The 55523-nt window shown below is 67.9% G+C and carries 53 protein-coding genes (2 of these 53 cut by a window edge); 32 read left to right on the top strand and 21 right to left on the bottom strand.

What is annotated here, in order from left to right; all coding sequences use genetic code 11:
- From KW835_RS10230 to KW835_RS10215, 4 genes are all read right to left on the bottom strand, one after another.
- Nucleotides 1–181, bottom strand: partial view of a TIGR03915 family putative DNA repair protein gene (locus KW835_RS10230; RefSeq protein WP_218382271.1) — the 5' portion only. The gene continues 698 nt to the left of window position 1, outside the view; the window shows 181 of its 879 coding nt (coding positions 1–181); it begins with the start codon at nucleotides 179–181; the stop codon falls past the left edge of the window.
- Nucleotides 182–327: 146 nt separating this feature from the next.
- Nucleotides 328–1608, bottom strand: coding sequence for a putative DNA modification/repair radical SAM protein (locus tag KW835_RS10225; RefSeq protein WP_218382270.1), 1281 nt, complete (start codon nucleotides 1606–1608; stop codon nucleotides 328–330).
- 153 nt (nucleotides 1609–1761) lie between these two features.
- Nucleotides 1762–2610, bottom strand: a complete 849-nt coding sequence (locus KW835_RS10220; RefSeq protein ID WP_218382269.1) for a class III extradiol dioxygenase family protein — start codon at nucleotides 2608–2610, stop codon at nucleotides 1762–1764.
- A 43-nt stretch (nucleotides 2611–2653) separates the two neighbouring features.
- Entirely contained in the window at nucleotides 2654–3001 is a 348-nt protein-coding gene (locus KW835_RS10215) for a protocatechuate 4,5-dioxygenase subunit alpha (RefSeq protein ID WP_218382450.1), read from the bottom strand.
- 93 nt (nucleotides 3002–3094) lie between these two features.
- Between KW835_RS10215 and KW835_RS10210 the strand changes: the two genes are divergently transcribed.
- Nucleotides 3095–4087: a LysR family transcriptional regulator gene (locus KW835_RS10210; RefSeq protein ID WP_255593441.1), complete on the top strand. Its 993-nt coding sequence runs from the start codon at nucleotides 3095–3097 to the stop codon at nucleotides 4085–4087.
- Here the strand turns inward: KW835_RS10210 and KW835_RS10205 are convergent.
- Nucleotides 4001–4885, bottom strand: a complete 885-nt coding sequence (locus KW835_RS10205) for a gamma-glutamyl-gamma-aminobutyrate hydrolase family protein (RefSeq protein WP_218382267.1) — start codon at nucleotides 4883–4885, stop codon at nucleotides 4001–4003. The genes KW835_RS10210 and KW835_RS10205 overlap by 87 nt on opposite strands.
- Before the next feature lie 294 nt (nucleotides 4886–5179).
- Here KW835_RS10205 and KW835_RS10200 point away from each other — a divergent pair, with 294 nt between their 5' ends.
- From KW835_RS10200 to KW835_RS10190, 3 genes are all read left to right on the top strand, one after another.
- Nucleotides 5180–8752, top strand: a complete 3573-nt coding sequence (locus KW835_RS10200; protein WP_218382266.1) for a TonB-dependent receptor domain-containing protein — start codon at nucleotides 5180–5182, stop codon at nucleotides 8750–8752.
- Complete coding sequence (locus KW835_RS10195) at nucleotides 8724–10742, top strand: CHASE2 domain-containing protein (RefSeq protein ID WP_218382265.1); 2019 nt, start codon at nucleotides 8724–8726, stop codon at nucleotides 10740–10742. The genes KW835_RS10200 and KW835_RS10195 overlap by 29 nt, the downstream gene beginning before the upstream one ends.
- A 218-nt stretch (nucleotides 10743–10960) precedes the next feature.
- A complete protein-coding gene (locus tag KW835_RS10190) occupies nucleotides 10961–11329 on the top strand; it encodes an HPF/RaiA family ribosome-associated protein (RefSeq protein WP_218382264.1) in 369 nt (122 codons plus the stop codon).
- A gap of 210 nt (nucleotides 11330–11539) precedes the next feature.
- Here the strand turns inward: KW835_RS10190 and KW835_RS10185 are convergent, their stop codons facing one another.
- Together KW835_RS10185 and KW835_RS10180 are read right to left on the bottom strand one after the other, a co-directional pair.
- Nucleotides 11540–12505, bottom strand: a complete 966-nt coding sequence (locus KW835_RS10185) for a PDR/VanB family oxidoreductase (protein ID WP_218382263.1) — start codon at nucleotides 12503–12505, stop codon at nucleotides 11540–11542.
- On the bottom strand, nucleotides 12502–13560 hold the full coding sequence (locus KW835_RS10180; RefSeq protein ID WP_218382262.1) for an aromatic ring-hydroxylating dioxygenase subunit alpha: 1059 nt from the start codon (nucleotides 13558–13560) through the stop codon (nucleotides 12502–12504). The genes KW835_RS10185 and KW835_RS10180 overlap by 4 nt, the downstream gene beginning before the upstream one ends.
- A gap of 278 nt (nucleotides 13561–13838) precedes the next feature.
- Here KW835_RS10180 and KW835_RS10175 point away from each other — a divergent pair, with 278 nt between their 5' ends.
- The 7 genes from KW835_RS10175 to KW835_RS10145 all read left to right on the top strand — a co-directional run bounded on the left by KW835_RS10175 (nucleotide 13839) and on the right by KW835_RS10145 (nucleotide 20855).
- The gene (locus KW835_RS10175) at nucleotides 13839–14618 is read left to right on the top strand and encodes a GntR family transcriptional regulator (RefSeq protein ID WP_218382261.1); all 780 of its coding nucleotides are present in this window, start codon (nucleotides 13839–13841) and stop codon (nucleotides 14616–14618) included.
- 289 nt (nucleotides 14619–14907) lie between these two features.
- A complete protein-coding gene (locus KW835_RS10170; RefSeq protein ID WP_218382260.1) occupies nucleotides 14908–16044 on the top strand; it encodes an ABC transporter substrate-binding protein in 1137 nt (378 codons plus the stop codon).
- A 439-nt stretch (nucleotides 16045–16483) separates the two neighbouring features.
- Nucleotides 16484–17356 (top strand): branched-chain amino acid ABC transporter permease, encoded by an 873-nt coding sequence (locus tag KW835_RS10165; protein ID WP_056170957.1) that lies wholly within the window; start codon nucleotides 16484–16486, stop codon nucleotides 17354–17356.
- Nucleotide 17357: 1 nt separating this feature from the next.
- Nucleotides 17358–18353 (top strand): branched-chain amino acid ABC transporter permease, encoded by a 996-nt coding sequence (locus KW835_RS10160; RefSeq protein ID WP_218382259.1) that lies wholly within the window; start codon nucleotides 17358–17360, stop codon nucleotides 18351–18353.
- A 1-nt stretch (nucleotide 18354) separates the two neighbouring features.
- On the top strand, nucleotides 18355–19128 hold the full coding sequence (locus KW835_RS10155; protein ID WP_218382258.1) for an ABC transporter ATP-binding protein: 774 nt from the start codon (nucleotides 18355–18357) through the stop codon (nucleotides 19126–19128).
- Complete coding sequence (locus KW835_RS10150; protein WP_218382257.1) at nucleotides 19121–19852, top strand: ABC transporter ATP-binding protein; 732 nt, start codon at nucleotides 19121–19123, stop codon at nucleotides 19850–19852. The genes KW835_RS10155 and KW835_RS10150 overlap by 8 nt, the downstream gene beginning before the upstream one ends.
- 22 nt (nucleotides 19853–19874) lie before the next feature.
- On the top strand, nucleotides 19875–20855 hold the full coding sequence (locus tag KW835_RS10145) for a tripartite tricarboxylate transporter substrate binding protein (protein ID WP_218382256.1): 981 nt from the start codon (nucleotides 19875–19877) through the stop codon (nucleotides 20853–20855).
- A 193-nt stretch (nucleotides 20856–21048) separates the two neighbouring features.
- On the opposite strand, the gene KW835_RS10140 is transcribed toward KW835_RS10145, so the two are convergent.
- Nucleotides 21049–21969: a LysR substrate-binding domain-containing protein gene (locus KW835_RS10140; RefSeq protein ID WP_218382255.1), complete on the bottom strand. Its 921-nt coding sequence runs from the start codon at nucleotides 21967–21969 to the stop codon at nucleotides 21049–21051.
- Nucleotides 21970–22156: 187 nt separating this feature from the next.
- Between KW835_RS10140 and KW835_RS10135 the strand changes: the two genes are divergently transcribed.
- The 8 genes from KW835_RS10135 (at nucleotide 22157) to KW835_RS10100 (ending at nucleotide 29255) form a co-directional block, all read left to right on the top strand.
- Entirely contained in the window at nucleotides 22157–22846 is a 690-nt protein-coding gene (locus KW835_RS10135) for a substrate-binding domain-containing protein (protein ID WP_218382254.1), read from the top strand.
- A gap of 58 nt (nucleotides 22847–22904) precedes the next feature.
- Nucleotides 22905–23939 (top strand): amidohydrolase family protein, encoded by a 1035-nt coding sequence (locus KW835_RS10130; protein WP_218382253.1) that lies wholly within the window; start codon nucleotides 22905–22907, stop codon nucleotides 23937–23939.
- Between the two features lie 177 nt (nucleotides 23940–24116).
- Nucleotides 24117–24800, top strand: coding sequence for a 4-carboxy-4-hydroxy-2-oxoadipate aldolase/oxaloacetate decarboxylase (gene ligK / locus KW835_RS10125; protein WP_218382252.1), 684 nt, complete (start codon nucleotides 24117–24119; stop codon nucleotides 24798–24800).
- A 93-nt stretch (nucleotides 24801–24893) separates the two neighbouring features.
- The gene (locus KW835_RS10120) at nucleotides 24894–25910 is read left to right on the top strand and encodes a tripartite tricarboxylate transporter substrate binding protein (RefSeq protein WP_218382251.1); all 1017 of its coding nucleotides are present in this window, start codon (nucleotides 24894–24896) and stop codon (nucleotides 25908–25910) included.
- A 31-nt stretch (nucleotides 25911–25941) separates the two neighbouring features.
- Nucleotides 25942–26871, top strand: a complete 930-nt coding sequence (locus KW835_RS10115) for an amidohydrolase family protein (RefSeq protein WP_218382250.1) — start codon at nucleotides 25942–25944, stop codon at nucleotides 26869–26871.
- A gap of 108 nt (nucleotides 26872–26979) precedes the next feature.
- The gene (gene ligA / locus KW835_RS10110) at nucleotides 26980–27426 is read left to right on the top strand and encodes a protocatechuate 4,5-dioxygenase subunit alpha (RefSeq protein WP_218382249.1); all 447 of its coding nucleotides are present in this window, start codon (nucleotides 26980–26982) and stop codon (nucleotides 27424–27426) included.
- 1 nt (nucleotide 27427) lies between these two features.
- Entirely contained in the window at nucleotides 27428–28285 is an 858-nt protein-coding gene (locus tag KW835_RS10105; RefSeq protein WP_218382248.1) for a class III extradiol dioxygenase subunit beta, read from the top strand.
- Nucleotides 28286–28301: 16 nt separating this feature from the next.
- Complete coding sequence (locus KW835_RS10100; RefSeq protein ID WP_218382247.1) at nucleotides 28302–29255, top strand: Gfo/Idh/MocA family oxidoreductase; 954 nt, start codon at nucleotides 28302–28304, stop codon at nucleotides 29253–29255.
- Between the two features lie 134 nt (nucleotides 29256–29389).
- Here KW835_RS10100 and map read toward each other — a convergent pair whose 3' ends face one another.
- Both map and KW835_RS10090 read right to left on the bottom strand, forming a co-directional pair.
- Nucleotides 29390–30181, bottom strand: coding sequence for a type I methionyl aminopeptidase (map, locus tag KW835_RS10095; RefSeq protein WP_218382246.1), 792 nt, complete (start codon nucleotides 30179–30181; stop codon nucleotides 29390–29392).
- Nucleotides 30181–30435 (bottom strand): ParD-like family protein, encoded by a 255-nt coding sequence (locus KW835_RS10090; RefSeq protein ID WP_218382245.1) that lies wholly within the window; start codon nucleotides 30433–30435, stop codon nucleotides 30181–30183. The genes map and KW835_RS10090 overlap by 1 nt, the downstream gene beginning before the upstream one ends.
- 165 nt (nucleotides 30436–30600) lie before the next feature.
- Here KW835_RS10090 and KW835_RS10085 point away from each other — a divergent pair, with 165 nt between their 5' ends.
- Complete coding sequence (locus tag KW835_RS10085) at nucleotides 30601–31626, top strand: GNAT family N-acetyltransferase (protein WP_218382244.1); 1026 nt, start codon at nucleotides 30601–30603, stop codon at nucleotides 31624–31626.
- On the opposite strand, the gene KW835_RS10080 is transcribed toward KW835_RS10085, so the two are convergent.
- Nucleotides 31627–32061 (bottom strand): hypothetical protein, encoded by a 435-nt coding sequence (locus tag KW835_RS10080; protein ID WP_218382243.1) that lies wholly within the window; start codon nucleotides 32059–32061, stop codon nucleotides 31627–31629.
- 151 nt (nucleotides 32062–32212) lie between these two features.
- On the opposite strand from KW835_RS10080, the gene KW835_RS10075 reads away from it, so the two are divergent.
- Nucleotides 32213–32815, top strand: a complete 603-nt coding sequence (locus tag KW835_RS10075; protein ID WP_218382242.1) for a YdeI family protein — start codon at nucleotides 32213–32215, stop codon at nucleotides 32813–32815.
- Between the two features lie 28 nt (nucleotides 32816–32843).
- Complete coding sequence (locus KW835_RS10070) at nucleotides 32844–33863, top strand: aldo/keto reductase (protein ID WP_218382241.1); 1020 nt, start codon at nucleotides 32844–32846, stop codon at nucleotides 33861–33863.
- Between the two features lie 69 nt (nucleotides 33864–33932).
- On the opposite strand, the gene KW835_RS10065 is transcribed toward KW835_RS10070, so the two are convergent.
- The 3 genes from KW835_RS10065 to KW835_RS10055 form a co-directional block, all read right to left on the bottom strand.
- Nucleotides 33933–34853: an OmpA family protein gene (locus KW835_RS10065; protein ID WP_218382240.1), complete on the bottom strand. Its 921-nt coding sequence runs from the start codon at nucleotides 34851–34853 to the stop codon at nucleotides 33933–33935.
- Nucleotides 34854–34923: 70 nt separating this feature from the next.
- On the bottom strand, nucleotides 34924–35301 hold the full coding sequence (locus KW835_RS10060) for a DUF4398 domain-containing protein (protein WP_218382239.1): 378 nt from the start codon (nucleotides 35299–35301) through the stop codon (nucleotides 34924–34926).
- Between the two features lie 303 nt (nucleotides 35302–35604).
- Entirely contained in the window at nucleotides 35605–36636 is a 1032-nt protein-coding gene (locus KW835_RS10055; RefSeq protein WP_218382238.1) for a LacI family DNA-binding transcriptional regulator, read from the bottom strand.
- A gap of 166 nt (nucleotides 36637–36802) precedes the next feature.
- On the opposite strand from KW835_RS10055, the gene KW835_RS10050 reads away from it, so the two are divergent.
- The 7 genes from KW835_RS10050 (at nucleotide 36803) to KW835_RS10020 (ending at nucleotide 45269) form a co-directional block, all read left to right on the top strand.
- On the top strand, nucleotides 36803–37633 hold the full coding sequence (locus KW835_RS10050) for an SDR family NAD(P)-dependent oxidoreductase (RefSeq protein WP_218382237.1): 831 nt from the start codon (nucleotides 36803–36805) through the stop codon (nucleotides 37631–37633).
- A 143-nt stretch (nucleotides 37634–37776) separates the two neighbouring features.
- The gene (locus KW835_RS10045) at nucleotides 37777–38814 is read left to right on the top strand and encodes a TRAP transporter substrate-binding protein (protein WP_218382236.1); all 1038 of its coding nucleotides are present in this window, start codon (nucleotides 37777–37779) and stop codon (nucleotides 38812–38814) included.
- Complete coding sequence (locus KW835_RS10040) at nucleotides 38814–40682, top strand: TRAP transporter large permease subunit (RefSeq protein ID WP_218382235.1); 1869 nt, start codon at nucleotides 38814–38816, stop codon at nucleotides 40680–40682. The genes KW835_RS10045 and KW835_RS10040 overlap by 1 nt, the downstream gene beginning before the upstream one ends.
- Nucleotides 40683–40759: 77 nt before the next feature.
- Nucleotides 40760–41311 (top strand): VOC family protein, encoded by a 552-nt coding sequence (locus tag KW835_RS10035; protein ID WP_218382234.1) that lies wholly within the window; start codon nucleotides 40760–40762, stop codon nucleotides 41309–41311.
- A 76-nt stretch (nucleotides 41312–41387) separates the two neighbouring features.
- Nucleotides 41388–42674 (top strand): ribulose-bisphosphate carboxylase large subunit family protein, encoded by a 1287-nt coding sequence (locus KW835_RS10030; RefSeq protein WP_218382233.1) that lies wholly within the window; start codon nucleotides 41388–41390, stop codon nucleotides 42672–42674.
- A gap of 1 nt (nucleotide 42675) precedes the next feature.
- Nucleotides 42676–44031: a four-carbon acid sugar kinase family protein gene (locus tag KW835_RS10025; RefSeq protein ID WP_255593438.1), complete on the top strand. Its 1356-nt coding sequence runs from the start codon at nucleotides 42676–42678 to the stop codon at nucleotides 44029–44031.
- A 137-nt stretch (nucleotides 44032–44168) separates the two neighbouring features.
- The gene (locus KW835_RS10020) at nucleotides 44169–45269 is read left to right on the top strand and encodes a mechanosensitive ion channel family protein (protein WP_218382232.1); all 1101 of its coding nucleotides are present in this window, start codon (nucleotides 44169–44171) and stop codon (nucleotides 45267–45269) included.
- 87 nt (nucleotides 45270–45356) lie between these two features.
- Here KW835_RS10020 and KW835_RS10015 read toward each other — a convergent pair whose 3' ends face one another.
- From KW835_RS10015 to tkt, 3 genes are all read right to left on the bottom strand, one after another.
- Nucleotides 45357–45821 carry a hypothetical protein gene (locus tag KW835_RS10015; RefSeq protein ID WP_218382231.1) on the bottom strand — a complete coding sequence of 155 codons (465 nt, stop codon included), beginning with the start codon at nucleotides 45819–45821 and terminating at the stop codon, nucleotides 45357–45359.
- 187 nt (nucleotides 45822–46008) lie between these two features.
- Nucleotides 46009–47007 carry a type I glyceraldehyde-3-phosphate dehydrogenase gene (gene gap / locus KW835_RS10010; RefSeq protein WP_218382230.1) on the bottom strand — a complete coding sequence of 333 codons (999 nt, stop codon included), beginning with the start codon at nucleotides 47005–47007 and terminating at the stop codon, nucleotides 46009–46011.
- Between the two features lie 90 nt (nucleotides 47008–47097).
- Nucleotides 47098–49182, bottom strand: coding sequence for a transketolase (tkt, locus tag KW835_RS10005; protein ID WP_218382229.1), 2085 nt, complete (start codon nucleotides 49180–49182; stop codon nucleotides 47098–47100).
- Between the two features lie 142 nt (nucleotides 49183–49324).
- On the opposite strand from tkt, the gene speD reads away from it, so the two are divergent.
- Nucleotides 49325–49714: an adenosylmethionine decarboxylase gene (gene speD / locus KW835_RS10000; protein ID WP_218382228.1), complete on the top strand. Its 390-nt coding sequence runs from the start codon at nucleotides 49325–49327 to the stop codon at nucleotides 49712–49714.
- Complete coding sequence (locus KW835_RS09995; RefSeq protein ID WP_218382227.1) at nucleotides 49711–50475, top strand: nucleotidyltransferase family protein; 765 nt, start codon at nucleotides 49711–49713, stop codon at nucleotides 50473–50475. The genes speD and KW835_RS09995 overlap by 4 nt, the downstream gene beginning before the upstream one ends.
- Before the next feature lie 12 nt (nucleotides 50476–50487).
- On the opposite strand, the gene KW835_RS09990 is transcribed toward KW835_RS09995, so the two are convergent.
- The 4 genes from KW835_RS09990 to KW835_RS09975 are packed head-to-tail and all read right to left on the bottom strand — an operon-like array spanning nucleotide 50488 to nucleotide 54070.
- Nucleotides 50488–52206 carry a flotillin family protein gene (locus KW835_RS09990; RefSeq protein WP_218382226.1) on the bottom strand — a complete coding sequence of 573 codons (1719 nt, stop codon included), beginning with the start codon at nucleotides 52204–52206 and terminating at the stop codon, nucleotides 50488–50490.
- A gap of 52 nt (nucleotides 52207–52258) precedes the next feature.
- Nucleotides 52259–52891, bottom strand: a complete 633-nt coding sequence (locus KW835_RS09985; RefSeq protein WP_218382225.1) for a YqiJ family protein — start codon at nucleotides 52889–52891, stop codon at nucleotides 52259–52261.
- The gene (locus KW835_RS09980; protein ID WP_218382224.1) at nucleotides 52888–53559 is read right to left on the bottom strand and encodes a PspA/IM30 family protein; all 672 of its coding nucleotides are present in this window, start codon (nucleotides 53557–53559) and stop codon (nucleotides 52888–52890) included. The genes KW835_RS09985 and KW835_RS09980 overlap by 4 nt, the downstream gene beginning before the upstream one ends.
- A gap of 1 nt (nucleotide 53560) precedes the next feature.
- Nucleotides 53561–54070 (bottom strand): hypothetical protein, encoded by a 510-nt coding sequence (locus tag KW835_RS09975; protein WP_218382223.1) that lies wholly within the window; start codon nucleotides 54068–54070, stop codon nucleotides 53561–53563.
- Nucleotides 54071–54221: 151 nt separating this feature from the next.
- On the opposite strand from KW835_RS09975, the gene KW835_RS09970 reads away from it, so the two are divergent.
- Nucleotides 54222–55523, top strand: partial view of an aminopeptidase P N-terminal domain-containing protein gene (locus KW835_RS09970; protein WP_218382222.1) — the 5' portion only. 102 nt of this gene lie beyond the right edge of the window; the window shows 1302 of its 1404 coding nt (coding positions 1–1302); the start codon lies at nucleotides 54222–54224; the stop codon falls past the right edge of the window.

Below are 55523 nucleotides of genomic sequence, written 5' to 3'. Positions count from 1 at the left end.
CCAGGTCGAGCGTTGGTGGCGAGGCTGCGGCGGCGCCGGCGAACAGGTCCTCGGCAACGTCCTTCGCGGTGAGCCAGTCCACGGCCTGCGGCGGCACGCCCGCCTGCACCAAGGTGCGCGCGGCATGGCGAAAACCGGCCCAGTCGGTGGGGTGGTCGAGCATGACGGTGTGCTGTGCCATGGATCAGGCGCTCGCGAAGGCCAGCCGGCCCCTGGCCGTTATGGCTGAGAGTGTCCAAGCCCGGGCGCAGCGGGCGCGCAGGCTTTCGACAAGCACGGGACGGACGGGCGGGGACGTGCAAGCGTTGTCGCGCATGGCTCGAACCTTCAGAACAGACTGCCCTGCGCAGGTGGCGGCGCAAGGCGTGCGGCCAGGTCGGCGGCATCCAGCGCGCGCCCGGGGCGGTAGTCCACGGCCTCGACAAATGGCAGCACTTTCTTGAGCGGCACATGCAGCCGGGCCAGGTCGGCATGGCGCAGGCGGCGCACGCGGCGGGCGGCCAACAGGCGGTCCACCGTCTGCACGCCGAACCCCGGCACGCGCAGCAGCAGCTCGCGCGGGGCGGTGTTCAGGTTGACCGGGAAGCGCTCGCGGTGCGCAATGGCCCAGGCCAGCTTGGGGTCCATGTCCAGCGCCAGCATGCCGCCCTGGCTGGGGGGCACGATCTCGCCGTGCGTGAAACCGTAGAAACGCATCAGCCAGTCGGCCTGGTAGAGCCGGTGCTCGCGCACGGTAGGCGGGGCGATGAGCGGCAGCGCGCGCGCCGCGTCAGGAATGGGGCTGAAGGCCGAGTAGTACACGCGCCGCAGCCGGTGCACGCCATACAGGCCCGCGCTGGTCGCCAGGATGGTGCGGTCATCGGTGGCGTCGGCGCCCACGATCATCTGCGTGCTCTGCCCACCCGGCGCGAAGTGAGGCGCCACAGCGCGCCGCGTGAGCGTGCGTGTGGTGGCGGGCATCGACACGACCTTGGCGGCGGCCTGCTCCTTGCGCGCCTGCCGCGCGTCCTCGATGCGCACGGCCATGCGCGCCATCGACCTCGCAATGGCCGCGCTGTCTTTCTGCGGCGCCAGCGCGGTCAGGCCTTCGGGCGTGGGCAGCTCCACGTTGATGCTCAGCCGGTCGGCGTAGCGGCCCGCGCGCTCCATCAGCTCGGGCGATGCATCGGGGATGGTCTTCAAGTGGATGTAGCCGCGAAAGTCGTGCTCTTCGCGCAGCGTGCGGGCCACCTCCACCACCTGCTCCATGGTGTAGTCGGGGCTCTGGATGATGCCGCTGGAGAGGAAAAGGCCCTCGATGCAGTTGCGGCGGTAGAAGTCGAGCGTGAGCTGTACGACCTCGGCCACGGTGAATCGCGCCCGGGGCACGTTGCTTGTCACCCGGTTCACGCAGTACAGGCAGTCGTACTGGCAAAAGTTGGTGAGCAGGATCTTGAGCAGCGAGATGCAGCGGCCGTCCGGCGCATAGCTGTGGCAAATGCCCATGCCCTCGGTGGAACCCATGCCACGCCCGCCGACCGAGTCGCGCGGCGCCGCGCCGCTCGATGCGCACGAAGCGTCGTACTTGGCGGCATCGGCCAGGATGGAAAGTTTGGATTGCAAATTCACTGTATGAATTTACAGTAATTTCCCATCCGAAGCCAGTGCGAGGGTATTGCATGGATGTGATTTGCTATCTAAGTCATAGCTATCTGCGCTTTGCCAATGAACGCCAGGGCCTGAAATGACATAGAAATTCCGACCCACCCCGGGCTGAGCCCTTCAAGGCACGGACTCCAGCGCCATCACCGCCGTCGCTGTGTTCGAAATCGGGATGTGGTAGTTGCTGTGCACCCGCCGCACGCCCGCGCTGGCCGTGCTCAGCGCGCCGCGCATGGCCAGCCACATGAGCAGCTCCACGCCCTGGGTGCCGGTCTTCTCCACCAGTTCGTGCACGCTGAACTGCGTGGCCCATTCGGGGTTGCTCACCAGGCTTTCGATGAACTGCAGGTCGAATGCCTTGTTGATGAAGCCCGCCCGCTCGCCGTCGAGCTGGTGCGACAGGCCGCCCGAGGCGATCACCGCCACCTTCTTGCCGCTGTCCCAATGCTGGATGGCCGCGCCCACGGCCTTGCCGAGGGCGTAGCAGCGCCGGGCCGACGGCAGGGGGAACTGCACGGTGTTGATGCACACTGGCACCACCGTCACCGGGCAGTCGCCCTCGGGCCAGAAGAGCTTGAGCGGCAGGGTGCAGGCGTGGTCCACCAGCATTTCCTGGCAGGTGGTCACATCGAACTCCTGCGCAACCAGGGCGTTGATGAGATGCCAGGACAAATCCACCTCGCCCGTCAGCGGTGCCAGCGTGGGAATGCCCCAGCCTTCGTCCGCATTGTGGTAGCGGGCCGCCGCGCCCACGGCAAAGGTGGGCATCTTGTCCAGGAAGAAGTTCAGGCCGTGGTCGTTGTAGAACATCACTACCACATCGGGCTGCCTGGCGCCCAGCCACTGGCGGATGGGCGCAAAGCCGTCGAAGAAGGGCTTCCAGTAGGGCTCGCTCTGCAAGCCCTTGTGGATGGCGCCGCCAATGGCAGGAATGTGCGATGTGCCGAGGCCGCCGATGACTTGTGCCATGGTGTGGGTGCTCCTTTGCTGTGTCTTTGCGCTGTTGCTTTTCCTAGCGGCCCGCCGCCACCAGCCTGGCCTTGAATTCGTCCTTGGTCATGCCTGTCTGCTGTGCCCCTATGTCCTGCATGTCCAGGCCGAAGATGCCTGCGAACTTGGCCAGGTAGTACGCGTTGCCACCGGCGGCGATCAGCTGCAGCACGTTGCGGGCGCGGATGGCCGCGGCCTGCTGCTCGTTCAGTCCGTACTGCTGCATGTAGGCCTCTTCGTCGGCGGCGAATGCTGCGCGGTTGGCGGCGTGGTTGAACGAAAAGCACATCTTGTTGAGCGCATAGCCCTTGCGGGCCTGCGTGCCGTCGAACGGCGTGGTGCCGGGAATGGGTGGCAAGGGGGTGGGCAGTGGGATCACGATGTCTCCTTGGCTTGATGCAGGTCAGACTGCAGTGTCGGGCGCGCATTGCCAAAGATGAAGGGGGCCGGGATCATCGGATCCATGAGCGAAATCGATTGGTCGCACCTGGATGCGCACCTGCTGCAGCTGCTGGTGGCCGTGCTGGAGACCGGCAGCATCACCGCCGCGGCCGCGCGCCTGGGCGTCACGCAGTCGGCGGTGAGCCACCTGCTGGGCAAGCTGCGGGCCATCACGGGTGACCCGCTGTTCGTCAAGCGCGGGCGGGGCATCGTTCCCACTGCGCGGGCGGACAGCCTGGCTGCGCCAGCGCGCGAGCTGCTACGGCAGATGGAGCAGTTTGCGCGCGGCCCGCAGTTCGAGCCCGCACGGTGGGCCGCGCAGCTGACCATCGCGGCCAACGACTTCCAGCGCGACCTCCTGCTGCCTGTGGTTGCGCAACGCCTGCGCGAGGCGGCGCCCGGCGTCGCCCTGCGCATCGTGCCCAGTGGCGCCCCAGGAGCAGAGCTGCTGCGCTCGGATGCCTGCCAAATGGTGATCAGCCCGCGCCCGCCTGACGGCACCGACATCCTGCAAAAGCGCCTGTTCGCGGACCACTACCGCGTGTTCTACGACCCCTGCATGCGCAGCGCGCCTGCCGAGGTGGCGGACTACCTCGCTGCCGACCACGTCACCGTGGCCTACGAGGCGCACCGGGGCCTGGACCTGGACCGGCAGCTCGAAGAGCGCGGCCACCACCGCCGCTTTGCCGTGCGCGTGCCCGGCTTTGCCGCGCTGCCAGCGTTCGTGCGCGGCACGCCACTGCTCGCCACGGCACCGTCGCTGCTGTCGCGCACCGCACTTGCGGGCCTGGCCAGCGCACCGGTGCCGGTGCCATGCCCGCAGTTGCCGATGTACATGGTCTGGCATGTGCGCCACCAGCAGGATGCGGCGCATCGCTGGTTGCGCGAGCAGATGGAGGCCGCGGTCGGCGCTGTGCTGCCGGCGGCGCTACTTGGCGGCCCGGCTGCGGTCCCTGCGCAGTGCCTGACGCAGCAGCCGCGTGGCGCGGTCGCGCATGCCGGTGGGGTGGCCTGAGGGCTGCGGGTGGGCCTTGGCTTCGGCGCATGCGGCCAGGAAGTCCTGCAGGATGGCGGTGTCGTCCAGCGTGTCGGCACCGACCTTGTGGAACTCGGGATGCCACTGCGTGGCGGCGATGTAGCCTCGCCCCGGCCCGGCCTGCAGGCGAATGGCTTCGGGTACGCCGTCGGGCTCGCTCAGTGCTTCCACGACGAAGTCAGGGGCGACCCGCTTGATGCCCTGGTGGTGGATGCTGTTGACGCGGGCTCTGGGCTTCTCGGGGTACAGCTGCGCCAGGCGCGTTCCTTCGACGATGTTGATGTCGTGAAAGTGCTGGTCGTATGTGGACGCATTGCGGTGCTGCAATGCGCCGGGATGCTGGGTCTGCAGGTCCTGGTAGAGCGCGCCGCCGAATGCCACGTTGATCAGCTGCAGCCCCCGGCACACGCCGAAGATGGGCTTGCGCACCTCGGCGAACGCCTTCACGACCGCCAGGTCGTACAGGTCGCGCACGCGGTCGCCGATCCATTCCTCGCGCAGCGGCTCCTCGCCGTAGTTGCCCGGCCACACGTCCGCGCCTCCATGCATCACCACGCCGTCAAGCCACTGCGCGTAGTGCGCCAGCGTCACGTCGCCGCGCGCCGTCTCGCCGGTGGGGCAGGGCACCATCACCACCATGGCGCCGGCCGACATGATCCAATGCGCGATGGACTGCTCTACATACTGCAGCGTCTTGTTGGTGAACAGCGGGCGGGTCGGATCGGCGTGCTGGAAGCAGGCGGACAAACCAATCTTGAGGCGACGGTCATCGGGCATGGGTGCGGGCTCCGGGCAGCACGCTGAAACGGTGCTGCCGTGCAGTGAACAACAGGTACCAACGTTGTAGCACCGCAGCCCGTGGCGCGTCTGTAGGAGAGCGGCCTGCACCCCTGCACGCGTCGGCCTTCTGCGATGCAGTGCTGCGAAATGTGGCTTTCTTCATGAAATGTTTTGCTGAATCTGTTGCGTGATACGACGCATTCTTTCGTGCTCGCGATAATTTCCGTGCACTTGGCGCCAGGGAGGGCCGCCGGGTGACGCCTGTTCAGAGTCTCCCGGAGAGCCCCACGAATGCTTCACAAAAAAAATTGTCGGCCCGCGCTCACTGCGCTGGCCGCGCTGACGGCCATTGCCTGGCCCCTGCTGTCCCAGGCCGCGGTGCCCCCTGGCGCTGCCGCGGAAATCGTCAGCCTGCAGGGCGCGGGCGATCAGCGCTCTGCGTCTGCCACGGACTGGCTGCCGGCCCGTCCTGCCCAGGCGCTGGGCACCGGAGATTTCGTGCGCACGCGCCAGGCGGCCAAGATGGCCCTGCTGTTTGCCGACGACACCCAGCTGCGCCTGCACCAGAACACGGTGCTGCAGGTCAAGGGCGTGGCCACGCCGGCCCAGCCCGTGACGACGCTGATGCTCAATGCGGGCCGCGCCTGGACGCAGACCCGCCGCGCCGACGGCAGCCGCCTGAACCTGGAGACCCCTGCCGCCACCGCCGCGATCCGGGGCACCGACTGGGACCTGGCCGTGGACGACGACGGCCGCACGCTGCTCACGGTGCTGTCGGGCACGGTGGAGTTCTTCAACGCGCAGGGCCAGGTGCTGGTGAGCGCCAATGAAGCCGCCGTCGCCGATGTGGGCAAGGCCCCTGTCAAGCTCGTGCTGAGCCAGCCGCGCGACCGCATCCAGTGGGTGAACGCCCTGCGCGCCGATCCGCTGGTGCACCTGGCTGCCGAGCCCATGCCCGAAGGGTTGGCGCCTGTGCGCGCTGCGCTGCAGGCACGCGACATGGCCGCTGCCCGCGCGGCCCTGGCGCAGTCCCGCGCGGGTGCCCCGGCGCCGTGGGTCGCCGTGATGGAGGCGGCGATTGCGCTCCTGTCCGGCGAGACCGCCACGGCGCGTGACCAGCTCGCGCGGCAGGTGGCCGTCAACACGCCAGCTGGCGCGCCGCTACCTGTCTGGCTGATGCAGTCGGACCTGCAGCTCATGGACGGTGATGGCCCCGCTGCGGCGCAAACCTTGCGCGCGGCGCTCCAGCACTGGCCCGCGCACCCGGCGCTGGTGGCCCAGCTGGCGCGTGTGCAGATGCTGAGCGACCGCGTGGACGAAGCCTCTGCCACGCTGGCGCCGTCCCAGGGCACCGCGCATGCCGACATCGCTCTCGTGCGCGCCGAGCTGGCCCGCCGCCGGGGCGATGCCCCCGCCACCCTGGCCGCCTATGCCGAAGCTACGCAACTGGCCCCTGGCGATGCACGCGGCTGGCAGGGCCTGGGCAGCGCGCACACAGAGCGTGAAGACCCTGCCCCCGCCCGTCAAAACCTGCAGCGCGCCATCGCCATATCGCGCGATGCGCCCGGCGCCCATGGCGAGCTGGGCACACTCGAGACCTTCGTCAACCAGTTCACCGAAGCCGGCGCGGCGTTCGCCACGGCCCTGGGTGACAACCCGGCGGACTATGTGGCGCTGACCGGCCAGGGGCTGCTGCACCTCAAGCAAGGCCAGCCGCAGCAGGCGCTCGACGCCTTCCTGCGCGCCGGGGTCATGGAGCCGCGCTATGCCCGAGCCAAGACCTGGACGGCCGTGGCGTACTACCAGCTCGGCCGCCACCAGGACGCGTTGGCCACGCTGCACCAGGCCAGCAGCCTGGACGACAAGGACCCGGTGCCCTACATGCTGCTCGCGCAGATCCACACCGACCTGTTCCAGCCGGGCGAGGCCGTGGAGGCCGCGCGTGCTGCGGTGGAGCGCATGCCGTACCTGAAGTCGCTCAATCAGGTGGCGAACGACCAGAAGGGCAGCGCCAACCTCGGTGCGTCGCTGGCCTTCTTCGGCATGGAGGACTGGGCGCTGGAGCTGGCGCAGCAGAGCTTCTATCCGTACTGGGGCGGCAGCCACCTGTTCCTGGCCGACCGCTATCCGGGTGAGTTCAACAAGAATTCGGCGCTGTTCCAGGGCTTTCTCACGGACCCGATGGCGTTCGGGGCCAGCCAGCGGTATTCGTCGCTGCTGCAGCAGCCCGGGGTGCACGGGGCGGTGGGGGTGACGCTGGACAAAGACCTGTACCGCATGCGAGCGCCTGCTGTCACGCTCAACGGAATGAACAACACCCAGGTGCCGGTGTCGTGGTTCTTCAAGGCCCAATCGGCGAATGCAAGCGAGTTTCCGTTCGACCTGCAGGTCAACAGTGCTCCGGCGGTGCGGGGTGGCTATGGTGATGTGCGTGCGCGTGCTGTCACCGTGGGTGTGGGCATGCAGCCCACCGAGCGCATCAATCTGTTCGCATACCTGAACCAGTTCGACATGCGCTTGCGCAGCCAGAACCTGTTCGAGACCGCGATGGACAACAAGAGCACGCAGGGTGCCCTCGGCATGGCCTACCGCTGGGGGCCCACGGAACAGACCTGGATCAAGCTCGGACGCAGCATGGAGAGCATTCTGCTCACGGGCTATCCCACGCTGTACCTGGAGCCACCCTTCGTCAGCCTGATGGGGGTGGGCAGCGAGCCCCGCAAACAGTTCAACGACTTGCAGCTTCGGCACACGGTGGACACCGCACCGGGCAGCCGCTGGAGCGTGGCCCTGGAGCATGTGCGCGAGCGCCAGAACAACCTGATCGGCGGCGCCGCAGCGGTGGCGGCCGACATTCCCGGGGTGGGTACTTACCGCGACTTTTTTCTTGTGGATGGCTACAACCATGTGGACCGCCGCTACACCGCCTTGACCCTGGCGACGACCCAGCGCCTTGACCCCGCGCTGGGCCTGGATGCGGCGCTGGGCGTGCAGCAGATACGCCACCGCGTCGATGGCCTGACGCGCAGCTACCTCGTGAACCTGGAACAGCTGACCGAAGAGGCCGCGCGCCGCGCCGAGATGGAGCGCGTGGTCACGCCCCGCGTGGGCATCGTCTGGCAACCGGCGCAGGGCACCACGGTGCGCATGGCCTACCAGGACTGGTTGCGGCCCCTGAGCGTCTCTACGCTCACCAGCGTGGAGACGGCCGGCATCCCCGTCGAGGACCGGCTGGTCGAAGCCGGCGGCCGTCACAAGCGCGCCGTGGCGCAGGTGGGCGTGGAGCTGGGCCAGAGCACATTCCTCAGCCTGCGCGCTGATCATCTGCGCATACATAACCCCGGCACCGTGGGCGTGGACCTGCGCACGCCCAGCCTGCCGTTCCTTGAGGAAATGCGCAACGCGCAGCTCGCCAATCTCTCCACCACCGACCTGCTGGAAGACACGCCCAGCTTCGACAGCGGCACGCTCAGGGCGCTGGGCGCGGGCGTCAACCACATGTTCAGCCGGCGCTGGTCGGCCTATGCCAAGTACCTCTACCAGGGCAGCGAGAGCCGCAGCTACGACGCGGATGTGCCGGTGGGCCGCATCCCGTACATCCCGCGCCATACCGCCGTGCTGGGCGCCACCTGGGCCGGCCCGCAGCGCCTGTACCTGAGTGGCCGCGCCGTGTACCGGTCGGAGCGCTTCGAGGACAGGGAAAACCTCACCCGCATCGCGCCGGGCTGGGGCGTGGACCTGATGGGATTCTGGGAATCGCAGGACAAGCACTGGGTCGTCGGAGTGGCTGCGATGAACCTGTGGGCCCCGAAGTCGGACCGCCGCAAGACCCGCTATGTCCTGGATGCGCGCTACCGGTTCTGACCGCGCGGCAGGGGCGGCGCCGGCGGCGCGGCACCGCCGGCGGTGGACGGCGCTGGGCGCCTGCGTGCTGGCGCTGCTGCTGGTGGGGGCCGCCACTTTCAGCCGCACCTGGCATGTGCTGGAGTTCAAGACCTTCGACGTGCTCGCGACTCTGACGGCGCCCTACCGCACCACGTTGCCCGTGGTGATCCTGGCGATCGATGAGCCCACCTTCCAGGAACTGCAGCAGGCCTGGCCCTTCCCCCGCAGCGTGCACGCTGCGCTGCTGCAGCGCCTGCACGCCGAAGGGGCTGCCGCCGTGGGCCTGGACGTGGTGTTCGCCGAGCCCACCTCCGAGGCCGAGGACGCCGCACTGGCCCGCGCCATCAGCGACGTGGGCCCGGTGGTGCTGGCCTCCACGCGCGAGAAGATCGACAGTGGCAATGCGTCGATGTGGATGGACATCCTGCCGCTGCAGCGCCTGCTCGATGCCGGTGCCGAGTCGGGCGATGCGGGCGTGGAGCCCGACGACGACTTCGTGGTGCGGCGTGCCCCCGTGGCGCAGGGCGGCTTTGCGCTGCGGCTTGCGCAGCGCGCGGCCGAGGCGCGCGGCGTTACGCCCGTGCTGCGCCATTTCGACTGGATCGGCTACCGGGGGCCGCGCGGCACCTTCGATACGCGCTCGTACTACCAGGCGCTGGAGCCTGGCCTGCTGCCGCTCGGGTTCTTCAAGGGCAAGATCGTCCTTGTGGGCCGCTCCGCCCGCACGGCCACGGAGCTGTCGCGCACGCAGGCCGACCTGTTCAACTCGCCGTTCGGAACGGCGGGCGGCGAGCGGCTGTTCCCGGGCGTCGAGCTGCAGGCCACGCTGGTGGACAACTTCATGACGGGCGGGGGGCTGCGCAGTGTGTCCGACGGCTGGAGCCTGGCCCTCATCGCCGCACTGCTGCCGCTGCTGCTGCGGGCCAACCGCAGGCTGCACACCGCTGGCGCGGCGGTGCTCGCAGCGGCGCTGGTGACCATGATCGCCGCCACATCGTGGTGGCTGTTTGCCCGTTGGCGCCTGTGGTGGCCGCCGCTGCTGCCGGCGGCGAGCGTCCTGGCCATCCATGGAGCGGCAGCGCTGGTGGGGTACGCCGCCGTGCGCCAGCGCGCGCGGCAGATCCGCGCCATGTTCGCGCAGTACGCGCCGCCTGCCGTCGTCTCGCGCCTGATCGCCCAGCCCGAACTATTGCGCCTGGGCGGCGAGGCGCGCGAGGTCACGCTCATGTTCACCGACCTGGCCAACTTCACCACGCTGTCCGAGCAGCTCACGGCCGAGCAGACGGTGGAGGTGCTCACCGGTTACTTCAATGCGATGACGCCCATCGTGCATGCCACCGGCGGCACGGTGGACAAGTTCATCGGCGACGCGGTCATGGCCTTCTGGGGCGCGCCGCTGCCCGACGCGCAGCATGCCGAGCACGCGGTGCGCGCGGCCGTTGCCATGCAGCAGGCCATGGAGCCGCTGGCGGCGGACCTGCGCGCGCGGGGGCTGCCGCCCATCCACATGCGCATTGGGCTGCACACGGGCCGCGTGGTGGTGGGCAACGTGGGCTCGGAGCAGCGCTTCTCCTACACCGCGATCGGCGACGCCGTGAACCTGGCTGCGCGCCTGGAAGGCGCGAACAAGGCCTTTGGCACCGGGATCCTGCTGTCCGCCGCCACTGCTGCGCAGTTGCCGCCAGGCATGGCGCTGCGACCGCTGGACGATGTGATCGTGAAGGGCAAGACCGAGCCGGTGCGCGTGTTCACACCCTGCGAGGACACTGCGGCCTGCCAGGCGAGCCAGAGCGCACTCGACGCGTTCCATGCGCGCGACTGGAACGCCGCCGACACGCATCTGGCAGCAGTACTCCAACGCCTTCCTGGCGATGCGGCGGCGCTGCGCCTGCAGCAGCGCGTGGCCGCTGCGCGCCTGCTGCCCGAGGGTGCGGCGTGGGCGCCTGCCGTGGCGCTCGACAAGCTCTGAGCGAGCAAGCCTGCTGTGCCAGCCGGGTCGCCCTGCAGCCCGCCACATTGCAATGACCTCTGCACGCCATGCACATGGAAGACCCGGCGACTAACAGGTTCTTACGGGCGCAGCGCCCCGAAGGTGCGACCATGGGGGTTCACGGGACGGCTGCCCAGCCGGGACGCAAGACAAGGCAGGGCAAGGTCCTTCGCTTGGATTTCTCAAGGAGCACCACCATGCAAGTACAAGTCAATACGGACGACCACATCGAAGGCGGCGAATCCCTCAGCGATTGGATCGCCACCGAAGCCAAGAGCCGGCTGTCGCGCTTTCAGGACCATGTGACGCGGCTGGATGTGTTCTTGAGCGACCTCGACGCAGGCAAGTCCGGTGCCAACGACAAGCGCTGTCGCATCGAGGCGCGCGTCACCGGCCGTCAGCCGATCTCTGTGGCCGACGACGCCAGCGAGATGGGCCGGGCGTTCATCTCTTCGGTCGACAAGCTGGCCCGCGCGCTCGACACCGACCTGGGCCGCGCCAAAGACCGCCATGGGCGTGACACCATCCGCACGCTGGACGCGTCGGATGCCGCCGCTGCAGGCTGAAGTTGAATGTTGCAACCCATACCTCGCTGGCGCTCTCCGATACTCATTTTGTTGCTATGTGAACGATAGCAACCGAAGGTGGCGCCTGCATTGCGCAGGCGCGCCTTCGCTGGCTGGGGCCCGCGCGCAGCTTGTCATACAGCCACCCCGCGCCATGCGGCATGGCGCCGGCGTCTTCGCATCAGCCTGCGGCCATCGCCGCCGCAGCGCTCACAAATCCAGCACCAGCAGCTTGCTGCGTGCGCGCGAGCAGCAGGGCATGAACTGCTCGTTGCTCGCCTTTTCCTCATCGGTCAGGTACATGTCGCGGTGGTCCACCTCGCCCTCCAGCACGCGGGTGATGCAGGTGCCGCACACGCCCTGCTCGCACGAGGTCATGATGTCGATGCCCTGGCCGCGCAGCGCTTCCACGATCGACATGCCCGGCGCAATCGCATAGGTCTTGCCGGTGCTCGCGATGCGCACCTCGAAGCCTTCATCGCCCGAAGTGTCCTGCGTGGGCGCGCCAAAGTATTCCAGGTGGATGCGGTCCTGCGCCCAGCCCATGGTCTGGGCCGTGTTCACCACGTGGTCGATGAAGCCCGCCGGGCCGCACACGTACACGCGCTTGTCGTCCCCCGGCGCTGCCAGCACGGACGCCAGGTCGAGCTTTTGCTCGGGCGCCCCTGCATCGAAGTGAAAGTGCACGTGCGGAGCCATGGGGGACGCGGTGATTTCGCCGGCGAACGCGGTGCGCTCGGCCGAGCGCGTGCAATAGTGCAACGCAAAGGCCGCGCCGGTGCGCGCCAGGCGGTCGGCCATGCACAGCAGCGGCGTCACGCCGATGCCGCCCGCAAGCAGCAGCGTGTGCTGCGCCGGGTGCAGCGCAAAGTGGTTGCGCGGCGTGCTGATGGTGATCACGTCGCCTTCGGTCACGCGCTCGTGCATGCCCACCGAGCCGCCGCGCGAGGCGGGGTCGCGCAGCACGGCGATGCGGTAGCGGTGCTGCTCGTGCGAGGCGTTGCACAGCGAGTACTGGCGCACCATGCCACCGGGGACATGCACGTCGATGTGCGAGCCCGCGCTGAAGGGCGGCAGGGGCTGGCCGTCCAGGCGCGCGAGTTCGAAGCTGGCGATGCCTTCGGCCTCGGCGGTCTTCTTGACCACGCGGACCTGGAGCGTCTCCTGCGCGGTCATGCGGCCACCACCTGCTGCGGCGCTGCAGGCGCGCGCTCGGCGGCGATCACGCGGTCCAGCACCTTGCGCGACTGCACGCCGCCCGCGTCGATGTTGAGCATGAGCAGCCTGCGGTCCGGGTGGCGCAGCAGGTTGAGCTGCTGCTTTTCCAGCATCTCCTGGTCCTCGGCAAAGATGCCGCCCTGGCCTTCGCGGATCTTGGCAGTCAGCTCCGGGTCCTGCGGCTTGAAGTTGCGCGCCATGCCCCAGAAGTAGTGGATGGAGGTGTCGGTCTCCGGCGTGATGAAGTCCACCACGATGCTCGATGCCTTCTTGTCCGCCGGCGCGTCGTAGCCGCCGTGGCCGGCCAGCGCCACGCCCACTTCGATGAGCACGTGGCTCGGTGGCGAGAAGTGGCAGATCTGCCAGCGGTCCACCGGCTGGTCGTCGGGCAGGCCGTTCATGCGCAGCGCCATCTGCCAGAACGGCGGCGCCTGGATGTTTTCCATGAAGCGGCTCGTGATGACCTCGTCGCCCTCGACCCGGGTCTTGCAGGGCACCTCGTCGATCTCTTTTTGCCCGATGCTGGTGGCGTGCACGTAGGTCTCGTGCGTCAGGTCCATCAGGTTGTCGATCATCAGGCGGTAGTCGCAGGCGATGTGGTACAGCCCGCCGCCGTAGGCCCATTCTTCGCTCTCGGCCCATGGCAGGTGGTGGATCTTGGCCGGGTCGGCCAGGGCCGCATCGCCCGTCCACACCCAGATGAAGCCGTAGCGCTCTTGCACGGGGAAACTGCGCGTGCGCGGAAAGCCCTGGACGCGCTGGCCGGGCATGGACACCCCCTTGCCGTCGCAGCCCACGCGCAGGCCGTGGTAGCCGCACATCAGCTCGCCATCGCACACCTTGCCCAGCGACAGCGGCGCGCCCCGGTGGGGGCAGAAGTCCTCCAGCGCGGCGACCTTGCCGGGCGCGGGGCGGTAGAACACGATCTTCTCGCCGCAGACCATGCGGCCCAGCGGCTTGTCGGCGATCTCGTCAGGGGTGCAGGCAACGTACCAGGCGTTCTTGGGATACATGGTGATTTGTCTCGTGGGTGTCGTCAGCTTGTTCATGGGGCCAGTGCGCAACCGGGAAGGCGCCCACCTGGATACAGCGGATTGTGCGAAATGAGTGCCGAGCTGTATACATAAAAATACTGAAAACCAGCTATCGCGCGCCGGCATAGCTTGTAAGGTGTTGTTTTGACTGAGTGTTTGTTCTGCTTGTCTGGATTTGACGAGGGTTTCTGTATACATTCTGGCCTGGCTGGCACCCACTTTGGCCCGCTTTCCCCATTCCACTGTCGCGCCCACCCATGCACCTGACCGACGATCCGCAGATCGCAACCCTTTCACCGCCGTCTGGCGACGCCGCCACCTCGCAGGCTGTCAAGGCGCAACTGCGCCTGCGCGAGATGATTCTGGCGGGTGAGCTGCCCGGCGGCGCGCGCATTGCGGAGCTGACGCTGGTGGAAAAGCTCGGCGTCTCGCGCACCCCCATCCGCGCCGCGCTCATGCGGCTGGAGCAAGAGGGGCTGCTGCACCGCCTGCCAGGTGGCGGTTATGCGGTGCGCACGTTTTCAGAGACCGACGTGGCCGACGCCATCGAATTGCGCGGCACGATGGAAGGGCTGGCGGCGCGCCTGGCCGCCGAGCGCGGCGTGGAGGCCGCGCTTCTGGCCGAAGCCCATGCCTGCCTGGATGCCATCGACACGGCGCTCGCACCGCGCACGCTGGACGACGAGGGCTTCTCGCGCTACGTGGAGCTGAACGCGCGCTTTCACCTGCTGCTCAGCCGCATGGTGGGTAGCGACGTGATCGCGCGCGAGCTGGACCGGGTGAAGGGCCTCCCGTTCGCATCCCCCTCGGCCTTTGTCGTGGTGCAGACCCATTCCCATGAAGCGCGCGACATGCTCATCGTCGCGCAGGACCAGCACCGTCAGGCGCTCGACGCCATCGAGCGCCGCGAGGGCGCCCGGGCCGAAGCCATCCTGCGTGAGCATTCCCGCATCACCCGGCGCAATCTGCTGGCGGCAGTGCAGGCCGCCCAGGTACAGGGCTTGCCCGGCGTTCAACTCATCCGCGAGCGCGGCTAGGGCGCCATCGAATCAAAGTCAGCGCTGGTAGCCATCGTTGAGATGTCGCAGCGATGGAGACGAGCGCCGCCCAGGCAGGGTAGCCGCGGAACTGGCTTCGCCAGGCCGCTGGCTGCGTCCCCCTCCCGCGCGCAGCGCGAGAGAGGGGGAAGGCGCCGCAGGCGACTCAGGGGGTGATATCCCGTTCTGAGATATCTAAAAGTGGGAAAGCCCGCTTGTCGAAGTCTCCAGCGCGATTCACACTGCGGCCAGCATTGTTCTGTATACAACGACATCCCAGGAGACATCGATGCCCACCAAACGCCACCTTCTTCGCGCCTGCGCCACTGCGGCCCTGGTGCTGACCAGCGGCCTGGCCGCGTTGCCCGCCACCGCCCAAGACAGCAACGTCTTCAAGATCGGCCTCATCCTGCCCATGACGGGCCAGCAGGCCACCACCGGCCGCCAGATCGAAGCGGCCGCCAAGCTCTACATGGCGCAGAACGGCGACACCGTGGCCGGCAAGAAGGTGCAGCTCATCATCAAGGACGACACCAGCCTGCCCGACGTGACGCGCCGCCTGGCCCAGGAGCTGGTGGTGAACGAGAAGGTCAACGTGCTCGCCGGCATGGGCATCACGCCGTCGGCCATGGCGACTGCGCCGCTGGCCACGCAGTCCAAGACCCCGCTGGTGGTGATGGCCGCGGCCACGTCCAGCATCACCGAGGCATCGCCCTATGTGGTGCGCAGCAGCTTCACGCTGCCCCAGGTGTCGGTGGCCCTGGCCGACTGGGCGCCCAAGAATGGCATCAAGAAGGTCGTGACCCTGGTCAGCGACTACGGCCCCGGCATCGACGCCGAGAAATACTTCAACCAGCGCCTGACCTTCAACGGCGGCCAGGTGACCGAGGCCCTGCGCGTGCCGCTGCGCAATCCCGACTTCGCGCCCTTCCTGCAGAAGGTGCGCGACGGCAAGCCCGATGCGCTGTTCGTCTTCGTGCCCTCGGGCGCGGGCGCGGCGGTGATGAAGCAGTTCCTGGAGCGCGGCCTGGACAAGGCCGGCATCAAGCTCATCGCCACCGGCGACGTGACCGATGACGACCAGCTCAACGACATGGGCGACGGCGCGCTGGGCGTGGTCACCTCGCACCACTACTCGGCCGCGCACCCCTCGCCACTGAACAAGAAGTTTGTCGAGGCGTTCGAGAAGGCCAACAAGGGCCTGCGCCCCAACTTCATGGCCGTGGGCGGCTACGACGGCATGCGCGTGATCTATGAAGCGCTCAAGACCACCAAGGGTACGGGCGGCGGCGATGCGCTGCTGGCCGCGATGAAGGGCCAGGTGTTCGAAAGCCCGCGCGGCCCCGTGTTCATCGACGCGCAAACGCGCGACATCGTGCAGAACGTCTACCTGCGCAAGGTGGAGCGCGTGAATGGGCAGCTGTAAAACGTGGAGTTCGATGTGATCAAGGATGTGAAGGATCCCGGCAAGACTAAGTAACCCCCTGAGGCGCTGCGCACCTTCCCCCTACAGGGGGACGCCACCCGTGGCCTGGCGAAGCCAGTTCCACGGTGGCGCTGGCCTTGGGGCGCGCCGGTTTTTGCGGGCGGGGTGCTTCTAATCAGTTGCGGGGCGCGCCAGTTTTCGGGGGGAGGCTTTCTTCCACCATCCGTTCGGGTTGAGCTTGTCGAAACCAGGGCGTTACGTTCAGCCTCAGACAGTTGAAGCCACCGCACCACCCGTTCGGACTGAGCTTGTCGAAGCCGGGGTGCTGCTGTTGAGGCTGACCTTGTAGAGAGGCACCACCCGTTCGGGCTGAGCCTGTCGAAGCCAGGGCGCCACGCACGGGCCCATGACCCTTGTTCGTCTTCATTGAAGTGATTTCATGCTGACCATTCTTTTCGACGGCGTGGCCTACGGCATGCTGCTGTTCATCCTGGCAGTGGGCCTGGCCGTGACCATGGGGTTGATGAACTTCATCAACCTGGCGCACGGGGCCTTTGCCATGGCGGGGGGGTACATCACGGTGCTGCTGATGCAGCGGCTGGGTGTGCCGTTTCTCGTGTGCCTGCCTATCGCGTTCGTGGGCACGGCCTTGCTGGGGGCGGTGCTGGAGCGCACGCTGTACCGGCCGCTGTACAACAAGGCGCATCTGGACCAGGTGCTGTTCTCCATCGGCCTGGTGTTCATGGCCGTGGCCAGCGTGGACTACTTCGTGGGCTCCACGCAGCAGATCATGCAGTTGCCCGAATGGCTCAAGGGCCGCACCGAGATCGGCAGCGGCGCCTTCATGCTGGGCATGGGGCACTACCGGCTGTTCATCATCGCGGTGTGCGCGGCGCTCACGGTGGGGCTGCAGTACGTGCTGACCAAGACGCGCTTCGGCAGCCGCCTGCGCGCTTCGGTGGACGACCAGCGCGTGGCCGCGGGCATGGGCATCAACGTGAACATCGTGTTCCTGTCCACCTTCGCGTTCGGCTCGGGCCTGGCGGGGCTGGGCGGTGCGCTGGGGGCCGAGGTGCTGGGTCTGGACCCGAGTTTTCCGCTCAAGTTCATGATCTATTTCCTGATCGTCGTGGCGGTGGGCGGCACCTCGTCCATCACCGGCCCGCTGCTGGCTGCGCTGCTGCTGGGCATTGCGGATGTGGCGGGCAAGTACTACATCCCCAAGCTGGGCGCCTTCATCGTGTACAGCCTCATGATCGTGATCCTCATCTGGCGCCCGCAAGGCCTCTTCGTTCGTAAAGGAGGGAAATGAGATGAACGCTCAGACCTCCATCCTCTTGAAGACCCGGCGCTTTCGCTGGTGGGAGCCCATATTCTGGATCCTGGCCTTCGTCGCGCCGCTGGCCCTGCCCAGCCACGCGCTCATCATCAACGAGATCGCCATCGTGGCGCTGTTCGCCATCTCGCTGGACCTGATCCTGGGATACACCGGCATCGTGTCGCTGGGCCACGCGGCCTTCTTCGGCATGGGCGGCTATGCCGCCGCGCTGTTCGCCAAGCATGTGATGCCCGACCCGCTGGTGGGCCTGGCGGTGGGCATTGCCGCAGCCACGGTGCTGGGTGCTGTGGCCTCGCTCACCATCATGCGCGGCACGGACCTCACGCGGCTCATGGTCACGCTGGGCGTGGGCCTGATCATGCTGGAGCTGGCCAACAAGCTCGACTGGCTCACGGGCGGCGCCGACGGCCTGCAGGGCGTGGTGATGGGCCCGGTGCTCGGCCGGTTCGAGTTCGACCTGTACGGCCGCACGGCGGCGTGGTATTCGCTCACGGTGCTGCTGGTGTTCTTCCTCATCGCGCGGCGCATCGTGCAGTCGCCGTTCGGCGCCACGCTCAAGGCCATCCGCGACAACCGGCTGCGCGCCATGGCCATCGGCATCCCCGTCACGGCCAAGCTCGCGCAGGTGTACACGCTGGCTGCCGCGCTGGCAGGCGCTGCGGGCGCGCTGCTCACGCAGACCACGGGCTTTGCGTCGCTCGACCTGTTCGAGTTCCACCGCTCTGCGGACGTGATGCTGATCCTCGTCATCGGCGGCGTGGGCTGGCTCTACGGCGGCATCCTGGGCGCCGTGGGCTTCAAGCTGCTGCAGGACGTGATCTCGTCCGTCACGCCGCAGTACTGGACCTTCTGGATCGGCCTGTTCCTGGTGGTGCTGGTGCTGGTCGGGCGCGACCACCTGTTCCGCCCCTGGACCTGGTTCGGGGCCGGGCGCAAGCCCGGTGCCAGCTCCAGCGCGGGAGGCCATTGATATGAACACGACAACCTCCACCACCGTGCTGTCGGCGCAAGGACTGGTCAAGCGCTTCGGCGGCATCACCGCCACCAACAACGTCACGCTGGACTTGAAAAAGGGCGCACGCCATGCGCTCATCGGCCCCAATGGCGCGGGCAAGACCACGCTGATCAACCTGCTGACCGGCGTGCTGGAGCCCACCGAAGGCGCCATCGTGCTCGAAGGCCAGGACATCTCGCGCCTGGCGCCGCACCAGCGCGTGGCGCGCGGCATGGTGCGCACGTTCCAGATCAACCAGCTGTTCGACAGCCTCACGCCGCTGGAGACCCTGGCGCTCACCGTGTCGCAGCACCAGGGCCTGGGCGGCAAATGGTGGCAGCCGCTGGGTGCGCGCCGCGCCGTCACCGAGCGCTGCGAGCAGCTGCTCGAGCAGTTCCACCTGACCTCGGTGATGGCCGAGGAAACGCGGGTGCTGGCCTACGGCAAGCGCCGCCTGCTGGAGATCGCCATCGCGCTGGCCTGCGAGCCGCGCGTGCTGCTGCTCGACGAGCCCGTGGCGGGCGTGCCCGCGGGCGAGCGCGAAGAACTTTTGCAAACCGTGGCGGCACTGCCCGCCGATGTCTCGGTGCTGTTGATCGAACACGACATGGACCTGGTTTTCAGCTTTGCCAACCGCATGACGGTGCTGGTCAACGGCACGGTGCTGACCGAGGGCGACCCGGACACGATTGCCAACGACCCGCAGGTGAAGGCGGTGTATCTCGGCCATGGGGAGGACGCCCATGTCTAAGACCGAGCTGCTTCGCATCGAGGGCTTGAGCGCGGGCTACGGCGAAGCCGTGGTGCTGCAAGGCATCTCCCTGTCGCTGGCCGAAGGCGACACCCTGGCCCTGCTGGGCCGCAACGGCACGGGCAAGACCACGCTCATCAACACGCTCGCAGGCGCCACGCGCCAGCACGGCGGCACGGTGATGCTCGGCGGCGCGGCGCTGCACAAGCTGCCCTCGCACGAGCGGGCGGCCGCCGGCATCGGCTGGGTGCCGCAGGAGCGCAACATCTTCAAGTCGCTCACCGTGCACGAGAACCTGACCGCCGTGGCGCGCCCCGGCCGCAAGGGCTCCACCGCGCGCCCATGGACGCCCGAGCGGGTGTACGAGATGTTCCCGCGCCTGGCAGAACGCAAGACCAATCTGGGCACGCAGCTGTCGGGCGGCGAGCAGCAGATGCTGGCCGTGGGCCGCGCGCTGGTGCTCAACCCGCGCCTCTTGCTGCTGGACGAGCCGCTCGAAGGCCTGGCGCCCATCATCGTGGAAGAGCTGCTGCGCGCCATCCGCCGCATCACGCGCGAAGAAGGCCTGTCGGCCATCATCGTGGAGCAGCACCCGCAGGCCATCCTGGCCATCTCGGACCAGGCCGCCGTGCTGGACCGGGGCACGGTGGTGCATGCGGGCACGGCGGCCGAATTGAGCGCGCAGCCCGCGCTGCTGGACCGCCTGCTGGGCGTGTCGCGCTGACAGGCACGGGGGCCACCACCGCATGAACATCACCATCCGCCGCAGAACCCTCCTGGCCCTGGCCGCAGCCTGGGGCGCAGCCACCACCCACGCGCAGCCCGCGTTCCCCTCGCGCCCGATCCGCATCGTGGTGCCCAATGCGGCGGGCGGCGCGGCCGACATCACCGCGCGCACGGTGGGCCAGAAGATCGCGGGCCCGCTGGGGCAGAGCGTGGTGATCGAGAACAAACCCAGCGCGGGCGGCGTGGTGGCCGGCGAGCAGGTCGCACGCGCCGAGCCCGACGGGCACACGCTGCTGCTCATCAGCAGCGGCACCGCGGTGAGCGCCGCGCTGTTCCACACGCTGCCGTTCGACACGCTGAAGGACTTCGTGCCGGTGTCGCTGCTGGCCACGTTCGACCTGGCCATCGTCGTGCGTGAAGGCGGGCGCTTCGGCACCCTGGCAGAGCTGCTGGCCTATGGCCGCGCGAACCCGGGCAAGCTCAACATCGGCACGCCGCAGATCGGCACCACGCAGAACCTGGCGGCCGAACTCTTCAAGGTGACCGCCGGCATCGACGCCCAGGTAGTGCCCTTCAACGGCACGCCGCCGGTCATCACCGCACTGCGCGGCGGCGAGATCGATGCCATGGTGGACATCCTCGGCGGGCTGATGCCGCAGATCGGCTCCAGGGCCCTGCGCCCGCTGGCCGTGCTGGGCGCCCAACGCGCGCCGCAGCTGCCCGACGTGCCCACGGTGCGCGACAGCGGCGGCCCCCTGGCCGGCTTCAACGTCACGTCCTGGAACGGCCTGGCCGTGCCCGCACGCACCCCGCCCGCCGTGGTGGAGCGCCTGTCGCGCGAGGTGCAGTCGGCCCTGGCGCAACCCGATGTGAAAAAGCGTCTGCTGGAGCTGAACCTGCACGCCCAAGGCAGCACACCGGCGCAGGCCGCCGAACACCTGGCGACCGATGTGCGGCGCTGGGGCGATGTGATCACGCGGGCCAAGATCGCGCGGCAGTAGGCAGGGTTCGCGTTCAATCAGCCGGTCCGATACCGGTCGGGCTGACTGCCCCGTACCGCACCCCTTTACCGCACCCCTTGCCGTTCGGGCTGAGCTTGTCGAAGCCTGGTGCCGCGCTTCGACAGGCTCAGCGTGAACGGTAGGAGGTGAACCGTTTTTCTACTTCCATAAGCAGCGTGATACCCGGCGACGTTCACGGGTGCTCGAACACCAGCGGCACCGTGCGCTGGATCAGCTCCAGCGCTGCTTTCTGCACCTGCGTGGCCGGCCGTTGCAGGCTGGTCGCCAGCGACAGCGCGATGCGCAGCGGCGGCTTTCCCGGCGAGCCGATGACCTGGGCCGTGTAGGCCGAAGGCCGGGGCGAGTTGAGCAGCGCGTTGCGCGAGAGGATGGCGCAGCCCGCGCCGTCGGCCACCAGGTCCAGGATGGCGGAGACGCCGTCGATCTCCAGCGCCACTTCGGGGCGGCAGCCGATGTTGGCCATCTCCGATTCCACATGCATGCGGATCGCGTTGGGCCGCGACGGGATGATCAGCGGCAGCCGCGCCACCTCGGCCAGCGGGATGGGGCCGGGCGGCGGGTCTTCGGCCAGGCCGGGCGGGCGCACGCGCACCAGCACCAGGTCTTCGTCGATGAGGTGCGACACATCGATGTCGCGCGAGGGCTGGGCGTTGTAGAGCACCACGATGTCCAGGCGCCCGCTGACCAGGCCCTCCAGAATCGCGCCCGACAGCCCCTCGCTGATGGACAGGCGCGCCTCGGGCAGCTCCTGGCGGAAGGCGCGGGTCAGCGGCACCGTCATCACCCGCGCCACGCTGTTGGGCAGGCCGATGGCCACGCGGCCCGACAGCCCGCCGCGCATGCGGTCCATGTCCTCCCGCGCCCGCGCCATCTGGTGCAGGATGCCGCGCCCGTGCTCCACCAGCAGCTTGCCCGCCTCGGTGGGGGTGGCGCCCCGGCCGTTGCGCACCAGCAGGTTCTGGCGCAGCTCCACCTCCAGCAGGCGGATCTGGCGGCTCAGCGCCGACTGCGCCACGTCCAGCGCTGCGGCCGCGCGGGTGAAGCTGCCCAGCTCGGCCACGCGCACAAAGTATTCCAGCTGCTTGAGGTCCATCGGAGAGTCGCGAAGCGGGGGCTCGGCAAAAAAGTGTTTCCTATCGGTAAATGATATACCTGCTAGACGGTGTAGCTACTTTTTATATAGCTCGGCTTCGCCCAGAATCCGGCCTTGAAAGCGTTCCAAGGCTCCGTGCGGGCTGGGCGCCCTGGCCCTTTTGTCTGCTTTTCACCTTCACGCCACCATGTCCCAACACCTTCGCGGAATCTCGTCCATGGCCACCCGCCAGGTGCTGGCCGAGCTGACTGCGGGCTTCGAGCAGGCCACGGGCCACCGCGCCAGCATCGAGGCCGTGGGCGGTGTGGACGCCGCCCAGCGCGTGATGGCCGGCGAGGCCTTCGACGTGGTGGTGCTCGCGTCCGACGCCATCGCCAAGCTGCTGGCCGCGGGCTGCATCGTGCCCGGCAGCGTGGTGGACCTGGTGCGTTCGGGCGTGGCGGTGGCCGTGCCCGCCGGTGCGCCGCAGCCGGACATCGGCTCCGAAGACGCCGTGCGCCAGGCCGTGCTGGCCGCGCGCAGCATCAGCTACTCCACCGGCCCGAGCGGCGTGGCGCTGGCAAAGCTGTTCGAACGCTGGGGCATCGCCGGCGAGATCGCGGGCCGCATGGTGCAGGCACCGCCCGGCGTGCCCGTGGGCTCGCTGGTGGCCAAGGGCGAGGTGGAGCTGGGTTTTCAGCAATTGAGCGAGCTGCTGCACGTGCAGGGCATCGCCATCGTCGGGCCGCTGCCGCCTGCGATCCAGATCACGACCACGTTTTCCGCCGGCATCGGCGCGTTGTCGCAGCAGGCCGATGCCGCCCGCGAACTGCTGGCCTACATGGCGTCGCCGCAAGCCGCGGACGCCAAGCATAGGCAGGGCATGAGCCCCGCGTGAGCGGCCTGCGCCACAGCACAAGCACTTCGACAAGAACATCTTTCAGGAGCACAAACCCATGAGCCTCATCATCGACTGCCACGGCCACTACACCACGGCCCCCAAGGCGCTGGAGAACTGGCGCAACGCGCAGATCGCCGGCATCAAGGACCCCGCCCAGATGCCCAAGGTGGCAGACCTGACCATCAGCGACGACGAACTGCGCGAGTCCATCGAGACCAACCAGCTCAGGCTGATGAAAGAGCGCGGCAGCGACATCACGCTGTTCAGCCCGCGCGCGAGCTTCATGGCCCACCACATCGGCGACTTCAATGTGTCCAGCACCTGGGCCGCCATCTGCAACGAGCTGTGCTATCGCGTGTCCACGCTGTTCCCCGACCATTTCGTGCCCGTGGCCATGCTGCCGCAAAGCCCCGGTGTCGATCCTTCGACCTGCATCCCCGAGCTTGAAAAGTGCGTGCATGAATACGGCGCCGTGGGCATCAACCTGAACCCCGACCCCTCGGGCGGCCACTGGACCAGCCCGCCGCTGACCGACAAGCACTGGTATCCCATCTACGAAAAGATGGTGGAGTACGACCTGCCCGCCATGATCCACGTGAGCACCAGCTGCAACGCTTGCTTTCACACCACGGGCGCGCACTACCTGAACGCCGACACCACGGCCTTCATGCAGCTGATCCAGGGCGACTTGTTCAAGGACTTCCCCACGCTCAGGTTCTTGATCCCGCACGGCGGCGGCGCGGTGCCCTACCACTGGGGCCGGTTCCGGGGCCTGGCGCAGGAGATGAAGAAGCCGCTGCTGGACGACCACCTGATGAACAACGTGTTCTTCGACACCTGCGTGTACCACCAGCCCGGCATCGATTTGCTGAACACGGTGATCCCGGTGAAGAACGTGCTGTTCGCCAGCGAGATGATCGGCGCGGTGCGCGGCATCGACCCCACCACCGGCAACTACTACGACGACACCAAGCGCTACATCGAGGCCAGCAAGATCCTGAGCGCTGACGACAAGCACCAGGTCTACGAAGGCAATGTGCGCCGCGTGTTCCCGCGCCTGGATGCGCGCCTGAAGGCCAAGGGGCTGTGACCTTGCAGCCGGCCTGGATCACCCCCAACCCCACCCGTTCACGCTGAGCCTGTCGAAGCGCGGCACCAGGCTTCGACAAGCTCAGCCCGAACGGATGGGAACGGATCGAACGCGATGCAAGGCGATGCGGCGCGATCAAAGTCCCGACACCACCCACACAAACGAAGAGAGACAAACATGTACGAACTAGGCGTTGTCTACCGCAACATCACCCGCGCCGACCGCGCAGCCGCTGACGGCCTGGCCGCCTTGGGCTCGGCCACCGTGCACGAGGCCATGGGCCGCGTGGGCCTGCTCAAGCCCTACATGCGCCCCATCTACGGCGGCCAGCAGATCAGCGGCACGGCAGTGACTGTGCTGCTGCAGCCCGGCGACAACTGGATGCTGCACGTGGCGGCCGAGCAGATCCAGCCCGGCGACGTGGTGGTGGCAGGCGTCACGTCCGAGTGCACCGACGGCTACTTCGGCGACCTGCTGGCCACGTCCTTCCAGTCGCGGGGAGCGCGTGCGCTCATCATCGATGCCGGCGTGCGCGACGTGAAGACGCTGCAGGAGATGAACTTCCCCGTGTGGAGCCGCGCCATCAGCAGCAAGGGCACGATCAAGGCCACGCTGGGGTCGGTGAACATTCCCGTGGTGTGCGCCGGTGCGCTCGTCACGCCGGGCGATGTGATCGTGGCCGATGACGACGGCGTGGTCTGCGTGCCCGCCGCCCGTGCGGCCGAGACGCTGGCCGCCGCGCAAAAGCGCGAGAGCTTCGAAGGCGAAAAACGCGCCAAGCTCGCCTCGGGCGTGCTGGGCCTTGATATGTACAACATGCGCCCCAGCCTGGAGAAGGCGGGCCTTCGGTACATCGACTGACACGCCAATTTTGATTCTTTCAGGCCTCTGGCGCTTTTCCATAAAGCGCCGATAGCTACTGAATTCATAGCATTCACTTCTTTCCTGCATTCCATGACCTCTCGCACCTTCTCCCCTCTGCGTCGCCACCTGGGCCTGGCGTCCGTTGTCTCGCTCGGCCTGGGCGCCGCCCTGGGCCTTGCATCCCACGACGCGCACGCTCAGCAAGCCTTCCCCACCAAGCCCGTGCGCATCATCACGCCCTTCCCGGTGGGCGGAGGACCCGATGGCGTGGCGCGCATCGTGGCCGAGAAGCTCGGCCGCATCTGGAACCAGCCCGTGGTGGTCGAGAACCGCCCCGGCGGCAACGGCTTCATCGCCATCGATGCCTTCAAGCGCGGTGCCAAGGACGGGCACGATCTGATCGTGCTGGACAACGTCCACCTGGCCGCCTACCCCAGCCTGTTCAAGAAGCTGCCTTACGACGTGGCCAAGGACTTCGACACGCTGCTGCCGCTGTTCAAGACCCACTTCTTCTTCACTGTGGGCACGGCCAGCAAGTACAAGACCGTGGGCGACATCGTGGCCGACGCCAAGGCGCGCCCCGGCAAGCTCAACTACGGCTCGTGGTCGGTGGGCAACCCGGTGCACCTGGGCTCGGAGCTGTTCGAGTCCGCCACCGGCACGCAGATGGAGCACGTGATCTTCAAGGAGACCACGCAGCTGTACACCTCGGTCGCCACCGGCGACATCGACTTCGCGTTGGGCAGCGCCGCCACCGCCGGCCCGCTGTACCGCGCTGGCAAGCTGCGCTTGCTGGCGTTTGCGGGTCCCCAGCGTTCGGCCGAGTTCCCTGACGTGCCCACCGTGGCGGAAGCCGGCGGCCCCAAGGACTTCACCGTGACCGGCTGGAACGCCATCGCCGTGCCGCCCGGCCTGCCTGCGGCTGTCACCGACAAGATCAAGCGCGACATCGAGCAGGCCCTGACCGGCCCCGACGTGGCCGAGAAGTTCAAGACCTTCGGCTACGAGTCGTTCCCCACCACGCGCCCCCAGTTCGCGCAATTCGTGAAGGACGAGAGCCAGCGCTTTGGCGACGTGATCAAGAAGGCCAACGTATCTCTGGACTGATGGCACCCACCTTCGTGAAAGTTTCACCACCATGAGCAAACCCACATCAGGCCCTTTCGAGAAGACCGCAGGCTGGCTCGACTGGTACACCGGCCCGAGCAAGCCCCGGTTTCAGCTGCCCCCAGGCGCGGTGGATGCGCACTGCCACGTGTTCGGCCCCGGCGCCGAATTTCCTTACGCACCCGAGCGCAAGTACACGCCGTGCGATGCCTCCAAGGCGCAGCTGTTCGCGCTGCGCGACCACCTGGGCTTTGACAAGAACGTGGTGGTGCAGGCCACCTGCCACGGCGCCGACAACCGTGCCATGGTCGATGCGCTCAAGGCCAGCGGCGGCAAAGCCAAGGGCGTGGCCACGGTCAAGCGCAGCATCTCCGATGCCGAGCTGCAGGAACTGCACGACGCCGGCGTGCGCGGCGTGCGTTTCAACTTCGTCAAGCGCCTGGTGGACTTCACGCCCAAGGACGAGCTGATGGAGATCGCCGGCCGCATCGCCAAGCTCGGCTGGCACGTGGTGATCTACTTCGAGGCGGTGGACCTGCCCGAGCTGTGGGACTTCTTCACCCAGCTGCCCACCACGGTGGTGGTGGACCACATGGGCCGCCCCGACGTGAGCAAGCCGGTGGATGGGCCCGAGTTCGAGCTGTTCCTCAAGTTCATGCGCCAGCACCCCAACGTGTGGAGCAAAGTGAGCTGCCCCGAGCGTCTGTCCGTGGCCGGCCCCAAGGCGTTGGATGGTGAGCAGGCTGCTTATCAAGATGTCGTGCCGTTCGCTCGCAAGGTGGTCGAGGAGTTCCCCGACCGCGTGCTCTGGGGCACCGACTGGCCGCACCCCAACCTCAAGGACCACATGCCCGACGACGGCCTGCTGGTGGACTTCATCCCGCACATCGCCCCCACGGCAGAGCTGCAAAAGAAGCTGCTGGTGGACAATCCCACGCGCCTGTACTGGCCGGAACTCTGACCCACCCCCGAAGCGTCTGTGACGCCTTCCCCTCAGGGGGCGCCGCCTGCGGCCCGGCAAAGCCGGTTCCGCGGCGGCCTGGCGAAAGACAGCAAGGAAAGGAATCTCATGGCTCTTCATAAACCCTACATGGACGTGCCCGGCACGACCATCTTCGACGCCGAGCAGTCGCGCCTGGGCTACCACCTGAACCAGTTCTGCATGTCGCTCATGAAGGCCGAGAACCGTGCGCGGTTCCTGGCGAACGAGCGCGGCTACCTGGACGAGTGGCCCATGACCGAAGACCAGAAGCTGGCCGTGCTCGCGCGCGACCTCAACCGCTGCATCGCGCTGGGCGGCAACATCTACTTCCTGGCCAAGATCGGCGCGACCGACGGCCGCAGCTTCCAGCAGATGGCCGGCTCCATGACCGGCATGACGGAAGAGGAATACCGCAACATGATGATCGGCGGCGGCCGCTCGGCCGAAGGCAACCGCTACATCGGCGAAGACGGCGACGCGCAGGCGCACCGACAACCCCAAGGAGCCGCTGGCAAGAAGCCGGCCGGACACTGACATGGCCAAGATCACCGCATCCGTCTACACCTCCCACGTGCCCGCCATCGGCGCGGCGCTCGACCTGGGCAAGCAGGGCGAGCCCTACTGGCAGCCGCTGTTCAAGGGCTACGACTTCTCCAAGGAGTGGGAGAAGGCCAACAAGCCCGACGTCGTGTTCCTGGTCTTCAACGACCACGCCACGGCGTTCAGCCTGGACATGATCCCCACGTTCGCCATCGGCACGGCCGCGTCCTACCAGCCCGCCGACGAGGGCTGGGGCCCGCGCCCCGTGCCCACGGTGTACGGCCACCCCGAGCTGGCCGCGCACATCGCGCAGTCGGTCATCCAGGACGACTTCGACCTCACCATCGTCAACCGCATGGACGTGGACCACGGCCTTACCGTGCCGCTGTCGCTGATGTTCGGCCAGCCCGAGCAGTGGCCCTGCAAGGTGATCCCGTTCGCGGTCAACGTGGTGCAATACCCCGTGCCATCGGGCAACCGGTGTTTCCAGATCGGCAAGGCCATCCGCAAGGCGATCGAGTCGTTCGATGAAGACCTCAACGTGCAGATCTGGGGCACGGGCGGCATGAGCCACCAGCTGCAGGGCCCGCGCGCCGGCCTGATCAACAAGGACTGGGACAACAAGTTCCTGGACCGCCTGATCGCCGAGCCCGCCGAGCTGGCCAAGGTGCCCCACATCGAGTATGTGCGCGAAGCCGGCAGCGAGGGCATCGAACTCGTGATGTGGCTCATCGCCCGGGGCGCCATGAGCGATGTGGCCGGCACCGGCCCCGCACCCAAGGTGGCGCACCGCTTCTTCCACGTGCCCGCCAGCAATACGGCGGTGGGGCATCTGATCCTCGAGAACCAATAACTTCAAGGAACCCGACATGACCATCAAAGTCGCGCTCGCCGGTGCTGGCGCCTTCGGCATCAAGCATCTGGACGGCATTAAAAACATCGACGGCGTCGAAGTCATCTCCCTCATCAGCCGCGACCTGGCCAAGACCCAGGAAGTGGCCGACAAGTACGGCATCAAGCACGTCACCACCGACCTGAGCGAGTCACTGGCCATCAAAGAAGTGGACGCGGTGATCCTGTGCACCCCCACGCAGATGCACGCGGAGCAGAGCATCGCCTGCCTGAAGGCCGGCAAGCACGTGCAGGTGGAGATCCCGCTGGCCGACAGCTTGAAGGGCGCGCAGGAAGTCGTCGCCACCCAAAAGGACAAAGGCCTGGTGGCCATGTGCGGCCACACGCGCCGTTTCAACCCCAGCCACCAGTACGTGCACCAGAAGGTGCAGGCAGGCGAGTTCAACATCCAGCAGATGGATGTGCAGACCTACTTCTTTCGCCGCACCAACACCAACGCGCTGGGCCAGGCCCGCAGCTGGACGGACCACCTGCTGTGGCACCACGCCGCCCACACGGTGGACCTGTTCGCCTACCAGGCGGGCAGCCCCATCGTCAAAGCCAACGCCATCCAGGGCCCCATCCACCCCGTGCTGGGCATCGCAATGGACATGAGCATCCAGCTCAAGGCAGCGAACGGCGCCATCTGCACGCTGTCGCTCTCGTTCAACAACGACGGCCCGCTGGGCACGTACTTCCGCTACATCGGCGACACCGCGACCTACCTGGCGCGCTACGACGACCTGTACAACGGCAAGGACGAGAAGATCGACGTGAGCCATGTGGATGTCTCGATGAACGGCATCGAGCTGCAGGACCGCGAGTTCTTCGCCGCCATCCGCGAAGGCCGCGAACCCAACTCCAGCGTGGGCCGCGTGCTGGCGTGCTACGAGGTGCTGCACGGGCTGGAGCAGCAGCTCAACGCGGGCTGAAGCCCGGCGTTCAGGGGTTGAAAAGGCCCCTGTCGCCCATTGGAAGAGCGCGAGCAGCTATTGATTCAATAGCTGCTCTTTCTTTTGGGTGCCCGGCTTCATACCTGCGCAGAGGCGTGGAGGGGCGCTGGTGTTCAGATCGGCGCGTAGCTGCCCGTGCCGCCCGGCCAGGCCGTGAGCACCTCGTAGCCGTCGGGCGTCACCGCCACCATGTGCTCCCACTGGGCGGACAGCGACCGGTCCTTGGTCACCACGGTCCAGCCGTCTGCCAGCTCCTTGGTCTCGCGCCCGCCGGCGTTGAGCATGGGCTCGATGGTGAAGACCATGCCGGCCTCCAGCGTGAGGCCCGTGCCGCGCTGCCCGTAGTGCAGTACGTTGGGCACGTCGTGGTAGACCTGTCCGATGCCGTGGCCGCAGTATTCGCGCACCACGCTGAAACGCTCGCGCTGCGCCACGGTCTGGATCGCGTGGCCGACGTCGCCCAGCGTGGCGCCGGGCCGCACCTGCCGGATGCCCGCGCACAGGGCTTCGTACGTTGTTTCCACCAGGCGCCGGGCGAGCGTGCTGGGCGCACCGACGAAGTACATGCGGCTGGTGTCGCCGTACCAGCCGTCCTTGATCACCGCCACGTCGATGTTGACGATGTCGCCCTTCTTCAGGATCTTGTCGTGCGACGGAATGCCGTGGCAGACCACCTGGTTGACCGAGGTGAGGATGGTCTTGGGGTACCCCAGGTAGCCCACGTTGGCCGGCACCGCGCCCTGCACGTTCACGATGTGGTCGTGGCAGATGCGGTCCAGTTCCTCGGTGCTCACGCCGGGCACCACGTGGGGCTCGATCATGTGCAGCACCTCGGCGGCCAGTTGCGCGGCGCGCCGCGACAGGGCCAACTCGTCCGCCGACTTGATGGGAACGCCGCGCGCCATCAGTGCTTCCCGTTGGCCACGGCGCGGGGTTTGGCCGGCAGGCCGTCCACCGCCATGGCGATGTCCAGGCCGCCCGCCATTTCGGCCCGCACCAGCAGCTGGCAGATCTCGCGGTGGTCGAGCTCGGGGTGCATCTCGGTCAGCATGCCCACCCGCATCCAGTGCTCGGCCTGCGCGTTGATGGAGCGGCTCAGTGCCGTGCCCGCCACCCGCAGGTTCTCGTGCATCTGGTCGGAAATTTTGACGATACCCATGGATTGATCTCTACATAAAACGTATACGAATTATATATAAAACGTGTAACGCCGTCTTAAGCCAAGCCGCAGGATGGGTTGGCCACAATGCGCAGTCCGCCATGCCGCAGCCTTGGCAGCCACACCACACCACACCACGCACCGCAACGCCAGGACCAGACATCCATGGGTTCATCGCCTCCCGTGATATTTCGCCCTTTCGCCGGCCCCTCGGACTTTCCCGCCATGGTTGCCTGCGCCAACGCCAGCTTTGCGCTCGATGAGACCCGGTTCTTTCGCACCGTGGACGACGTGGCGCGCGACTACGCCGCATTCACCGCGTGCGTGCCGCAGCACGACGTGTGGATCGCGCAGGCGGGTGACGGCATCGAAGGCTATGTGCGTGCCTGGCACTGGGAGCAGGTCGACGGGCTGCAGCTGTACGGGCAGTTCGCCGTGGTCGCACCGCCGTGGCGCAGGCGCGGCATCGGCACGCAACTGCATGCGTGGCTGGAGGCGCGGCAGCGCGCCATGGCCGCGGCCCGGGGCCACCCCGGCCCGCATGCGCACCACGCATTCGTCACCCAAGGCGAAACCGCACGCGCGGCGCTGCTGGAAAGATCCGGCTACCGGCCCGAGCGCTACTTCTTCACCATGGTGCGCCCCACGCTGAACGACATCGCCGACTTCGCGCTGCCTGCCGGCGTGCAGGTGCGCGCGGTGCAGCCCGACCATTACCGCGCCATCCGCGAGGCGCACCACCGTGCGTTCCGGTCCCACTGGGGTGCCGCGCCGCCGGACGACGATGACTACGAACGCTGGCTGGACAGCCCCGTCTTTCAGCCGCAGCTATGGCAGGTGGCCTGGGATGTCGCCACGAACGAGGTGGCAGGCCAGGTGCGTGCGTACATCGATGCGACGTGGAATGCGGGCAACGCACGCCAGCGCGGCTGGACGGAATTCATCAGCGTGGACGAGCGCTGGCGTCGCCGGGGCCTGGCGCGTGCGCTGATCGCGCGCAGCCTGCGGGTCCAGGCCGACGCGGGCATGCACGAGTCCGCGTTGGGCGTGGACAGCGCCAACGTCCATGGTGCCCGGGGCATCTATGAAGACTGCGGATTCGTCGTCGAGCAGCGCAACTGCGTGTTCCGCAAGCCCCTGCTCCTGGACCGCACGCACGAGCTGCAGAGCCCCGCCGCGCCTGCGCGTTAGTCAGTTCGACAGGTCCTTCGACAGCACGATGAGCCCCCACACCGCCACCACCAGCTGCACCAGGTTGAGCAGCAGCGCCGTGGCATGGATGCGGCGGAACTGCTGCACCGCCCCCGCATGGCCCGCTTCGATCCGGCTGCCCAGATGCAGCATCACCGGCAGCAGACGCCGGCGCAAGAGCGTGGCCGTGGCAGCCAGCACGGCGGCACCCACGGCAAACGCCCACCGGCCCCACAGCGCATAGCTGACCGCAGCGCCCAGTGCCACCCAGAAAGCCGCCTGGTAGTACACGTTGAAGAATCCGCGCACGAACCGGGCGTCCAGCGGCTCGTCGTGCCGCAGTATCAAAAGCGGCAGGCCCCCCAGCAGGAAGTAGCCCGTGTTGACCAGCATGGCCACGGTGAAGAACAGCGCGGGGTAGATTGCGGAGGGCATGGCACTTCTCCTGGGCAGGGCGGGCTCGCTGCGGCGGGGCGATGGGGCCGCGAACGGCCTTGCGTAATGTATCTCTGGCGGGCGCGCAGGGGTGCTGCCTGCGTGCTGCCCGCCTGTACAGGCGCGCAGATGTTGGCAACAATGGCCTGCCATGTCCGCCCCCACTTTCTTCGCCACGCCCGCCGCCTTCCGTCGATGGCTGCAGCAGCACGCCGCGCAGTCCACCGAGCTGCTGGTGGGCTTTCACAAGGTTGGCTCGGGCCGCCCCTGCATGACATGGTCCGAATCGGTGGACGAGGCGCTGTGCTTTGGCTGGATCGACGGCGTGCGCCGGCGCATCGACGAGCACAGCTATTCCATCCGCTTCACGCCACGCAAGCCATCGTCCATCTGGAGCGCGGTGAACATCGCCAAGATGGAGCAGCTGCAGGCCGCCGGCCGCATGACGCCCGCTGGACTGGCGGCCTTCAGCCACCGCAAGTCCGACAAGTCCGCCATCTATTCGCACGAGCAGGCCGCAGCCGCCGAGCTGCCCGCGCCGCAGTTGCGCGAGTTCCAACGCCACAAGAAGGCCTGGCAGTTCTTCGAGGCCGCACCGGCGGGATATCGCAAATCGATGCTGCACTGGGTGACATCGGCCAAGCGTGCCGAAACCCGCGATTCGCGGTTTGCGCAATTGCTGGCCGCTTCGCAAGCGGGCGAACGGATCGACCTGTGGGCGGGGCGGGCCGCGGCGTTGGCTGCCAAGGCTTGAGGGCGCCTGCTTGTCGTAAGCTTGCGCCATGCAACAAAGAAACCTTGGACCTTTCTCCGTCTCGGCCATCGGCCTGGGCTGCATGAACCTCTCGCACGCCTACGGCGCGCCGGTGTCGGCCGAGCAGGGCGAGCGCGTGCTGCTGGCCGCGCTCGATGCGGGCGTGACGCTGTTCGACACCGCCACGCTGTATGGCTTCGGCGCCAACGAAACACTGGTGGGCCGTGTGATGAAGAGCCACCGAAGCCGCTTCACGCTGGCCAGCAAATGCGGCATGCAGGGCGTGGACGTGGCCGGCGACGGCAAGCTGGTGCGGGTGATCGACGGCCGCCCCGCCACGCTGCGCCAGACCTGCGAAGACAGCCTGCGCCGCCTGCAGACCGATGTGATCGACCTGTACTACCTGCACCGCTGGGACAAGCAGGTGCCCATCGAAGACAGCGTGGGTGCCTTGGCCGACCTGGTGCGCGCGGGCAAGATCCGCAGCATCGGCCTGTCCGAAGTGTCTGCCGCCACCCTGCGCCGCGCGCACGCGGTGCACCCCATCGCGGCGGTGCAGACCGAGTATTCGCTGTGGACCCGCAACCCCGAGATCGCCGTGCTCGACGCCTGCCGCGACCTCGGCACCGCCTTCGTCGCCTTCAGCCCCGTGGCGCGGGGCTTTCTGTGCGGCGAACTCACGGACGTGAGCACGCTGGACGCCAAGGACATCCGCCGCGCCATGCCGCGTTTTGCACCCGATGCCTATGCCGCGAACCTGCAACTACTGACCGGCTACCGCGCCATCGCGCGCGAGGTCGGCTGCACCCCGGCGCAACTGGCGCTGGCGTGGCTGCTGCACAAGGGCGAACACATCATCCCCATCCCCGGGACGACAAGCGTGGAGCACCTGCTGGACGATGTGGGCGCCGCCGGTGTGCAGCTCGATGCGGCCGTGATCGCACGGCTGGATGCACTGATCAACGAGCGGACCGTGGTGGGGCCGAGGTACAGCGCGCAAAGTGCAAGTGAGGTGGATACCGAGACGTTCGAAAGCCGCGCGGCGTAGCGGGTGCTGAAAAGACAAGGGCCCGGAGCATCACTGCTCCGGGCCCTTGTCTTTGGGTTGTTGAAAGCCTCAACGTCCGCGCAGATTCCCCTTGTCATCCGCGATCACGATCTCCACCCGGCGGTTCATCGCGCGGCCTTCCGGCGATGCATTGTCGGCCACGGGGTGGGCCTTGCCGTAACCGCGCGCGGTGATGCGGCTGGTGTCCACGCCGCGCACGACCAGTGCATCGCGCACGGCCTGTGCGCGGCGGTCCGACAGGTCCTGGTTGTAGCTGTCGGAGCCCACGCTGTCGGTGTAGCCCTCGATGAGCAGCTTGCGGTCGGGGAACTGCTTCAAGAAATTGGCCAGCTTCTCCAGGCGCGGCGCGGCCTGGGGCGAGAGCTCTGCCTTGTTGAAGGCGAACAGCACGTCGCCCAGCGTGACCAGCAGGCCGCGCTCGGTCTGCTGCGCTTCCATGTCGCGCAGCTGGGCTTCCAGCGCGCGCACGCGGTCCTGGGCGGCATTGGCCTGGGCCATGGCGGCGGTGGCATTGGCCTGCTGCTGGGCGGCGCGTTGCTCGGCGCTCATGGCCTGGGCCTGGGCCTGCTGGGCACGCAGGCGGGCCTGGTCGGCCTCCTGCGTGCGGGCCTGCAGGCGGATGCGGTCGGCCTCGCTGCCGGCTTGCTGGATGTTGGCGTCCAGCTGGCGGGCGCGGGCGGTGTTGGTGGCGATCTCGGCGCGCTGGCGGGCGATGTAGGCCAGGTGGTTGGTTTCCGATTCGTCGCGGTCGTCGGCCCACTCGCGGTCGGCACGGGCCAGGGCATCGGTGGCCTGCTTGAGTTCGACGGGTGCGTACTGGTTCACGGCGGGGTCGCCGGCTGCGGCGGTGACGGCGGAGCGGGCCTGCTCCAGCGCGGGCAGGGGGGCGGTGCTGGCACAGGCGGCGAGCAGGCCCACGGCGATCAGGCTCGTGCACAGGGCGGTGGTACGGTGGATCAATTGGCGCATGGTGGGATGTCCCTTCAAGTTTTGGTCAGGCGGTCAGGTCGGTGGCGGAGCGCGGCGCAGCGACGCTCGTTCAGCGGGGCGACCGGCGATTGATTTCTTCCTGCAGCGCACGGATGCTGTCCTGCACCTGGGCCAGGTTGGTGGCATTGCGTGCCGCGTCGGCACGTGTTTCAGCGACGCGGGCATCGACCTCGGCCTCGGCCGCGAGGCGGCGGGCGTTCTTGTAGTCGCCGTCGGCCATGGACTTCTCTGCCTGGATGAGCTTTTCCTGGGCGCGCTGCAGGTCCACGGGCGCGCTGGTGGCCACTGCGGGCGCTGCCGCGACACGGGTCACCGTGGTGCGGGTGACGGCCATCTGCTCGGTGGGAGCTGGGGTGGACGAGCATGCCGCCAGGGCGCCCAATGCCAGGGCTGCAGCGGTGGTTCGAAGGATTGCGGATGAGTGCATGGTGTTGTGAACTCCTGCTGGATATGGTGTGGTGGCGGTGACTGGCGGCTGCGCCGCGAGTGCGCGTCGTGCGGTGCCGTCACCGGCGACCAGGGGTGTCCCTGGTGTGCGTCGATTGTTGGTGGCGCGCCGTTCAGCCAGGCGTAGGCTCTGCCTCTGTATTCCTGTGGGCCAAGTCTTACGAACACTTGCAATTGCGCCGGCGCGCAGCGACTTGACGTGCGCAAGCGCGCCCCGCAGGCACGCCATCCAGGCGTGCCTGCATGTCACATCAGGCCAGGAACGCCCTGCACACCATGGGGCTCAGGGCAGGTTCTCGCGGAAGATGACCTGGCTGCGCGTGATCTCGACGCCCAGCAGCGCGGGCCGACCGTCGCGCAAGTTGGCGAAGATGCGCACGCAGCTTGTGATGGTGTTGAGCGGGTTCTGCGTGATCACCGCGTCCATGCTGCCGTCGATCAGCAGGGCGCGCGTGTCGGGCGTGAGTCCGTGGCCGATGAACACCAGCTTGTGCTGCAGCCCGCATTCCTGCAGCGCGCGCGCAATGCCGTCGGAGGCGCCGCCGATGTTGTAGATGCCCGCCAGGTCCGGGTGGCGCTCCAGCAGCGCGCGCGTCGTGCGGTAATTCTTTTCGGAATCGTCCAGGCCTTCGCGCAGGCCCACCACCGCGAGCTGCGGGAAGAGCTCTTCGAGCACGTGCAGAAAGCCCGCCTCGCGCTCCTGGTGGGCCGCATAGCGCAGGCTGCCGGCCACCAGCGCGACCTTGGCCTCGCGCGTGCCGATGAAGCGGCCGATCAGGTAGCCCGCCGTGCGGCCCGCAGCGCGGTTGTCGAGACCCACGTAGCCCACGCGCTGCGAGTTGCCCAGGTCCGAGATCACGGTGACCACGGGCACGCCGCGCGCGGCCAGCGTCGCAACGGCCTCCCGCACCTGGGGGTGTTCCAGCGCCATCATCACGATGCCGTCGTAGCGCTTGCCGTGGCGCAGCAGCGCTTCGGCCAGCGCCTCGGGGTTGAAGCTGTCCACCGTCTCCACCCGGCACTTCACGTGAAAGGGCGCCCAGTGGTCCTGCGAGTAGCTCACCATGTCGCCCAGCATGGTGAGAAAGCGGCTGGTGTTGCGCGGCAGCAGGAACATCACGCGCAGCGGTGCGGGCGCGAGCGTCGCGGCCAGGCCGTCCGCCGGCAGGTAGCCCAGCTCGCCAGCGGCCTGCACCACGCGCTGCGCGGTGGCCTGGCGCACGCCGCCGCGCCGGTTGAGCACCCGGTCCACGGTGGCGGTGGAGACGCCGGCCAGGGCGGCGACCTCGTTCACACCCGGCAGCGCACGGCTCATCGTGGGGCTCCTTGTCGATCAAAAACCATCATTTTCTGCGGTTGGCGCATCCGGGGTGCGAGGCTATCGTAAGTGCCTGTTGCAAGCCAGCGAAAACCACGGCGCATCAGAGCACAGGCGCACCGGCCGCGCAGCAGCACACACCATGAACGAAGGAAGAACAACGATGGAGACAACAATCACGGCACCCGCTGCCACCCCCACACGCCAGCGGCTGGCCGGCCGCGTGGCCCTGGTGTTCGGCGCCGGCTCCGACGGCGACGGCTGGGGCAACGGCAAGGCCGCGGCCGCTGCCTATGCGCGGGCCGGGGCCCGCGTGGTGGCCGTGGACCGCGTGCTGGCCGCAGCCCAGGTGACCAGCGACACGATCCGCAGCGAAGGCCACGAGGCCACGGCCGTGGCGGCCGACGTGACCCGCTGGGCCGACGTGCAGCGCGCGGTGCAGGCCGCGCTCGACGCGTACGGGCGCATCGACATCCTGCACAACAACGTGGGCATCACCTCGCAGGGCGGGCCGGTGGAAACGTCAGAAGAGACGTGGGACCGCGTGATGGAGGTCAACGTCAAGAGCATGTTCCTCACGTCCAAGGCGGTGCTGCCGCTGATGCAGGCGCAGCAGTCGGGCGCGATCATCAACATCGGCGCGCTGGGCGGCGTGCGCTGGACGGGTTATGCCTACTGCGCCTACGCGGCTTCCAAGGGGGCGGTGAATTCGTTCACGCAGAGCATTGCGCTGCAGTACGCGGCAGAGGGCATCCGCGCCAACTGCATCCTGCCGGGCGTGATGGACACGCCCCACATCTACCGCCAGATATCGGGCTTCTATGCCAGCCACGAAGAGATGGTGGCCGCACGCCACAAGCTCTCGCCCACGGGGCGCATGGGCGATGGCTGGGACGTGGCCAACGCGGCGGTGTTCCTGGCCTCCGACGAGGCGCGCTACATCAACGGCGTGGAGCTGCTGGTGGACGGCGGCATGCATGCGCGCTGCCACTGAGCCAGCGCGTCGATAGCCATCAAAATCCATCAGATTCCCGGTTTGCACGGGGTGCGGTCCGCCGATAAGGTCTGCCCCTGAACGCGCGGCCCCGTGCAGGCCGATTTCGACGATTCCATAAAGAAAGACAGGAGACAAAGACCATGGCCCATTCGCATCATTCGTCCTCGCGCCGCAGCCTGCTGCGCGGCCTGGCGGCGCTGCCCGCCGCCTCCGTGGCCGGCGCCTGGCCCGGCCTGGCGAGCGCCGCCGCGCCGGAGTACAGCTTCAAGTTCGGCAACAACCTGCCGGTGTCGCACCCGCTCAATGTGCGCGCCAACGAGGCGGCGGCGCGCATCCTGGCAGAGAGCAAGGGGCGGCTCGAACTCAAGGTCTTCCCCAACAACCAGCTCGGCGGCGACACCGACATGCTCTCGCAGGTGCGCAGCGGGGGCCTGGAGATCTTCAACGCCGGCACCATGGTGATCGCCACGCTGGCGCCGGTGAGCGCCATCACGGCCCTGGGCTTTGCGTTTGCCGACTACGACCAGGTGTGGAAGTCGGTGGACGGCAAGCTGGGCGACAGCATCCGCGCGGCGTTCGCCAAGGTCGGTCTCTACACCTTCCCCAAGATGTGGGACAACGGTTTCCGCCAGGTCACGACGAGCACCAAGGCCGTCAGCAGCGCGGCGGACCTGAGCGGCATGAAGATCCGCGTGCCGGTGAGTCCCATGGGCATCTCGATGTTCAAGGCGCTGTCAGCGTCGCCCGCCAGCCTGCAGTTCAGCGAGGTCTATTCCGCACTGCAGACCAAGGTGGTGGATGCGCAGGAGAACCCGCTGGCCATCGTGCAGACGGCCAAACTCTACGAGGTGCAGAAGTTCTGCTCGGTCACCAACCACAGCTGGGACGGCTACCACATGGTCGTCAATGGCCGCGCGTGGCGCGGCCTGCCGGACGACCTGAAACTCATCCTGGGCCGCGCCTTCGACGAGGCCGGGCTGCAGCAGCGCGCCGACCTCAAGAAGCTCAACGAGACGCTGCGCAGCGACCTCACCTCCAAGGGCATGGCCTTCAATGACGCCAGCCCGCAGAGCTTCCGCGAGCAGTTGCGCAAGGCTGGCTACTACTCGGAGTGGAAGGGCAAGTTCGGCGACGAGGCCTGGGCGCTGCTCGAGGCCTCTGTCGGCAAGGTGTCCTGATGCTGGCCGCTGCCGTGCCCGCGCCCGTCCCCACGGGCTGGCGGGCCGCGCTCGACCCGCTGGACCGGGGCATCGGCGTGGTGGTGGAATCCGCCGCAGCCTTGCTGGTGCTGGTGGAGATCGTGCTTCTGTTCTGCGGCGTGGTGTCGCGCTACGTGTTCCACGCGCCGCTGGTGTGGTCGGACGAGCTGGCCTCCATCCTGTTCCTGTGGCTGTCCATGCTGGGCGCGGTGGTGGCCCTGCGCCGGGGCGAGCACATGCGCATGACGGCCTTCGTGGGCAAGGTGCCGCCTGCGGCACGCGCCTACCTGGAGGCGCTGGCCATGGCCGCGTCGTTCGCCTTCCTGCTGCTCATCCTGCACCACGCGTGGGAGTACGCGGCCGAAGAGGCGGTGATCGTCACGCCGGCGCTGGAGATCAGCAACGCCTGGCGTGCTTCGGCGTTGCCGGCGGGCATGGCGCTGATGCTGCTGGTGTGCACCCTGCGCATGCTGCGCGAGGGCGGCATCGCCGTGATGCTGGCGGCAGTGGCCACGGTGGGCGCGCTGGTGCTGGCCTTCTGGCTCGCGCAGCCCGTGTTCGCGCCGCTGGGCAAGCTCAACCTGGTGATCTTCTTCGTGGTGGTGGTGGCGGCCTGCGTGTTCGCGGGCGTGCCGATCGCCTTCTCGTTCGCGCTGGCCACGTTCGGATATCTCGCGCTTACCACGCGGGCGCCCATGCTGGTGCTGGTGGGGCGGCTCGACGAAGGCATGTCGCACCTCATGCTGCTGGCGGTGCCGTTGTTCATCTTTCTCGGTGCGCTGATCGAGATGACGGGCATGGCGCGCGCCATGATCCAGTTCCTGGCCAGCCTGCTCGGCCATGTGCGCGGCGGCCTGTCGTACGTGCTGATCGGGGCCATGTACCTGGTCTCTGGCATCTCGGGTTCCAAGATCGCGGACATGGCGGCCATCGCGCCCGTGCTGTTCCCCGAGATGAAGAAGCGCGGCGCCAAGCCCGGCGACCTGGTGGCGCTGTTGTCGGCCACGGGCGCGCAGACCGAGACCATCCCGCCCTCCATCGTGCTGATCACCATCGGCTCGGTCACGGGTGTGTCGATCGCGGCGCTGTTCACGGGCGGCATGCTGCCGGCCGTGGTGGTGGGTGCCTGCCTGTGCGCCGTGGTCTGGTGGCGCTACCGGCGCGAGGACCTGTCGCAGGTGCAGCGCTTCGGCCGTGCGCAGATCGGGCGCTTCCTGCTCACCGCGCTGCCGGCGATTGCGCTGCCCTTCGTGATCCGCGCGGCCGTGGTCGAGGGCGTGGCCACCGCCACCGAGGTCTCCACCATCGGCATCGTCTACGCGGTGCTGGTGGGCCTGTTCATCCACCGCCAGTTCGACTGGCGGCGGCTGCGGCCCATGCTGATCGAGACCGCATCGCTCACCGGCGCCATCATCTTCATCGTGGGCTGCGCCACCGCCATGGCCTGGGGGCTCACGCAGTCGGGCTTCTCGCACGACTTGGCCGAGGTGATGAAGCGGCTGCCCGGCGGTGCCTGGGGCTTCATGGCCGTGTCCATCGTGGCCTTTGTGATCCTGGGCAGCGTGCTCGAAGGCATCCCGGCCATCGTGCTCTTCGGGCCGCTCCTGTTCCCGATTGCCAAGGCCGTGGGCATCCACGAGGTGCACTACGCCATGGTCGTGATCTTCGCGATGGGCATCGGCCTGTTCGCGCCACCGTTCGGCGTGGGCTACTACGGCGCCTGCGCGATCAGCAAGGTGCACCCCAATGAGGGCCTGCGGCACATCGGCGGCTATGTGATGGCGCTGTTCGTGGGCCTGGTCATCGTGGCTGCGATCCCCTGGATATCGACAGGCTTTCTCAAGTAGCCCTTTCTTCCAACACCTCCCCTGGTCCGGCCGCATCGCGTGCCGGGCCCTCCATCCCTTTCTGAAAGAAGCAAACCATGAGCCGATTCTTTGGTGAGATCCGCCAGGTGGCCTACCTCGTGCCAGACATCGAGGCCGCCATGGACTACTGGGCCAACGTGCTGGGCGTCGGGCCCTGGTACTACAACCCGCGCGTGCCGATCCGCAACTACACCTACCGCGGCGAGCGCCACGAGCCGCACAACTCGGTGGCGCTGGCCAACGCGGGTGGCGTGCAGATCGAGCTTCTGCAGACGCGCAACGACGTGCCCTCGATGTACCGCGACTTCCAGCAGGCCGGCCATGTGGGCGGCCAGCACGTGGCGTACTGGACGGAGGATTTCGACGCCGACCTGGCGCGCGCCGAGGCGGCGGGCTTCAAGGTCTGCATGAGCGGCGAGGTGGGCGAGAACGGCCGCTTCGTGTACTTCGAGGACGGCCAGCACCCCGGCCTGCACCCGGGCGCGCTGATCGAGCTGTCGGAAGTGGCGGGTCCCAAAGGCCGCCTGTTCACGCTGATCCGCGAGGCGGCGAAGGGCTGGGACGGCAAGGACCCGGTGCGGCCGTTCCCCGACCTCGACACGCTGTGAATGCACGGGATTCAATAAGAAATTGCTGCCTGGCGCTTTATGGATAAGCGCTGAAAGCTATAAAAAACATAGCATCATGAGTCCTGACCATTTCGAGGCCGTCTACCTCATCGAAACCCCGCTCGACCCGGCGCACGTGGCCGAGGTGCTGGCCGGCGAGCAGTCGTGCGGCACATTTGCGCGCGTGGAGGGCGAGACCGATGCGCTGCGCGAGCGCGCCCGCGCCGCGGTCGTGTCCATCGACGAGCTTGAATCCGTGCCTGTGCCCAGCCTGCCCAACGGCTGGCTGGACCGCCGTGCCGCTGCGGGCAAGCCGCTGGCCGGGCCCTTCCGCCGTGCGCGCCTGCGTGTGCGCTTTCCGGTCGCCAACGTGGGGGCCAACCTGCCCACGCTCGCGGCCACGGTGTCGGGCAACCTGTTCGACCTGGGCGAGGTCACGGGCCTGCGCCTGGAGTCGCTGCACCTGCCGGCCGCATACCGCACGCGCTTCGACATGCCCCGCCAGGGCATCGCCGGCACCCGGGCGCTCACGGGCGTTCAGGGCCGGCCGCTCATCGGCACCATCGTCAAGCCCAACGTGGGCCTGTCGGCCGAGGAGACCGGCGCGCTGGCCGCGCGGCTGTGCGCGGCGGGTGTGGACTTCATCAAGGACGACGAGGTGTGTGCGGACCCCGCGCATGCACCCTTGCAGGACCGCGTGAAGGCCGTGATGCGCGCCGTGCGCGCGCACCAGGACAGGACCGGCAAGCACGTCATGGTGGCCTTCAACATCACGGACGAAACCGACGCCATGCGCCGCCATGCCGACCTGGTGCAGGCCGAGGGCGGCAGCTGCGTGATGGCCAGCTTGAACTGGTGCGGCTACTCGGCCGTGCAGACGCTGCGCCGCCACACGCCCCTGGCGCTGCACGGCCACCGCAACGGCTACGGCGCCCTGTCACGCCACCCGCTGCTGGGCTTTTCGTTCCAGGCCTGGCAGACGCTGTGGCGCCTGGCGGGCGTGGACCACATGCATGTGCACGGCCTGCAAGGAAAGTTCTCGCAGACCGACGACGAGGTGGTCGAGTCGGCCCACGACACGCTGGCCCCGCTGTGCGAGGGGTTGGACGATGCCGTGCTGCCCGCCGTCTCCAATGGCCAGTGGGCCGGCACCGTGCCGCTGACCTGGGAGCGGTTGCGCAGCACCGACCTGCTGTTCATGTCGGGCGGCGGCATCCTGGCGCACCCCGATGGGCCGGCCGCAGGCGTGGCCAGCATCCAGCAGGCCTGGGCTGCGGTGGCGGCTGGCACGCCGTTGGCCGAGCATGCAGCGCACCCGAGCGAGCTGCGGCGCGCGCTGGCGTTCTTCGGTGGCAAGGCCTGACATGGCATTGCAGGACCTGGACAAGATGGCCGCGTCCACCGCGCGCCTGGGCTGGTACGGCGACGACTTCACGGGTGCGACGGACACGCTGGCCACGGCTGCGCAGCTGGGCCTCAGGTCCATGCTCTTCATGGGCGTGCCCACGGCGGCGCAGCTGCGGCGCGCGGGCGCGCTCGACGCCATCGGCATCGCGGGCGCCGCACGGTCCATGGCGCCCGACGCCATGCGCGCCGAACTGGAGCCCGTGGGGCGTTTCTTCGCGCAGCTGCGCGTGCCGGTGCTGCACTACAAGGTGTGCTCCACCTTCGACAGCGCGCCGCAGGTGGGCAGCGTCGGCACGGCCATCGGCGTGCTGCGCCAGCATGTGGAGAACCGCTTCGTGCCCATCGTCGGCGGGCAGCCCAGCCTGGGCCGCTACTGCGTGTTCGGCCACCTGTTCGCGCGCGCGGGCAGCGCGCCCACGGTGCACCGCATCGACCGCCACCCCACCATGAGCCGCCACCCGGTCACTCCAATGCAGGAGGCCGACCTGCGCCTGCACCTGGCCGCGCAGGGGCTGGCGGGAATGGCGGGCATCGACTACCCCTGCTACGCGCAGCCGGTGGCGCAGCAGGAGGCGGCGCTGGACGCCGCTCAGGTCACGCAGGCGCCTGCCGTGCTGCTGGATGTGGCGCGGCCCGAGGACCTGCAGGCCGTGGGCCGCCTGGTGTGGCGCCGTGCGCAGCAGGCCCGCCTGCTGGCGGTGGGGCCGAGCAGCGTGGTGCAGGCACTGGCCACGCAGTGGCCGCACGCGCAGGCTTTGCCTGCGCAAGGGCCGCACGCACAGGCTTTGCCTGCGCAGGTGAAGCTTGCCAGGGCCGAGGGGCCGGTCTTCGTGCTCGCCGGCAGCCTGTCGCCCATCACCGCGCAGCAGGTGTGCGCGGCACAGTCCTACGACCGCGTGGACGTCGATGTGGCAAGCTTGGTGCATGGCGGCGAAGAAGCCGTGCAGGCGCTGGCGGACGGCATGTGCAAGGCACTGCGCGCCGGGCGCAGCGTGCTGGCCGTGACGGCCGGAAGCCCAGCCGGGGGCGCCACGGCGCACCAGGTGGCACAGGCGGGCGGGCGCTTGCTGGCCCGCTTGCTGGCCCAGGTGCCGCTCAGGCGCGTGGGCATCGCGGGCGGCGACACCTCCAGCCTGGCGGTGAAGTCGCTCACGGCATGGGGGCTATCCTTCCACGCGTCCATCGCACCCGGCGTGGCACTGTGCAGACTGCACAGCGACGTGCCGTCGCTCGATGGCATGGAGATCATGCTCAAGGGCGGGCAGATGGGTCCGCAGGACCTGTTCGAGCGGCTGGTGCACGGCGGCGGCTAACGACCCGGCCCGGCCATCGCGCGGTGGTGGGCGCATTGGCGGTTTGCTCTTCTTCGCCTTTCTTTGAACACCGGCCCTGGTGCGGCGCCATTGGCGCGCTGCCCGGCGCCGGTCCACTGCAAGGAGCAGCGTCGAGCATGCAAGATTCCCCATTCATGGACTGGGTCCGCGAGACCACCGTCATGGGCATTCCCCTGTGGAGCCTGCTGTTGGCCCTGGCTGCGGCCGCGACCACGTATTTCGCGATCATGGTGGTGCTGCATCTGCTCACGCGGCGTGCCCGCAACTGGGCCGGCCGCTCCGACAGCGCCACGGCGCATACGGCGGCCGACGTGCTGGAGGGCACGAGCCGGCTGCTCGTATTCCTGGTGGCGCTGCTGGTGGGGGCGAACTTCCTGGACCTGCCCGCGCGCTGGGAAACGCGGCTGAGCCAGCTGTGGTTCGTGGCCGTGGCGCTGCAGATGGGCCTGTGGGGCATGCGTGCCATCGGGCTGGGCGTGGGCCGCTATGTACAGCGGCACAGCTCCAGCGGCATGACGCAGGTCAGTGCCTCCGCCACGTTGCTGTCCTGGGGCCTGCGCACGCTGCTGTGGAGCGTGGTGGTGCTGGCCATCCTGTCCAACCTGGGGGTCAACATCACGGCCTTCATCGCCAGCCTGGGCGTGGGAGGCATCGCAGTGGCGCTGGCGGTGCAGAACATCCTGGGCGACTTGTTCGCATCGCTGGCCATCGCCGTGGACAAGCCTTTCGAAGTGGGTGACTTCATCGTGGTGGGCAATGTGTCGGGCACGGTGCAGGTCATCGGCCTCAAGACCACGCGCATCCGCAGCCTGCAGGGCGAGCAGATCGTGATGTCCAACACCGACCTGCTCAAGCAGACCATCAGCAACTACCGCATGCTGGAGAAGCGCCGCATCGTCTTCCAGTTCGGCGTGTCGTACGCCACCACGCCGGAGCAGGCCGAGGCGATTCCTGGTGTGGTGCGCAGGCTCATCGAGGCGCATCCAGAGCTGCGCCTGGACCGCGTGCACTTCAAGTCGCTCGGCCAGAGTTCGCTGGACTACGAGGTGGTCTACATCGTGCAGGACCCGGCGTTCAATCTGTACATGGACCTGCAGCAGTCCATCAACCTCGCGCTGATGCGCGAGTTCAAGGCCATGGGGGTGGCGTTCGCATTCCCTACGAGCACGATCCATATCGCGCGGGACCGGCCGGCCGCTGCCGCCAGGTCGGCGTAGCAGGCGCAGCGCACCGCCCTCGAGAAGCCCGCCGGGGCGGATGGGTGCGAAGCCCGGGTCCGCGCGGTGAGGCCCACTGCCTGCGCCTCAATCGTTCAACGTGAACGCGAGCGAGACCTCTCGGCAGGGACCCGCAGTCTCCACGTGGATGTCTGCCGCCAGGACATCGGGGTGGGCGCAGCGCAATGGCCGTGTGTGGGGGCTGGAGTCCGTAGCGGCGCTCTCGCCGTCCTTCTGGCAGGCCAGCGGCGTCAGCGCAGCTGCATGCCGTTCAAGCGCCTCGTCCGGCGGCAGCTGGCTGCCGTAGTGCATCACGACGAAAGGCGCGCTCAGGCCGTCACGGCCCTTCCAGCGAAAACGCGCTGGCCGGCATTCGCCGAAGGTGCCAGTGACGTCGCGAATGCCCGCCGGCACACCCAGGTAGTAGGCCAGCCCGCCGGGCCGCGCATCGCTGACGTCGAACAACGACCAGGCGCCCAGAACGGCGGCCATCGGCAAGGTCAGGCACGCCACGAGGAGGCCGGTAGCCCAGGCTGCGGTGTTTGTCTTCATGTCATCCATCGGTTCACGGGCGCGTCCAGCCCGTGTGTGGCGGCCAGAAAAAAGGCCGGCCACCCTTGCGGGAGGCCGGCCTGTGGGGCGCGTGGCGGACTTGCGGCATTTGCGTGGTGAGGAGCCCGCCAGTGGATGGCGGGCCGTTGGCCACGCAGGACCACTCAAGCAGCCGCGCCGCGATCCCTCACTTGGCGACGACGCGCACCATCTCCAGGCACTTGTTCGAGTAGCCCCATTCGTTGTCGTACCAGGACACGATCTTCACGAAGGTGCCATCGAGCGCGATGCCGGCGTCCGCGTCGAAGATGGAGGTGCGGGTGTCGCCGCGGAAGTCGGTGGCCACCACCTTGTCTTCGGTGTAGCCCAGCACGCCCTTCAGCGCGCCTTCGGACTGGGCCTTCATCTCGGCCTTGATTTCGTCGTACGTGGCGGCCTTGTCCAGCTCGACCGTCAGGTCCACCACCGACACGTCGGAGGTGGGCACGCGGAAGGACATGCCGGTCAGCTTCTTGTTCAGCGCGGGGATCACCACGCCCACGGCCTTGGCCGCGCCCGTGCTGGAGGGGATGATGTTTTCCAGGATGCCGCGGCCGCCGCGCCAGTCCTTGTTGGACGGGCCGTCCACGGTCTTTTGCGTGGCGGTGGCGGCGTGCACCGTGGTCATCAGGCCGCGCTTGATGCCCCACTTGTCATTGAGCACCTTGGCCACGGGGGCCAGGCAGTTGGTGGTGCACGATGCGTTGGACACGATGGCCTGGCCGGCGTAGGTGTCGTGGTTCACGCCGAACACGAACATGGGCGTGTCGTCCTTCGATGGGGCCGACAGGATGACCTTCCTGGCGCCGGCATCGATGTGCTTTTGCGCGGTGACCTTGTCCAGGAACAGGCCGGTGGACTCGATCACCACGTCGGCGCCGACTTCGTTCCACTTGAGGTTGGCGGGGTCGCGCTCCTGCGTCAGGCGGATCTTCTTGCCGTTGACGATCAGGGTGTTGCCTTCCACGGCCACGGTGCCGTCGAAGCGGCCGTGCACCGAGTCGTACTGCAGCATGTAGGCCAGGTAGTCAGGCTCGAGCAGGTCGTTGATGCCAACGACTTCGATGTCGCTGAAGTTCTGGATGGCCGAGCGCAGCACGTTGCGGCCGATGCGGCCGAAGCCGTTGATACCAATCTTGATCGTCATAGCTTGTAGTCTCTCCAAGGTTGCAAAGTCGAAATCAGGAACCTGCCGCAACACGCCCGCTGGCGGCGGGCGCAGCGGGCAGGAGGAGTTTTAGCGGGCCTTCCTGGCGGGCTTCAGGCGTGCAGCGCCGATGGCGACCAGCACGGCATCGGCGACGTTTTCCTCGGTGAAGCCGAAGTGCTTGAACAGCACCGGTGCGGGGGCCGACTCGCCATACGTGTCGATGCCGACCACGGCGGCGCAGCCGTATTTCCACCAGCCGTCGCTCACGCCCATTTCCACGGCCACGCGGGGCACGCCCGCCGGCAGAACGCTGCTCTTGTACTTGGCGTCTTCGCGGTCGAAAGTGGTCGTGCTGGGCATGGAGACCACGCGCACCGCGACCTTCTTGTCGGCCAGCAGGCGCTGGGCCTTGAGCGCCAGCTGCACTTCGGAGCCGGTGGCGATGATCACGGCCACGGCCTTCTTGTTCAGGCCCACGTCGGCGGGCTCGGACAGGACGTACGCGCCGCGCGAGATTTCACCCAGGTCGCGCTTGGGCGCATAGGGCAGGTTCTGGCGCGAAAGGGCCAGCGCCGTGGGCTTGTTGCGGTTGGACAGGGCCACGCTCCAGGCCACCGCGGTTTCGGCCGTGTCGGCGGGGCGCCAGACGTCCAGGTTGGGGATCAGGCGCAGGCTGGCGACGTGCTCGATGGACTGGTGGGTGGGTCCGTCTTCGCCCAGGCCGATGGAGTCGTGCGTGAACACGTGGATCACGCGCTGCTTCATCAGCGCGGCCATGCGGATGGCGTTGCGGCTGTAGTCGCTGAAGGTCAGGAAGGTGCCGCCGTAGGGGATGAAGCCGCCGTGCAGCGCAATGCCGTTCATGATGGCGGCCATGCCGAATTCGCGCACGCCGTAGTTGATGTGGCGCCCGCCGATCTTCTTGCCGTCGGCCACTTCGGTCTGCACCACGTTGCCCTGGATGTCAAAGCGCAGGTTGGGCGTGCTCTTGGTGTTGGTCAGGTTGGAGCCGGTCAGGTCGGCGCTGCCGCCCAGCAGTTCGGGCAGCGCGGCGGTGAAGGCTTCCAGCGCCAGCTGGCTGGCCTTGCGGCTGGCCACCGTCTCGCCCTTGGTGTGGGCGGCCACCACGGTGTCCACGGCCACCTGGGCGAAGTTGGCGGGCAGGTCGCCGTTCATGCGGCGGGTGAGCTCGGCAGCCAGGTCGGGGAAGGCGGCGCTGTACGCGGCGAAACGCTCGTTCCAAGCGGCTTCGGAAGCCTGGCCACTGGCCTTGCCGTTCCAGTCGCCGTACACGTCTTCGGGCACCACGAAGGGTTCGCTGGTCCAGCCCAGGGCTTCGCGGGTGAGCTTGATTTCTTCGGCACCCAGGGGCTCGCCGTGGGCCTTGGCGGTGTTGGCGCGGTTGGGGCTGCCCTTGCCGATGTGGGTCTTGCACACGATGAGGGTGGGGCGCTCGGTCTGCTTCTTGGCCTCGGCAATCGCGGCAGCCACCTTGTCGGCGTCGTGGCCGTCGATGGGGCCGATCACGTTCCAGCCGCTGGCCACAAAGCGCAGGGGGGTGTTGTCGGCAAACCAGGGAGCGACCTGGCCGTCGATGCTGATGCCGTTGTCGTCGTACAGGGCGATCAGCTTGTTGAGTTTCCAGGCGCCGGCCAGGGACACGGCTTCGTGGCTGATGCCTTCCATCAGGCAGCCGTCGCCCAGGAACACGTAAGTGTTGTGGTCCACCACCGCATGGCCTTCGCGGTTGAACTCGGAAGCCAGCAGCTTTTCAGCCAGGGCGAAGCCCACGGCGTTGGTGATGCCCTGGCCCAGTGGGCCTGTGGTGGTCTCGACGCCAGCGGTGTAGCCCACCTCAGGGTGGCCGGGCGTCTTGCTGTGCAGCTGGCGGAAGTTCTTGAGCTCCTCGATCGGCAGGTCGTAACCGGTGAGGTGCAGCAGTGCGTACAGCAGCATCGAACCGTGGCCGTTGGAAAGCACGAAGCGGTCGCGGTCGAACCAGGCGGGGTTGGCAGGGTTGTGCTTGAGGTGGCGGCCCCACAGCGCCACGGCCATGTCGGCCATGCCCATGGGGGCGCCGGGGTGGCCGGAGTTGGCTTGTTGAACTGCGTCCATGGCCAATGCGCGGATTGCATTTGCCATCTGTTGGGATTGCTGCTGTGTATGGGCCATGGGGTGTGCGGGTTCGGGTGGGAGGAGGGGTATTTCAGGGGAAACCCGGCATTTTACCGGCGTGTCTTTCAGCCGCCTGAACTGGGCGCCGCGCAGGGCGATGTGGGTGGGCTCTGCGCGGCGATGCACTACAGTGCGGGCCATGCAAGGATTGCACCTCACCGCCGATCTCCGCGACTGCCGCTGCGCCCCCGAGTGGCTGCTGGACGCCGCTGCTCTGGGCCAGGCCTGCGCAGACGCCGTGCGCCACGCCGGGCTGCAGGCCGTAGGCCAGGTGTTCCATGAGTTCCCGGCCACGGCGCACGGCCCGGGCGGGGTGACAGCTACTATTTTGCTAGCAGAGTCGCATCTGTGTGTGCATACATGGCCCGAGCAGCGGGCGGTCACCCTGGATGTCTACGTGTGCAATTTCGGCGCCGACCATTCTGACAAGGCGCGCGCATTGATGGAGTCATTGCTGGCCCTGTTCGCGCCGACTTCCGCGCAGCGGCACGCGTTGCAACGCGGCGCAGTGCCGGAGCTGGCCGCATGAGCGCGCCCCACTCGTCCACGCAGGCCCCCGCGCTGCTGCTGGCTGCCGGGCGTGGCGAGCGCATGCGCCCCCTGACCGACACCACCCCCAAGCCGCTGCTGCAGGTGCAAGGGTTGCCGCTGCTGCAGTGGCATCTCGGTGCCTTGCAGGAGGCAGGCGTCGAGCGTGTGGTGATCAACACGGCGTGGCTGGGCGGGCAGATCAGTGACCGGTTTTCAGATGTTTTTGGCCTGCAGCGCTTGGTAGATAAGCGCAAGCAGCTATCAATTTCATACTCGCACGAAGGCCTGGATTTTGGTGGTGCGCTGGAAACCGCAGGCGGCATCGCACGCGCGCTGCCCCAGCTGGGCCCCGTGTTCTGGCTGGCGGCGGGGGATGTGTTTGCGCCCGACTTCGTGTTCGACAGCGCGGCGGTACAAGCCTTTGCGGCCGGCGACCGCCTGGCGCACCTGTGGCTGGTGCCCAACCCCGCACACAACCCGCGAGGCGACTTCGGGCTGTCGGATACCGGCCTGGCGCTGAACCTGGCGCCCGGGGACCCGGCGCCCCGCTTTACCTACAGCACCATCGCCCTGCTGCGCGCCGAGCTGTTCGCGCAGCCCTGGTGCGACATCCCGGCCGGCAACCCGCACGGCACAGCGGCCCCGCTGGCCCCGCTGCTGCGCCGTGCCATGGACCAGGGCCGGGTCAGCGCAGAGCTCTACACCGGCCGCTGGACGGACGTGGGCACGCCCGAGCGGCTGGCCGAACTCAACCGCTGACGCGGCGAACCGTCACTCTGCAGCAGGCCGTGCAGGGGCTTGCTGCTGCGCGGCCACCGGCTGCCCGCCCAGCATGCCCGCCAGGCTCTGCGCCATGCCGGTGATGCCTTCGTTGGACAAACCCGCATCCTTCATCACCGCATCGACGATCGGCTTGGCGATCTGGTACTGCAGGGCCGAGTTCATGACCTGCTCCGGGAAGGTGCCCTGTGCTGCGTTGCCGCCCGCCGCCGTGCCCTGGCTGCTCTGGCCGCCGGGCATGCCGCCCACCTGCACGATGCGGATCGAGTCGATCTTCTCCATGGGCCGCACGGCCTGCTCGATGATCTGCGGCAGCTGCTGCAGCAGCAGGCTGCGCACCTGCAGGTCCACCTGCGCTGCAGACAAGGTGTTGAGCGCTTCGTTCAGCGCGCGCTTGCCCTCGGCCTCGGCCAGGGCCGCCGCCTGGCGGGCGCGGGCTTCGATGGTGATGGCTTCGGCGCGGTCGAGCGCGGCCTCTTTTTCCGCCGACGCGGACACCCTGACCGCAATGGCGTTCTGCTCGGCGTCTTTCGAAGCCTCGATCAGCTGGATGTTCTTGTCGCGCTCGGCCACGGCCACCTGGCGCGCGGTGTTCACGGCTTCTTCGGCCTTCACGGCCTCGGCACGCGCCAGGTTGGCGGCGGCGTCGGCGTCGGACTGTTCGCGCGATTTGGTGGCAATGGCGATCTGAGTGTCCTGGCGGGCGATTTCCACCTGCTTGCGCTGCTCGGCGCGCTTGGTCTCGGTGTGGCGCTCCAGTTCGATCTCGCGTGTCTGGATGACCAGGTTCTTCTCGATCTCGGCGGCCTTGATCTCGCGCTCGGCTTCGATGCGCTTTTGGCTCACCTGGCGCTCGGCCTCGATCTTGGCGGCTTCGGCTTCGCGGTTGCGCTCGGCCTGCTGCGTGGCAATGAGTGCGGCCTGCTCGGCGCGGGAGTTCTCGATCTCGCGCTTTTGCGAGAGCGAGGCGAACTCCTGGTCCTTCTCGATGGTGAGCTTCTGGCGCGTGGCCTCCAGGTCCTTGGTGCGCACCTGGACTTCGGTGTCCTGCTCCACGTCGTTGCGTTGCTTGCGGCGCGCTTCGGTCTGCTCGGTCAGGCGCGTCAGGCCCTCGGCGTCGAAGGCGTTGTTGGGGTTGAAGAACTGCTTTTCGGTCTGGTCCAGGCTGGTCAGCGAGACGGACTCAAGCTCCAGGCCGTTCTTCTCCAGGTCTTCGGCCACGGCGTTCTGCACCGCCTGCACGAAGTCGCGGCGCTTGTCCTGCAGCTCCTGGATGGTCATGGTGGCGGCGGTGGCGCGCAGGGAGTCCACGAACTTGTCTTCCACCAGCGCCTTGAGCTCTTCGGGGCTCATGGTGCGTGCGCCGAGCGTCTGGGCGGCGATGCTCACGGCCTCTTCGGTCTGCTTGACACGCACGAAGAACGCGGCGGTCACGTCCACGCGCATGCGGTCCTTGGTGATCAGGCTTTCCTTGGCGCGGCGCACCACTTCGAGCTTCAGGGTGTTCATGTTCACCAGCACGCGCTCGTGAAATACCGGCAGCAGGATGGCGCCGCCGTCCATGATCACCTTCTGGCCGCCCAGGCCCGTGCGCACAAAGGCCGTCTCTTTGGTGGAGCGCTTGTACAGGCGCGAGAACACGATGCCGATGGTCAGCAGCGCCAGCAGGGCAATGCCTGCAATCGTGCCCACTTCGATCAGATTGGTCATTTCTGGGGTCTCCCTCGGTTGGTTTCTGTTGGATTTGGCTGTGTCGACGGGGCTACATCAGTGCGGGATGCGGGTTGGCGATGCAGCGGTAGAAGGCGCCCACCTTGCGAACGATGAGGATCTGCGCGCCTTCGTCGAAGACTTCGTCGTCCACATCGGGCTCCACCATCAGGTAGTGGGTGCGGCCATGTGTGTCGCGCACGCGGGCCTGGGCGGCCAGGCCCCTGCGCGCGGCGCCCGCAGAGACGACGCCAGGTCGGCCGATGAGCGACATCTCGCTCACGGCCGAGGTTTCGTCGCGCGGGATGATGTGGGCGATGAGCGCGCCCAGGCTGCGCACCGTGGCCATGCCCGGTGCCACGGCCGCAAGGCCTGCGACCCACACCGGCAGGTAAAAGCCCAAGAGGCCGTGCGCCACTTTCTGCAGGCTGTAGCCGAACACGGCGTAGCCCGTGAGGAACAGCACCAGAAGCACCAGCGAGGGCACCTTGCCCAGGTGCAGCCAGCCCAGCACGCGGTCCAGGCCGCTTTCCCCGTGCACGTCCGGCAGCAGGTCATCCAGCCAGTTGCTCGGGCTCAGCGAGATCAGCATGCCCAGCCCTTCGACCAGTGCAATGCCGACGATGAGCGCAAACGCCACGCCGAAGGGCCAGGTCTCCGGGGCGGTGAACAGGCCGACGATCACGGCTTGACGGCCCTCAGCTGCGCCATGCGCTCGGCGATCTTGTTGTCGCGCACCAGGTCATCGAGCTCCTTGAGCTTGGCCGCCTGGTCGAGCGTGTTGCTGCGGTCCGTGCCGGACAGGCCGGTCTGGCGGGCGTAGACGCGGTCGAACGCGCCGGCGACGGCGTCCATGCGCTGGGCCGGGTTGGCGCCGCCGGGCTGCGCAGCGGCGGACGGCACTGCGCTTGCGCGGCTTTTGCGGAAGGCTTCGAGTGCTTCCGTCATCTCGCGCTGCTTGGCCAGCAATGCGGCCACGTAGCCGGTGAGCTCGCTTTCCTGCCGCGCAAGTTCCGCCAGCGTGGTTTCCAGCACGGGGATCTGCGCTTCGATGTCGAGCTGGCGGGCCACTGCAGCGCGCGCCAGGTCTTCGCGGCCGGCGGCCAGGGCCTGCTCGATCTGCTCGCCCAGCTTGCCGTGCTGGCCGTTCAGATTGGCATGCTGCTGCTGGGCCAGGTGCCGGTTGGCGCTGGCCAGGCCCAGTTCGTGGCGTACGTCGCCGATGACGGCGTCGGCCTCGCGCAGCGACTGCTCCATCACGGCCACGGGGGCCTGGTTCTCCAGGTGGTCCACCAGTGCGTGCACGCTGCCGGTGATCACGCGTCCGACGCGGGTCTTGAGGGAATCTGCCATCTCAGGCTCCTTGTGAAAGAGGGGGGTGAATGGTGTGGGCCAGCTCCAGGGTCGCCGCCGCGTGGCGTTGCACGACCGCAGGATCGTACGCGCTGGCCTGGCTCGTGGTGGCCTGGCGCAGCAGCATCTCGCTGAGCGCGAAGCCCCGGCGCACCAGCAGGTCTTCGAGCCGGGCGGCCTCCTGTTCGGACGCCGGGGCATTGCTCACGATGATCGCCAGGCAGGTGGTGACATGGTCCAGCATGGCGTTGAGCACGTCGGAATGCCGCCCCGTCTGCCCTTCGGTGCGCACCAGCGACTCGCGCAGCCGCCCGGTGATGTCGCGCGCCCAGGCATGGGCGGCGACATAGTCCAGCGCCCCGTCATGGTGGCGCTTGAGCTGGCCCAGCAGCACGCGCAGCTTGTCGCTGTTGGTGGTGGCGCCCTCGACCTGCAGCTGCGCCAGCCAGAGGTAGAGGTCGCTCGGTATCCGGGCGGAGAGGGGCTCCATGGTGGTGGGCGTTGCGGGCATGGTGTGAAACCTCAGGCTGTGTTGGATGCAATAGTATTCATTTGAATTCAAATGTCAACGGATTTGCAATGCGGTGGGTTTTCTCCAAATTGTTGGGGCGGTATATGGCACCGTCCCGAGTCCGGCCATGGATTCGCGATAAAAATAGCGGATGAGCTCAACGTTCCCGCATTCCCTCTACGCCCAGCGCCGCGCGCGCCTTGCTGCCCAGTTGGGCGCCGACGGCATCGCCATCATCCCCACGGCGCCCGAGCGGCCGCGCAACCGGGATACGGACTTCCTGTTCCGGCACGACAGCTACTTCTACTACCTCACCGGTTTCATCGAGCCCGGCGCCTGTCTGGTGGTGGCGGCGGATGGCCGCAGCACGCTGTTTTGCCAACCGAAGGACCTGGAGCGTGAGATCTGGGACGGCTACCGGCTGGGCCCCGCGGCGGCACCGGGCACACTCGGCGTGGATGCGGCGCATTCCATCGCCGAGCTCGATGCCAAGCTGCCCCGGCTGCTGGAGAACCGCAGTTGCGTGTGGTACCCCTTTGCCACGCACGCCGGCTTGGCGGCGCGGGTGGAGGGGTGGCTGAACGCGGTGCGGGCGCGGGTGCGCTACGGCGCGCTGTGCCCGGCCGAGCAGAACGATGTGTGCACGCTGCTCGACGAGATGCGGCTCATCAAGGATGCGCACGAGCAGGACATCATGCGCCGCGCCAGCGACATCAGCGCCAGGGCGCACATCCGCGCGATGCAGCGCTCGGCCCGCATGCTGCGCGCGGGGCAGGACGTGCGCGAATACCACCTGGATGCCGAGCTGCTGCACGCGTTCCGCGACGAGGGCTCGCAGTACCCGGCGTACAGCTCCATCGTGGCGGCCGGGGCCAACGCCTGCGTGCTGCACTACCGCGCTGACGCCGCCCCGGTGCGCGACGGCGAGCTGGTGCTGATCGACGCGGGTTGCGAGCTCGACGGCTACGCCAGCGACATCACACGCACCTTCCCGGCCAACGGCCGCTTCACCGGGCCGCAGCGCGCGCTGTACGACCTGGTGCTGGCCAGCCAGGACGCGGCCGTGGCGGCCACCAAGGCGGGCGCGCGCTTCAACGACCCGCACGACGCCACCGTGGCGGTGCTGGCGCAGGGCATGCTGGACCTGGGCCTGCTGGACCGCAACAAGGTGGGCACCGCGCAGGACGTGATCGACACGCGCGCGTACTTCCAGTTCTACATGCACCGCACAGGCCACTGGCTGGGCATGGATGTGCACGACTGCGGCAGCTATGTGGAGCCCGGCGAGGTGGGGCAGGTGAGCGAGCGCAAGGACCCGCTCTCGGGCGAGACCATCACCAACCGGCCCAGCCGCGTGCTGCGCCCAGGCATGGTGCTGACCATCGAGCCCGGCATCTACGTGCGCCCGGCCGACGGGGTGCCCGCACAGTTCCACAACATCGGCATCCGCATC

Origin of the sequence: Acidovorax sp. sic0104 (assembly GCF_019219095.1) — a bacterium.
Lineage (GTDB): Bacteria > Pseudomonadota > Gammaproteobacteria > Burkholderiales > Burkholderiaceae_C > Acidovorax.
The sequence above is the reverse complement of the archived record's forward strand: the minus strand, read 5'-3'. Positions and strand labels throughout refer to the sequence as shown.

Excerpts from the sequence above, each read along its gene's own strand:
- KW835_RS10170 (WP_218382260.1), top strand. The coding sequence starts at position 14,908 with ATGCCCACCAAACGCCACCTTCTTCGCGCCTGCGCCACTGCGGCCCTG.
- KW835_RS09975 (WP_218382223.1), bottom strand. The coding sequence starts at position 54,070 with ATGCCCGCAACGCCCACCACCATGGAGCCCCTCTCCGCCCGGATACCG.
- KW835_RS10080 (WP_218382243.1), bottom strand. The coding sequence starts at position 32,061 with ATGCCCTCCGCAATCTACCCCGCGCTGTTCTTCACCGTGGCCATGCTG.
- KW835_RS09990 (WP_218382226.1), bottom strand. The coding sequence starts at position 52,206 with ATGACCAATCTGATCGAAGTGGGCACGATTGCAGGCATTGCCCTGCTG.
- KW835_RS10020 (WP_218382232.1), top strand. The coding sequence starts at position 44,169 with ATGCAAGATTCCCCATTCATGGACTGGGTCCGCGAGACCACCGTCATG.
- KW835_RS10160 (WP_218382259.1), top strand. The coding sequence starts at position 17,358 with ATGAACGCTCAGACCTCCATCCTCTTGAAGACCCGGCGCTTTCGCTGG.
- KW835_RS10120 (WP_218382251.1), top strand. The coding sequence starts at position 24,894 with ATGACCTCTCGCACCTTCTCCCCTCTGCGTCGCCACCTGGGCCTGGCG.
- ligA (WP_218382249.1), top strand. The coding sequence starts at position 26,980 with ATGGCTCTTCATAAACCCTACATGGACGTGCCCGGCACGACCATCTTC.
- KW835_RS10055 (WP_218382238.1), bottom strand. The coding sequence starts at position 36,636 with ATGAGCCGTGCGCTGCCGGGTGTGAACGAGGTCGCCGCCCTGGCCGGC.
- KW835_RS10090 (WP_218382245.1), bottom strand. The coding sequence starts at position 30,435 with ATGGGTATCGTCAAAATTTCCGACCAGATGCACGAGAACCTGCGGGTG.
- KW835_RS10025 (WP_255593438.1), top strand. The coding sequence starts at position 42,676 with ATGGCATTGCAGGACCTGGACAAGATGGCCGCGTCCACCGCGCGCCTG.
- KW835_RS10155 (WP_218382258.1), top strand. The coding sequence starts at position 18,355 with ATGAACACGACAACCTCCACCACCGTGCTGTCGGCGCAAGGACTGGTC.
- KW835_RS10115 (WP_218382250.1), top strand. The coding sequence starts at position 25,942 with ATGAGCAAACCCACATCAGGCCCTTTCGAGAAGACCGCAGGCTGGCTC.
- KW835_RS10060 (WP_218382239.1), bottom strand. The coding sequence starts at position 35,301 with ATGCACTCATCCGCAATCCTTCGAACCACCGCTGCAGCCCTGGCATTG.
- KW835_RS09995 (WP_218382227.1), top strand. The coding sequence starts at position 49,711 with ATGAGCGCGCCCCACTCGTCCACGCAGGCCCCCGCGCTGCTGCTGGCT.
- KW835_RS10205 (WP_218382267.1), bottom strand. The coding sequence starts at position 4,885 with ATGCCCGATGACCGTCGCCTCAAGATTGGTTTGTCCGCCTGCTTCCAG.
- KW835_RS10175 (WP_218382261.1), top strand. The coding sequence starts at position 13,839 with ATGCACCTGACCGACGATCCGCAGATCGCAACCCTTTCACCGCCGTCT.
- map (WP_218382246.1), bottom strand. The coding sequence starts at position 30,181 with ATGGCGCGCGGCGTTCCCATCAAGTCGGCGGACGAGTTGGCCCTGTCG.
- KW835_RS10100 (WP_218382247.1), top strand. The coding sequence starts at position 28,302 with ATGACCATCAAAGTCGCGCTCGCCGGTGCTGGCGCCTTCGGCATCAAG.
- KW835_RS10140 (WP_218382255.1), bottom strand. The coding sequence starts at position 21,969 with ATGGACCTCAAGCAGCTGGAATACTTTGTGCGCGTGGCCGAGCTGGGC.
- gap (WP_218382230.1), bottom strand. The coding sequence starts at position 47,007 with ATGACGATCAAGATTGGTATCAACGGCTTCGGCCGCATCGGCCGCAAC.
- KW835_RS10085 (WP_218382244.1), top strand. The coding sequence starts at position 30,601 with ATGGGTTCATCGCCTCCCGTGATATTTCGCCCTTTCGCCGGCCCCTCG.
- KW835_RS10075 (WP_218382242.1), top strand. The coding sequence starts at position 32,213 with ATGTCCGCCCCCACTTTCTTCGCCACGCCCGCCGCCTTCCGTCGATGG.
- KW835_RS10040 (WP_218382235.1), top strand. The coding sequence starts at position 38,814 with ATGCTGGCCGCTGCCGTGCCCGCGCCCGTCCCCACGGGCTGGCGGGCC.
- tkt (WP_218382229.1), bottom strand. The coding sequence starts at position 49,182 with ATGGCCCATACACAGCAGCAATCCCAACAGATGGCAAATGCAATCCGC.
- KW835_RS10030 (WP_218382233.1), top strand. The coding sequence starts at position 41,388 with ATGAGTCCTGACCATTTCGAGGCCGTCTACCTCATCGAAACCCCGCTC.
- KW835_RS10065 (WP_218382240.1), bottom strand. The coding sequence starts at position 34,853 with ATGCGCCAATTGATCCACCGTACCACCGCCCTGTGCACGAGCCTGATC.
- KW835_RS10050 (WP_218382237.1), top strand. The coding sequence starts at position 36,803 with ATGGAGACAACAATCACGGCACCCGCTGCCACCCCCACACGCCAGCGG.
- KW835_RS10015 (WP_218382231.1), bottom strand. The coding sequence starts at position 45,821 with ATGAAGACAAACACCGCAGCCTGGGCTACCGGCCTCCTCGTGGCGTGC.
- KW835_RS10130 (WP_218382253.1), top strand. The coding sequence starts at position 22,905 with ATGAGCCTCATCATCGACTGCCACGGCCACTACACCACGGCCCCCAAG.
- KW835_RS10105 (WP_218382248.1), top strand. The coding sequence starts at position 27,428 with ATGGCCAAGATCACCGCATCCGTCTACACCTCCCACGTGCCCGCCATC.
- KW835_RS10210 (WP_255593441.1), top strand. The coding sequence starts at position 3,095 with ATGAGCGAAATCGATTGGTCGCACCTGGATGCGCACCTGCTGCAGCTG.
- KW835_RS10190 (WP_218382264.1), top strand. The coding sequence starts at position 10,961 with ATGCAAGTACAAGTCAATACGGACGACCACATCGAAGGCGGCGAATCC.
- KW835_RS10070 (WP_218382241.1), top strand. The coding sequence starts at position 32,844 with ATGCAACAAAGAAACCTTGGACCTTTCTCCGTCTCGGCCATCGGCCTG.
- speD (WP_218382228.1), top strand. The coding sequence starts at position 49,325 with ATGCAAGGATTGCACCTCACCGCCGATCTCCGCGACTGCCGCTGCGCC.
- KW835_RS10195 (WP_218382265.1), top strand. The coding sequence starts at position 8,724 with ATGTCCTGGATGCGCGCTACCGGTTCTGACCGCGCGGCAGGGGCGGCG.
- KW835_RS10150 (WP_218382257.1), top strand. The coding sequence starts at position 19,121 with ATGTCTAAGACCGAGCTGCTTCGCATCGAGGGCTTGAGCGCGGGCTAC.
- KW835_RS10045 (WP_218382236.1), top strand. The coding sequence starts at position 37,777 with ATGGCCCATTCGCATCATTCGTCCTCGCGCCGCAGCCTGCTGCGCGGC.
- KW835_RS09980 (WP_218382224.1), bottom strand. The coding sequence starts at position 53,559 with ATGGCAGATTCCCTCAAGACCCGCGTCGGACGCGTGATCACCGGCAGC.
- ligK (WP_218382252.1), top strand. The coding sequence starts at position 24,117 with ATGTACGAACTAGGCGTTGTCTACCGCAACATCACCCGCGCCGACCGC.
- KW835_RS10165 (WP_056170957.1), top strand. The coding sequence starts at position 16,484 with ATGCTGACCATTCTTTTCGACGGCGTGGCCTACGGCATGCTGCTGTTC.
- KW835_RS10180 (WP_218382262.1), bottom strand. The coding sequence starts at position 13,560 with ATGTATCCCAAGAACGCCTGGTACGTTGCCTGCACCCCTGACGAGATC.
- KW835_RS10185 (WP_218382263.1), bottom strand. The coding sequence starts at position 12,505 with ATGACCGCGCAGGAGACGCTCCAGGTCCGCGTGGTCAAGAAGACCGCC.
- KW835_RS10145 (WP_218382256.1), top strand. The coding sequence starts at position 19,875 with ATGAACATCACCATCCGCCGCAGAACCCTCCTGGCCCTGGCCGCAGCC.
- KW835_RS10200 (WP_218382266.1), top strand. The coding sequence starts at position 5,180 with ATGCTTCACAAAAAAAATTGTCGGCCCGCGCTCACTGCGCTGGCCGCG.
- KW835_RS10135 (WP_218382254.1), top strand. The coding sequence starts at position 22,157 with ATGTCCCAACACCTTCGCGGAATCTCGTCCATGGCCACCCGCCAGGTG.
- KW835_RS10220 (WP_218382269.1), bottom strand. The coding sequence starts at position 2,610 with ATGGCACAAGTCATCGGCGGCCTCGGCACATCGCACATTCCTGCCATT.
- KW835_RS10035 (WP_218382234.1), top strand. The coding sequence starts at position 40,760 with ATGAGCCGATTCTTTGGTGAGATCCGCCAGGTGGCCTACCTCGTGCCA.